The sequence below is a fragment of the Bacillus sp. SKDU12 genome (assembly GCF_010093085.1).
Taxonomy (GTDB): domain Bacteria; phylum Bacillota; class Bacilli; order Bacillales; family Bacillaceae; genus Bacillus; species Bacillus mexicanus.
Genome location: NZ_MSRC01000006.1, coordinates 226,741 through 284,411, shown reverse-complemented (window position 1 = coordinate 284,411; position 57,671 = coordinate 226,741). Strand labels below are relative to the sequence as shown.

Genomic DNA, 57,671 nt, shown 5'->3' with positions numbered 1-57,671 from the left:
GCCCCGGATCAATCGCTGATGCTAACGACGAGGCGCAGTTTGCTGAATTAGAGACGCTTGGAGAGCTGACGCAAATCGCTTGGAAGCATGACGTTCAGGTGATGATTGAGGGGCCTGGGCATGTTCCGATGCATAAAATCAAAGAGAACGTCGATAAACAAATGGACATTTGCAAAGAAGCGCCTTTTTACACATTAGGCCCGCTGACGACAGATATTGCGCCGGGCTACGACCATATTACTTCAGCGATCGGAGCGGCGCTGATTGGCTGGTATGGAACAGCGATGCTTTGTTATGTCACGCCGAAGGAGCATTTGGGGCTGCCTAACCGTGATGACGTTCGTGAAGGAGTCATTACATATAAAATTGCTGCGCACGCGGCAGACCTTGCAAAAGGGCATCCCGGAGCGCAAATACGAGATGATGCGTTATCGAAAGCCCGCTTTGAATTCCGCTGGCTAGACCAGTTTCATTTATCTCTTGATCCGGAAAGAGCACTTGAATATCATGATGAAACCCTCCCGGCTGAAGGAGCAAAAACCGCTCACTTCTGTTCAATGTGCGGTCCGAAGTTTTGCAGCATGAGAATTTCTCAGGATATACGGGATTATGCGAAGGATAAACAGCTTAGTGAATCGGATGCCATTCAAGAAGGGATGAAAGAAAAAGCCGAAGAATTTGTGAATCAAGGCAGCCAGCTGTATAAATAATAGATTGACAGGCGAAATGGATTACGTTTTAATATAGCTAACATATATTTCCGGCATTTGCTGATCGGGACACCGAAGGCTCTTATCTTTAGATAAGGGCCTTTTTTGTATAAAAAGGAGGGATTATTGATGGGATTCAAAAAAGAAAAGGGGAGAAAACGATTCAGAAAGCGAAAAATCTATGAAAATCAAATTTTGCCGCTTGAGCTTCTGATAGAAAAAAACAAACGAGAGATTACAAACAGCGCTGAGCTCATGGAAGAAATTTATATGAAGATCGATGAGAAGCACACGCAATGTGTAACTAACTACAAAAAAACCCGCTAATGACAGCGGGTTTTTGCAGTTTTTTGATTAGGCGTCTTTTTTAATCGGCAATCCAAGGCCTTCTGCCACGCGTTTTCCGTATTCAGGATCTGCTTTGTAGAAATGTTCGATTTGGCGAAGTTTGATTTCTTCTTTTTCTACAGGCTTCATGGCGTTAACGATATTTTCAACAAGACGGGCACGCTCTTCCTCGCTCATTAAACGATAGAGGTCACCAGCTTGTGTGTAGTGGTCGTTATGGTCATAGCTTACGCTGTCAGCAATTCCTTGTACTGGATATGCAGCTTGTTTATCCTCAGGTGATTCTTTCGGCCCTCCAAAGCTATTAGGCTCGTAATACACAGATCCGCCGCCATTATTGTCAAAGCGCATTTGTCCGTCACGCTGATAATTGTTCACTACGTTGCGTGCGCGGTTGATTGGCAGTGCTTGATGGTTTGCGCCGACACGGTAGCGATGCGCATCATGATAAGCAAACAGCCGGCCTTGAAGCATTTTATCCGGAGAAACATCAATACCAGGCACGAGCGTTCCAGGTGAGAATGTCGCTTGTTCAACTTCTGCAAAGTAATTTTCCGGATTTTTGTCCAGCACCATGCGTCCGACTTCGATTAGCGGATAGTCTTTTTGAGACCACACGTTTGTGACATCAAACGGGTCGAAGCGATACGTATTTGCATCTTCTAAAGGCATGATTTGCACATATAGTTTCCATGCAGGGAAATCGCCATTTTCGATCGCATTGAAAAGGTCTTCTGTATGGTAATCAGGGTTTTCACCGGCGATTTTTGCCGCCGTATTGACATCAAGGTTTTTCACGCCTTGTTCTGTTTTAAAGTGATATTTAATCCAGACGCCTTCGCCTTCTGCATTTGTCCATTTAAACGTATGGCTTCCGAAGCCGTGCATGTGGCGAAGTGTCGCAGGAATTCCACGGTCAGACATCAGGATTGTCACTTGGTGCAGCGATTCTGGTGAAAGGGACCAGAAATCCCATACAGCAGTAGGGTTTTTTAAGTGTGTTTTTGGGTCTCTTTTTTGTGTATGGATGAAATCAGGGAACTTAATCGCATCGCGGATGAAAAATACCGGTGTATTGTTCCCGACGATGTCGTAGTTGCCTTCTTCAGTATAAAATTTAACAGAAAATCCGCGCGGATCGCGAACTGTGTCAGCCGAGCCAAGTTCACCGGCAACTGTTGAGAAACGGACGAACAACGGTGTGCGTTTGCCGACTTCAGATAGGAAAGCGGCTTTCGTGTATTTTGTGATATCGTTTGTCACTTCAAAATATCCGTGAGCGCCTGCGCCTTTGGCGTGGACAACACGTTCTGGAACACGTTCTCGATTGAAATGGGCTAATTTTTCAAGTAAGTGTACATCTTGAATTAAAGTTGGTCCGCGAGAACCGGCAGTCAGCGAATTTTGATTATCTCCAACTGGAGCGCCCCAGCTAGTTGTCAGTTTATTTGAACTCATGTGATCACCTCTTGGAATTTATAAGAACATAATATCATCTCTAAGTAAAAAGTCAATATTATTTTATAATTATTATAAAATAGTTATATCTATTAAGCGATAAAAAGTATTAAAAATGCTGATTAATCATTGGTATAAAAGTGTATGAGAGAGGATTAGTTTTTTGAGAAATGATTCTTTTCTTCTCTATTTGCGAAAAAAGAAGGGTAAGTGATAAAAAAGAACAATAAAAAACGTTTAAAAAATAGTTGACACATCGGAATAATTTGAATTAATATGTTATTCAAACCAAAACACAAATGGGCAGCTGATCGGACCGCCGAAGGCTCTCATCTCTATTAAACAGAGATGGGGGCCTTTTTGTTTTTTTAGAAGGCGGGGTTGGCAGAAAGAGAGGGATATAAGTGGCTGTGACCATCAGCATCAAAGAAAAGGCATTTACTCAAGAAGGGCGCAAGACGACGGTCTTGAAAAACATTCAATTATCAATTGCACCAGGTGAATTTCTAACTGTTATCGGACCGAGCGGGTGCGGGAAAAGCACTCTGTTAAAGATTATCGCAGGACTTGATTCAGATTATGACGGGAGTGTTGACATTAACGGGCGCAGCGTAACAGCTCCGGGTATCCAGCAAGGATTTATTTTTCAGGAGCACCGCCTCTTTCCTTGGCTGACGGTTGAGCAGAATATTGCTGCTGATTTGAACTTGAAAGATCCAAAAGTCAGACAGAAGGTAGATGAACTGATCGAGATTGTCAGATTGAAAGGATCTGAGAAAGCATATCCCCGCGAGCTGTCCGGCGGCATGTCACAAAGAGTCGCTATCGCCCGGGCCCTTATCAGGGATCCTGAAGTGCTGCTTTTAGATGAACCGTTTGGTGCGCTTGACGCTTTTACTAGAAAACACCTTCAGGACGTGCTGCTGGATATATGGCAGAGGAAAAAAACAACGATGATTCTCGTCACTCATGATATAGATGAATCTGTTTATTTAGGAAATGAGCTAGCGATCCTTAAGGCGAAACCAGGGAACATCCATAAGCTGATGCCTATTTCTTTAGCGTATCCGCGAAACAGAACGACTCCGGATTTCCAAGCGATCAGGCAGAAAGTGTTATCGGAATTCGAGAAAACAGAAGAACTAGAGTACGCTGAAGGATCAGGAATATAGAAAGGCGGAAGCAGAAATGAAAAAAAGACTCATTGCATTGATTGCCGTTTTGTTTCTGCTGGCAGGCTGCGGAGTAAATGGAGCCAGCGGTGACAACAAACCATTGAAAGAAATTCGAATCGGTATTCAGCAAAGCTTAAGCCCGCTTTTAATTGCGAAGGAGAAAGGCTGGTTTGAGGATGCATTTGAAAAAGAAGGAATCAAGGTAAAATGGGTGGAGTTTCAAAGCGGTCCGCCGCAATTTGAAGGCCTTGCGGCAGACAAACTTGATTTTTCTCAAGTCGGCAATTCACCTGTAATCGCAGGCCAGACGGCAGGGATTGATTTTAAAGAAATCGGTTTATCCCAGGATGGGTTGAAAGCGAATGGTATCCTTGTCAATCAAAGCAGCGGCATTCAGGACGTCACGGATTTAAAGGGGAAGAAAATTGCAGTAGCCAAAGGCAGCAGCGGTTTTGACTTTCTGTATAAAGCGCTTGATCAAGTGGGATTGTCAGCCCATGATGTGACGATCATTCAGCTACAGCCTGATGAAGCGGCCTCTGCGTTTGAAAATGGATCTGTTGATGCTTGGTCCATTTGGGAGCCCTACTTGTCTTTAGAAACAATTAAACACGGAGCAAAAATCCTTGTGAACGGGGAAAGCACAGATTTATATTCACCGGGTTTTACCTTAGTAAGAACAGCGTTTTCAGAAGAGCATCCAGACGAAGTGGTCCGTTTTCTGAAGGTGTTCCAGAAGGCTGTTGTGTGGCAAAAGGAACATCAGGATAAAGCGGCGGACTTGTATGCAAATATGAAAGATCTCGATAAAAAGGTTGTCAAAAATGTGCTTAAGAATACTGAGCCTTTGAATAAGGTCATCAGTGACGACATTGTGAAAGCGCAGCAGGAGACAGCAGATTTTCAATATCGAGCGAAGGCGATAGACAAGAAGATCGATGTGAAAAAGGTTGTGGATAACACATTTATTAAAAAAGCCTTAAAGGAAAATTCCTCAGGAGGTGATCAATGATGAAAGCAGAGGCTGCAGGCACGCTGACGAAAACGAATGCAAAAGCAGTACGAAAAAAGCTCGGAAAGGAGAAATATGGATGGATGAAGGGCCTGTTGCTGCCTGCTGTAATCATTGCTATTTGGCAGATCATTGGCGGGCTTGGAGTGGTATCCGCTACAGTGCTGCCTACGCCCGTTGCGATATTCCTGACGTTTAAGGAGCTTATTTTGTCCGGTGAGCTATTCGGCCATCTGCAAATCAGCGTCTATCGTGCGGCGCTTGGTTTTTTGTTTGGCGCGGGCCTTGGCTTGATCGTCGGTATTTTGTCTGGATTTTCCAAACGGATAGAGCTGTATCTTGATCCGTCATTGCAAATGCTTAGAACCGTTCCCCATCTGGCGGTCACGCCGCTGTTTATTTTATGGTTTGGTTTTGATGAAATATCTAAAATTTTGCTGATTGCGCTCGGCGCTTTCTTTCCTGTCTACATCAATACATTTAACGGTATCCGCGGGGGTGATGCAAAGCTGTTTGAGGTTGCCCGGGTGCTTGAATTTAAATGGCATCAGCAAATCTCTAAAGTCATATTGCCGGCAGCCCTGCCGAATATATTGCTTGGCATTCGTTTATCGCTCGGCATCGCGTGGCTTGGGCTTGTTGTGGCAGAGCTGATGGGTTCAAGCTCGGGAGTCGGCTACATGATCATGGATGCGAGACAGTTTTCACAAACGAACAAAGTGTTTACCGGGATTATCATTTTCGCGGTGGTTGGAAAGCTGACAGATTCCTTTGTCAGGCTGCTTGAACGAAAGTTATTAAAGTGGAGAAATGGTTACGAAGGATAATAGACGTGAAGGGGGAGATGGAATTGGACATTCTTTGGTTTATACCGACTCATGGAGACGCAAGATATTTAGGGTCTGAAAGTGATGGACGAACTGCGGATCATTTTTACTTTAAACAAGTCGCGCAGGCGGCTGACAGGCTAGGATATACGGGTGTTCTTCTGCCGACGGGAAGATCGTGCGAGGACCCGTGGCTTACAGCATCTGCTTTGGCCAGTGAAACAAAGGATTTAAAGTTTTTAGTCGCGGTAAGACCCGGTTTAATGCAGCCTTCACTGGCAGCCAGAATGACATCGACCTTAGACCGCATTTCAGACGGTCGGCTGCTGATCAATGTTGTGGCAGGAGGCGATCCGTACGAGCTGGCAGGTGATGGCCTGTTTATCACTCATGATGAACGTTATGAAGCAACCGATGAATTTTTAACCGTTTGGCGGAGACTTCTGCAGGGAGAAACGGTTACCTATGAAGGAAAGCATATAAAAGTGGAAAACAGCAATCTGCTTTTTCCGCCGCAGCAAACACCGCATCCGCCCATCTATTTCGGAGGATCATCACAGGCTGGGATCGAGACAGCCGCCAAGCATACAGACGTGTACTTGACGTGGGGGGAGCCGCCTGAACAAGTAAAAGAAAAGATTGAGAGAGTCAAAAAACAAGCGGAAAAAGAGGGGAGAACGGTTCGTTTCGGTATCAGGCTGCATGTTATTGCCCGGGAAACTGAGCAAGAGGCATGGGAAGCGGCTGAACGCTTAATCAGCCACTTAGATGATGACACGATTGCTAAAGCGCAGTCAGCTTTGAGCCGTTACGATTCTTCAGGCCAACAGCGGATGGCTGTCCTTCATCACGGCGATCGGACAAAGCTTGAAATCAGCCCGAATTTATGGGCGGGGATCGGCCTGGTCAGGGGCGGAGCAGGAACAGCTCTTGTCGGTGATCCGCAGACGATTGCCGACCGGATAGCGGAATACCAGGCACTCGGCATAGAATCGTTTATTTTCTCCGGCTATCCCCATTTAGAAGAAGCGTATTATTTTGCAGAGCTTGTGTTTCCGCTATTGCCATTTGAAAATGAGCGGACGAGAAAGCTTCAGAACAAAAGGGGAGAAGCTGTCGGGAACACTTATTTTGTCAAAGAGAAAAATGCGTCAGTTTAAGTAAAATACGCTCCCTGAACATGTTATAATATTCAAAAAAAGGGGGCTGTTTTTCTGAAATCATTAAGAAGTGCAGCAGTCATTTGTTTGATAGCTGTGCTGTCAGCATGCGGACATACAAAGCAGATGGAAATCAAAACGGCGGACATATCAGATTATGAAAAAAACAGAATGGCTGTTGCAGCTGCACAGGCATTTACTGCTGAAGTCATTAATATTAGTCAAGACATTTCTTCAGCTGACATGTATATCGAACATTATCAAAAAGGAAAGCTTGTTGAGAAGATTGGTCCGGTAAGTGCAAATTATTCAGAGGAAAAACCTGATACATTACAATTTGTTTATTTTGAGAATGAAGAGGGAGAAGGAAAGAATAAACACTGTATCATTCATTTTGGTATTGTAGGTAAACAGGAAAATACATCGGCCAGTTCAGCGGTGAAGCGCAGCGATAGCGCAACACAGGAAATGACTGAGAATATGTCAGCACCGGAACCAATTGCTTTTGAAAAACCGTTTTTGATCGGCAGCAGTATAAAAGGGACTGACGAGCCAATGCGTACATCTGAACATAAAAAAGAGCTCATCAAGCATCAAGATGCGCTGCTGTATTATGTGGAACTGCATCATTAGAAACAGGCGGCATGCTTGCTTTTTACAATCGTGCATGATACATTTTAAATCGTAATTATTTTGATTTGCAAAAGGAGGCTATATGTCTTGGCTAAAAAATCAAAAGTGGCAAAAGAGTTCAAACGCCAACAGCTGGTTGCACAATACGCTGCTATTAGACGCGAGTTGAAAGAAAAAGGAGATTACGAGGCATTAAACAAGCTGCCAAGAGATTCAGCGCCGGGAAGACTCCACAATCGCTGCATGGTAACGGGGCGCCCGAGAGGATATATGAGACATTTTAGAATGTCCAGAATCGCTTTCAGGGAGCTGGCTCATAAAGGTCAGATTCCCGGTGTGAAAAAAGCGAGCTGGTAAGGAGAAACTCCGGCCGATTATAGCGCGCCGGAGTTTTTTTCGTTTTTCTTAAAGGAAATAACATAGGACAGGTGCTGGATGACCATAATGATAAACACAATTATAATCGGGAAAAACGGAATACGAGATTGAAAAAGCGGATAAAAAATAAGAAGAACCGCTGCGGCAGGCAGTGAGAAGTAGACGGCAATATATGATGCGCGGCATGCTTTTGCCGTTATCATTTGCTCTCTTTCATCCTGCTCTTCAAATTCATCAGGCAGAAGAAGCTGTTTTGCTGCAGGGCGGCTTTTTTTCTGTAGGTACAAATAAAACGCAGTCGCCGCAACAAACAGAATAAAGGGTGTGAGGTTTAATTCAAACACCATCTCGCCGCTTTTTGTACGAAAAAAAGATGCAATGCCTTCTGAAGCTTCAAAGTATCCGATCAGTGTCCAGCAAGCAAGGCCGAATAAAACAAGTTGAAATGCGGCTTTTGTTTTCATGCTCATCTTAGTTTTCCTCCTCTAACCAAAAGACTTCCTCCATTTTCATGGAGAAGGCTTTGCAGATTTTCAGTGCTAACAGAAGTGAGGGAACATAGTCGCCTTTTTCAATTGCTGCCACCGTTTGTCTTGTGACGCCGACTGTTTCTCCGAGTTTTTCCTGAGAATAGCCCAAACGCGCCCTCAGTTCTTTTACTTTATTTTTCATCATGACGTCTGTCCCCTTCACATTCTCGATTGATTATATTGTATAGTATACTTAACATTATGTAAATGAAACTTAACAAATTTACGAAAAGACAACTTTTTTTCGACAAAATTTTCATATTCCCTTGACGAAAAATTAATAAACGTGTAAGATTAAACAAGTCAAAGCGGTACTGTTGACTACAAATACAAATGCGGGTGTAGTTTAGTGGTAAAACCTCAGCCTTCCAAGCTGATGTCGTGAGTTCGATTCTCATCACCCGCTCCATACATACGTTATTAACGCAGTGTTTCGTTTCTCAGATAAACGAAGTATTGCGTTTTTTTATGTAAAAAAGAACACGTCATGCGTGTTCTTTTACGTAAGCCAATGTACTGTATGGGTGCCGCCGTGAATTTGTTCAAACATTTTCGTTAATGATGATAAAAGTTTAACAGCGCTGTTTTTTTCAATGGATGGCGGGAAAAAAATGAGCTGCAGCATGTTTCTGGTCTCGTTTGAAACGGGGTAGCGAGTGACGCTGTTTTTTAAGTCGCCAAATGTGCCGTTTTCGTCAGAGAAAAGCAGTATGTTTTCTTTTTCTCCCAATGAAATGCGGATTGGCTCGTGAAGACTTCCGGCATCATAAATCATAATGGGTAAAGAATATTTTAATGCGAAAAAATCAATGGTGTCATGAGCGGAATCCTTGCTTTCCATGAATTGCTCTTTGGATATCGGGATGAGCATGTCCTCCATTGGGGTTGTTTCTTCCTCAAAAGAAGGGTTAAGCTGTTTAAAGAGCTTCCGCCATTCCTTGACGAAGGGTTCATCGGATATTCCGCCGTCTGCGTAATCGAAAAACAGCGATTCTTGAAATAAGCGGAGCCTGCCTTTCAGCATTTGCGGAGAGGCGCCGACTTCGATATTTTCATAAATAACAGCCGCAGCATGTAAGCCGGCTGCACGTTCAGTAATAGCAGAATCAAGTTTGATATTCACTAGTATTCACTCCAGTAAAGGGATATCAACCTATTATATACGCTGTATCGTTTTATCACAAAGAAAGGAGGCTGCGCAAAACATGAACGTTCATCAGCTTCAAAAAGAATTAATTGAATACGCAAAAAGCATTGGCGTGGACAAGATTGGTTTTACGACTGCTGATACTTTTGACAGTTTAAAAGACCGTTTGATTCTTCAAGAATCACTCGGCTATCTCTCTGGCTTTGAAGAGCCTGATATTGAGAAAAGGGTGACGCCGCAGCTGCTTTTGCCGAAAGCGAAATCAATTGTGGCGATTGCTCTCGCGTATCCCTCCAAAATGAAGGATGCGCCACGAAGCACGAGAACTGAGCGCAGGGGCATATTTTGCAGAGCCTCCTGGGGAAAGGACTATCACGATGTGCTAAGGAAAAAGCTTGATCTGCTTGAGGAATTTCTGAAAAGCAAACATGAGGATATTAGAACAAAGTCTATGGTTGATACTGGCGAGCTGTCTGATCGGGCCGTTGCAGAGCGGGCCGGCATCGGATTCAGTGCGAAAAACTGTATGATTACAACGCCTGAGTACGGTTCTTATGTGTATTTGGCGGAATTGATCACAAATATCCCTTTTGAGCCTGATGTGCCGATTGAAGATATGTGCGGCTCCTGCACGAAATGTCTCGACGCCTGCCCGACAGGAGCCCTTGTGAACCCGGGGCAGCTGAATGCGCAGCGCTGCATCTCTTTTCTGACACAGACGAAAGGATTTTTGCCTGATGAATTCCGTACAAAGATCGGAAACCGCTTGTACGGGTGTGATACGTGTCAAACGGTATGTCCTCTCAACAAAGGGAAGGACTTTCACTTTCATCAGGAAATGGAGCCTGATCCCGAAATAGCCAAACCATTATTGAAACCGCTCTTAACCATCAGCAATCGTGAGTTTAAAGAGAAATTCGGACATGTCTCAGGTTCTTGGCGCGGAAAGAAACCGATTCAGCGAAACGCGATTCTCGCCCTTGCCCATTTTAAGGATGCTTCCGCATTGCCTGAACTGGCAGAACTGATGCATAAGGACCCGCGTCCTGTCATTAGAGGAACAGCTGCATGGGCGGTTGGCAAAATCGGAGACCATGCATACGCGGAAGAGCTTGAAAAAGCGCTGGAAAATGAGAAAGATGAAGAGGCGAAGCTGGAAATTGAAAAAGGAATTGAGCTGCTAAAAGCTTCAGGCATGACTAAACAAGGCCTGTCCTGACATATGTATAGAACAGAAGGAAAAAACACTTGAGATGGATCCAAGTGTTTTTTCTCTATAAAAAAGTATGGCGGGTGGGGTGAACGTGAAGCACATTTTAGAACAACTGGCAGAGGAGCGGCTGAGCTATCTGGTTAACGGGCATGCTATGAGACAGGAGTCTGACGTGGGAGACCTTGAAGTGATGGAGCGAAAGAAGAAGCTTTTGGAAAAACGAAAAGTTGACATCGTAAAAGCGAAAGCAAAGGCCGTCGTCAGTCATGTGCGGGTTGAGGATGACGGGACGACATGCCTGACATATACCATCCATTATGAGTACGTATGCAAGGAGCATCAGGACGCCAGCTTGTATATGGAAGAGCACATAGAGGAGCGGATGGCTCTCCTTTATGATCATATTTTGATTAGTGATCAGGAAATTGCCAAAAAGCAGGCTGGGTTTCATGAGGAGACTAGTATTATTGACTATTCTCAAGAGGACAGAGAAGCATTTGGCAGAGCCTTTCAATACGACCGTCTCGGCGCTGTTCAATATGCCGAGAATTATTGGAACAAGCGAAATTCGGCTTATAAAAATTTCAGCGATAATTGCACCAATTTTATTTCCCAGTGTCTTCATGCAGGCAGCGCACCGATGCGCGGCCATCCGAACAGGGGATCAGGCTGGTGGATGAAACAAAGTTCATGGAGTTACAGCTGGACGGTAGCTCATTCTATGAAAATGTATCTGGCGAATTCGAAGGCCGGCCTGCGTGCGGTTCGGGTGAAATCTGCGGAAGCGCTGATGCCTGGCGATGTGATTTGCTATGACTTTGAAGGAGACGGGCGGTTTAATCATACAACGATCGTTGTGGCGAAGGACAAAGGCAATATGCCGCTTGTCAACGCCCAGTCCTATGACAGCCGGATGAGGTATTGGTCATACGAGGATTCCACGGCATACACGCCGTCAATACGATATGCCTTTTTTCATATCGTTGATGATACGACAAAAGAGTAATTAATGATATAATGATGGGCGGATAAGAAAAATAGAGGTGAACATTGTGGCATTACATGTCGTTTTATATCAACCAGAAATTCCCGCCAATACAGGGAATATTGCACGTACTTGTGCAGCAACTAATACAACGCTCCACTTGATTCGTCCGCTCGGCTTTTCGACGGATGATAAAATGCTCAAGCGTGCCGGACTCGATTATTGGGAGTTTGTTAACGTTGTTTATCATGATTCGTTAGAAGAATTGTTTGAGGAATATCAAAAAGGCCAATTTTTCTTTATCACGAAATTCGGCCAGCAGCCTCATACATCGTTTGATTACACTAATCTTGACGAGGATTATTTCTTCGTGTTCGGAAGAGAAACAAGCGGTTTGCCAAAGGATTTAATTCAAAATAACATGGACCGCTGCCTGCGTCTTCCGATGACAGAGCACGTTAGGTCGTTAAACCTGTCCAACACTGCGGCGATCCTCGTTTATGAAGCGCTGCGCCAGCAAAATTACCGTGATTTAAAATAGTGAAAAAATCCGCTCATAATGATGGGCGGATTTTTTTGCGCTATGAAAGATGTTTTGTTCCCTATCCTGAAATGAAAACCGTTTAGGAATTTGTCCACAACCTGTAGGGCGTTCTTATCAGGAGCACTTTTTTTATTCTTTCCCCGGCTTGCTTTCGTATCCTGCGGTAAAAATCGATACTAAAAAAGTGACAATGACCCCCATCATGATGATTGTTTTCACCGTCTCTCCCCCTCTTCAATTTTTCCGTGCTGTCCGAGTCTGGATGATTTTGTATTTTTCTTCATTATGAACGGTCGCAGTCCGCCTTGTCAACGCCGTATAGGATCTTTCTTTTTAAGAAACCAGAGCATGTATCACGAGATGGCGGCATAGATTGTAAGTAAAGCACCTTATTTGCATAGCGCATCAAACATGATGGAGGAGGTCCTTATGGATATATTGAAAAAAATTGAACAGTACAGAGAGGAAGAGCAGCGGCTGAAATGGGAAGGAACTTTCGCCGATTATTTGGAGATCATTAAAGAAAATCCGATGGTCGCGCAATCTGCTCATTCTCGTGTTTTTAATATGATAAAAGACAGCGGGATAGAGGAGATTGACGGACGGAAGAAATACAGCTTTTTTGACCGCGAGCTGTTCGGACTGGAGGAATCCCTGGAGCGTCTTGTGGAAGAGTATTTTCATCCGGCCGCGAAACGGCTTGATGTCAGAAAGCGGATTTTGTTGCTGATGGGTCCTGTCAGCGGCGGTAAATCCACATTGGTCACAATGCTCAAAAAAGGTCTTGAAGCCTACACTTTGACGGACAATGGCGCTGTATATGCGATTAAAGGCTGCCCGATGCACGAGGATCCTCTACATTTAATTCCCCATCATTTACGAGATGACTTTTACAGAGAATATGGAATAAGAATAGAGGGAAGTCTTTCTCCGTTAAATGTCATGAGGCTTGAGGAAGAATACGAAGGAAGAATTGAGGATGTAAAGGTCGAGCGCATTTTCTTTTCGGAAGATAAACGTACGGGAATTGGAACATTCAGCCCGTCTGATCCGAAATCTCAGGATATTGCCGATTTGACGGGAAGTATTGATTTCTCAACAATCGCCGAATACGGATCAGAATCTGATCCGCGTGCATACCGTTTTGATGGCGAGCTCAATAAAGCGAACCGCGGGATGATGGAATTTCAGGAGATGCTGAAATGTGATGAGAAATTTCTCTGGCATTTGCTTTCATTGACACAGGAAGGAAATTTTAAAGCGGGGCGATTTGCGTTAATTTCTGCTGATGAGCTGATCGTGGCTCACACGAATGAAACGGAGTATCGCTCATTTATTTCTAATAAAAAGAACGAAGCACTGCATTCAAGAATCATTGTGATGCCAGTTCCTTATAATGTAAAAGTGTCTGAGGAAGAGAGGATTTATGAAAAAATGATAGCGGAGAGCGATGTGTCAGATGTTCATATTGCCCCGCATACGCTGAAGGTCGCTGCGATGTTCTCAATCCTTACCCGATTAAAAGAACCGAAGCGGTCGGATATTGATCTGGTCAAGAAAATGAGACTGTATGATGGAGAAAGTGTGGAAGGGTATAATTCTGTCGACGTTGAAGATATGAAAAAAGAATTTCATGATGAAGGCATGAGCGGCATTGATCCGCGGTATGTGATCAACCGGATTTCTTCCACAATTATCAGAAAAAATATGGAATCGATTAATTCCCTTGATGTTCTCCGCTCCTTAAAAGAAGGTCTTGATCAGCATCCTTCGATTTCAAGTGAAGACAAGGAGCGGTATTTGAATTTTATTTCTGCCGCCCGCAAGGAATATGACGACATTGCGAAAAAGGAAGTTCAAAAAGCATTTGTGTATTCGTATGAAGAATCAGCTAAAACACTAATGGACAATTACCTCGATAACGTAGAGGCCTATTGCAATAAAAATAAGCTTCGTGATCCTTTGACGGGAGAAGAAATGAACCCTGATGAAAAGCTGATGAGATCAATCGAAGAGCAGATCGGCATTTCGGAAAATGCCAAAAAAGCATTCCGCGAAGAAATATTAATCCGCATCTCGGCTTATGCGAGAAAAGGTAAGCGGTTTGATTACAATTCTCATGAAAGACTGCGTGAAGCCATTCAGAAAAAGCTGTTTGCCGATCTGAAGGATGTCGTTAAAATTACGACGTCAACAAAAACGCCGGATGAACAGCAGCTGAAAAAGGTCAATGAAGTCGTGGCTCGTTTAATTGATGAACACGGCTACAACTCGACGAGCGCCAATGAGTTGCTGAAATATGTCGGCAGTCTGCTGAATCGATAAGCAACAAGACCCGTCCGAATAGGGCGGGTTATTTTGTCCCGTTTTCTAAATAGTTCGTCAATTAACCTTCCTTTTATGCATATGATAAATATAAATCTTTTCGAAAGACTTGTTTCATAATCCGGCACAAGCTGGAATACGTATGTATCACGACCACAAATGGTTAAGGAGGGGAATTCATGTCCCAAAATGACAGCGGCCATTTTTTGATTTCTGAGGAAAACTGGTCCCTCCATCGCAAAGGTTTCGATGACCAGCAGCGCCATCAGAAAAAAGTGCAGGAAGCGATTAAAAACAATCTTCCGGATCTCGTGACTGAGGAAAGCATTATAATGTCTAATGGAAAAGACGTAGTGAAGATCCCAATTCGTTCACTGGATGAGTATAAAATCCGTTATAACTATGATAAGAATAAACATGTAGGGCAAGGAGAAGGTGACAGCAAGGTTGGAGATGTTGTGGCCCGGGATGGAGCGGACAAAAAACAGGGATCCGGAAAAGGGCAGGGCGCGGGTGATCAGGCAGGCGAAGATTATTATGAAGCAGAAGTTTCATTAATGGATTTAGAAGAAGCGCTTTTTAAGGAATTAGAGCTTCCGAATCTCAAGCAAAAAGAGCGGGATCATATCATTCATACAGATATCGAGTTTAATGATATCCGTAAAACAGGGTTAACCGGTAATATTGATAAGAAAAGAACGATGATGTCAGCCTTTAAACGAAATGCCATGACAGGGAAGCCTTCATTCTATCCAATTTACCCGGAGGACCTGAAATATAAAACGTGGAACGATATAACAAAGCCTGAGTCAAAAGCTGTTGTCTTAGCAATGATGGATACAAGCGGCAGTATGGGTGTTTGGGAAAAATACATGGCGAGAAGCTTCTTTTTCTGGATGACCCGTTTTTTGCGGACGAAGTATGAGACGGTAGAAATTGAATTTATTGCCCATCACACAGAAGCAAAGGTTGTGTCGGAGGAGGACTTCTTCTCAAAGGGAGAAAGCGGCGGAACCATCTGTTCTTCCGTATATCGGAAGTCACTTGAGCTTATTGACGAAAAGTACAATCCCGCCCATTATAATATTTATCCATTTCATTTTTCTGATGGTGACAACCTGACATCTGATAACGCGCGCTGTGTGAAGCTGGTCAATGATATTATGAAGAAAGCCAATCTTTTCTGCTATGGCGAAGTTAATCAGTACAACAGGCATTCAACATTAATGTCTGCTTATAAAAATGTGAAAGACGAGAAATTTAAGTACTGTATTTTAAAACAAAAGTCTGATGTTTTTCGAGCGCTGAAGAACTTTTTCAGAAATGAAGAGTCTGGCGTAAGTCATCAATTTTCGTAAAAAAGCCTGTTTCGAGGGCTTTTTTTTATTTAATAAAAGCACGAAAACGGTTGCAAAAAAAATAAGAGAAAAAAAGATATTTTTCCTTTGACAAATCTTCTTTCATTTATTAATATTTTATCTTGTGAACTATTATTGAGGAATGAGGTGAAAGGAGTTGACTGAATCAGAACGTGCTTTGCTCACTTTTGAACAGCTCTTCGATACGTCTCGGGCGATTTACAAAAAACAGAAGAAGATATTGGAGATTGTGCTTGAGCCTTTTGATATTACAGTCCTTCAATATTTGCTGATGTTTAAAATTCATCAAAGCGGAAGCACCCCGCTTAGCAAGCTGGCGTTATCGCTTGATCTTAAGCCTGCTTCTGTGACGCGTATGACAGATATTTTGTATAAGCGCCATTTGATGAATCGATATGACAGTCCGGATGACCGCCGTATCGTTATGATTCAGTTAACCGAAGAAGGGGAAGAACTGATAGAAAAAGCCGCTGTACAGTATGCAAAAATGGGTGCGGGCCTGTATCAGAAACTTGACACATCCCAGCTGCAGTATTTGCGCAAGCTTGCCGGAAGTTTAACAAAGCTTGCTGAAGGCTGTTCAGAAAAAAGCGGTAATTAAAAACTTCCCACATATTTTCACCAGATTTCCACAAAATGATAGAGGATGAAACGAAAGGAGAAAACAAAATGAACAGAGGACGTTTAATTCTGACCAACATTATCGGTTTGATTGTTGTTCTTGCAATTATAGGCGGAGGTGCTTATTACTATTATCAAAGCACAAGCTTTGTAAAAACAGATGAAGCGAAAGTAGCTGGTGATATGGCTGCTATTACAGCTCCAGCAGCAGGTAAAGTATCTGACTGGAATCTTGAAGAAGGAAAAACAGTCAAAAAAGGCGACACAGTAGCAAAAATCAAAGGTGAACAATCTGCTGACGTAAAATCCATCATGGATGGAAAAATTGTCAAAAACGAAGTGAAAAATGGACAAACCGTACAAGCGGGTACAACACTTGCTCAAACGATTGACATGGATCACTTATACATTACAGCAAATATTAAAGAAACAGATCTTAAGGATATTGAAGTTGGAAATAGTGTAGACGTAGTAGTTGATGGAGACCCAGGTGCAACAATTGACGGTACAGTAGAAGAAATTGGCTATGCGACAAATTCTACTTTTGATATGCTTCCATCTTCTAATTCAAGCGGAAACTACACAAAAGTAACGCAAAAAGTTCCAGTGAAAATTTCAATCAAAAACCCATCTGACAAAGTGCTTCCTGGTATGAATGCAACTGTTAAAATTTCTGAGTAAAACAGGTCAGTCATCACACCATGAAAGGAGGTTGTCTTAGATGGCTACAGGCAAAGAAAATAATACAAAAAGCCCTAAGTCATTGCTGATTGTGCTAATGGCGGGTTTGTTTTTGGCAATACTAAACCAAACGCTGCTTAACGTCGCAATGCCGCACTTAATGACTGAATTTGGCGTAAGTGCAACGACGATTCAGTGGCTCACAACAGGTTACATGCTTGTTAACGGCGTTTTGATTCCGTTATCGGCCTTCCTGATTACGCGTTTTGGCCAACGGAGTCTTTTCCTCGTTGCCATGTTCTGTTTTACACTCGGTACGTTAGTCTGCGGTATCGCACCTAACTTCTCTACAATGCTGGTCGGCCGTTTGATTCAGGCTATAGGCGGAGGAATCTTGCAGCCGCTCGTTATGACAACCATTCTGTTAATCTTCCCGCCTGAAAGCAGGGGGAAAGGAATGGGGATCTTCGGACTTGCGATGATGTTTGCTCCGGCGGTCGGACCAACCCTTTCCGGATGGATCATTGAGCATTACACATGGCGCATCATGTTTTACGGACTTGTGCCGGTCGGCGCAATCGTTATTATCGTGGCTTTCTTTATCTTTAAAAATATGGTGGAGCCGCAAAAAATCAAACTCGATATGCTTGGAGCGATTCTTTCGATTGTCGGATTCGCCTCCTTATTATACGGAGTCAGTGAGGCTGGTTCTGACGGCTGGACTGATCCGATTGTCTTGTCCACAGTTGTGATAGGTGTTATTGCGATTGTTGCCTTTGTTATTCAGCAATTGCGTCATGATGATCCGATGCTTGATTTCAGAGTGTTTAAATACGACATTTTCTCACTTTCAAGTGTCATTAACATCGTTATTACTGTAGCACTATACACTGGGATGTTCCTGTTACCGATTTATCTTCAAAACCTGGTCGGATTTACGGCGCTTCAATCTGGTTTGCTTCTGCTTCCGGGTGCGATCGTCATGCTGATCATGTCACCGATCTCCGGTATTTTGTTTGATAAATTCGGTCCGAGACCGCTTGCGATTATCGGGCTTCTCGTGACAGTGGTGACAACATATCAATATACGCAATTAACGATTGATACACCATATACATTGATCATGCTGATCTATTCAGTCCGTGCATTCGGTATGTCACTCTTAATGATGCCGGTTATGACAGCGGGTATGAACCAGCTTCCTGCCCGCCTGAACAGTCACGGTACGGCGATGAGCAACACGCTTCGCCAAATCAGCGGATCAATCGGTACAAGTTTAATTACGACAATTTATACAAACCGTACGACGCTCCATTATTCACAAATTGCAGATAAAACAAGCACGGCGGACCCGAACTTCCTCCATGCATTTCAAAATGCAGTTACGAATTTAATGGTGAATATGAACATGTCTTATGACACAGCGAAAACGTATGTTTTCTCTCATCTTTACAAACATGCGTCACTTGATTCAAACGTGATGGGGATTAATGATGCCTTTATGTGGGCAACTATATTCTGTGTGTTTGGCTTGATTCTGGCTCTATTCCTGCGTGATGTCAGAAAAGATAAAGCGCGTGCGGAGAAAAAGAAAAAAGAGGAGCTTTCATTGCTTCCGGCTCCTAAAGAAGTGAAGGAATCTTAATCTGTATAAGGAGGTTTCCTGCATGAAAATTTATGTAGTGTATGACAGTGAAGGTGAACATACAAAGGCTCTTGCAGAAGCGATTGCTGAGGGCGCGAGCGAAAACGAAGCGGCTGAGGTATTGATCGACCATGTCGATCAGGCAGATATCCGCAAGCTGAAAGATATGGATGCGATTATTTGGGGATGCCCAGGGCATTTCGGAACCATCAGCTCCGGTCTTAAAGCTTGGATCGACAGACTTGGCTACCTGTGGGCTGAAGGCGAGCTGATCAACAAAGTCGGCGCTGTTTTCTGCACGACGGCAACAACACACGGCGGCTTGGAAATGACAATGCACAACTTAATCACGCCAATGTTCCACCAAGGTATGATCGTTGTCGGCCTGCCTGGAAATGTGCCTGAAAACGCGCTGTACGGCTCTTACTACGGAGCGGGCGTCACTTGTCCGGTTGACAGTGATGAGTTAATGTCTGAGGAAGGTATTCAGCTTGGACGCGCCTTAGGAAGACGCGTCAGCCAAGTCACAGGAAACCTAACAGCAGGACAGTAAGGAGAGGTTGAAATGGCCATTATTATAGCAATCATTGCTGCTGTCATTGTCATTGCGGCCCTTATTACATTTAACGTCCGCAACGCTTCTCCAGAACCCGAGAAGCGAGAGCCAACCGAAAGAATCGCACCTCCAGAAGAGGAAAAAAACGAAGCGCAATACCCCGCTGAAGCAAGGGCTGCCGAGCATACGCCATCCGTCGAAAAAAACGAATCTCCAAAAGAGAAACGGGCTTCAATGGGTGATGATATTTACAGGCAGGCGCTGCAAAAGTTTACCCATACTGATGAAGATCAGCCAGAAGAAGAGGTCACAGAAGATAGTGACAAAATGCAGGACAGCGGCTATCGTAATGCGCTGCTTTCCTTGAAAAATAAGAATAAGTAATCAAAAAGGCAAATTCGTTATTCATGACGGATTTGCCTTTTTTGCTGTTTATATGGTTTTTTATCAAATAAATCCATGGGATATGTTGTATTTTGTTATGATCTAGTGTACTATGTTACTCATACACCGAGGGAGTTTCTGGGAGGCAAAGGGACATGACTTCTTTTTTAGGTTTGCTAAAAAAAGATATAAAACTTTCAAGAATATGGCTGCTGGCGTGGATATGCGGAATCGTTTTTATATTGGTGACAGGCCATATCATGGCTTCTCGCATGAATGAACCTCTTATTATTTTTGGTTTCTTTGCTGCAGTTTCTTTTTTTCTGCTTTTCTTATCTCCTGTTTTTGTGTTTTACCATCTTCGTAAAGAAGGGAAATCACAACTTTGGCTGTACAATCCAAACGGAGGTTTTTTACTCTTTACTTCTAAAGTGGCAGCAGCTTTGATCTGTCAACTTCTGATTCAATTAGCATTAACAGCTTACGGTATATGGATTTTTCATATGCTTTCTGTAAATCATCTGCTGGAGCATCAAACTGATTTAACAAGCACAGTAGTTTTGCTGAATATATATGGGGTTATTTCCTCGTTATATACGTCAGTCACCGTTATTGTGCTGTGGACTGTTTTTCACTCTCTTAGGAATTGGCGCGGAATCCGGTGGGGTGCGATGGGGCTGTTGATCGCAGTGTGGTACTTTTTCGATGAATATATCATAAGCCCTTTAATGGAATCCCAAAAGCATTTCTGGCCTGTAACTGTCTATTGTGATTTTAATTTTCACTTCCGCGATGTTTGGAGATTGGAATTAAAACCGATACATCTGTCTTTGTTAGGATTTCCTATTGTCATTGTCATCACGGTTTTGCTGCTTATCATGGCTTCAAAACTGCTTGATCGTAAAGTAGAGGTGTGAATATGGACAATCGTTTCCAATCCTCAAAACCGATTTATTTGCAGATCGCCGACCAGATCTTTTATCGGCTGGTCAGGAAGGAGCTGATCCCGGGAGATAAGCTTCCTTCTGTAAGAGAAATGGCGATTCAAACCAAGGTAAATCCCAATACAATTCAAAGAACATACAGTGAGATGGAAAGGCTGGGTATTGTGGAGACGAGAAGAGGGCAAGGCACATTTATTGCAGAGAAAGCAGAAATCGTAGATGAGCTAAAAGACAGGCTGACAAGGGAAGTGCTGGAAGGCTTTGTAAAGCAAATGACAGAGCTGGGGCTAACGAAAGAAGAAATGGTAGAAAGGATTAAAGCATTCACTGAAGGGAGCTAAAATGGAAATCAACTTAGAACATGTATCAAAAAAATACGGCCGACACGCCGCCGTCGACGATATGTCAATCACGTTGACATCCGGACGGATTTATGGTCTTGTCGGATCTAATGGCAGCGGCAAGTCAACGACCTTAAAAATGATGGCTGGTCTTCTCTTCCCGACTTCTGGATTTGTGAAAGCGGATGGAAAAGCGGTTACGAGAGATATGGTTCGTCAAACGGCTTATCTGACAGAGCTTGATATGTTTTATCCAGATTTCAATGTAAAAGAAATGGTGGATTTTTATCAGTCGCAATTTCCTGATTTTCAAACTGAACAAGCCTATAAGCTATTAAATGAGATGCAGCTTGATCCGAAAAAAAAGATCAAAAAGCTATCAAAAGGAAATCGGGGAAGGCTGAAAATCGTCCTTGCTTTAGCAAGAAGGGCACCTGTTATCTTGCTTGATGAACCTTTCTCAGGGCTTGATCCGATGGTTAGGGATTCCATCGTAAACAGCCTGGTATCATACATAGATTTTGAACAGCAAATAGTTGTGATCGCGACACATGAGATTGATGAAATTGAAACACTGCTAGATGAGGTCATCGTAGTCGCAAATGGAAAAAAAGTTGCACAGCGTGAAGTAGAGGATATTCGTGAGCAGGAAGGCATGTCTGTTTTACAATGGTTTAAATCAAAAATGGAAGTTTGCTAGAGGAGGCATTCGATGAAAACAGTATTGGAATTGAAAAATGTAACAAAGAATATTAAAGGCCGAACGATCATTGACCATCTGAGCTTTACGATACGTGAAGGTGAAGTATTCGGTTTTTTGGGGCCGAACGGAGCGGGGAAAACGACAACCATCAGAATGATGGTCGGATTAATGAAACTATCAAAAGGTGATGTGCTCATTTGCGGCAAATCAATTACGAAAGAGCATGCCAAGGCGATTAAGCATATTGGGGCTATTGTAGAGAATCCAGAGCTGTATAAATTTTTGAGCGGATATAAAAATCTCCAGCAATATGCAAGAATGGTCAAGGGCGTCACAAAGGAAAAAATTGATGAAGTCGTTGAACTGGTCGGTTTAACAGACAAAATTCATGACAAGGTGAAAACCTATTCTCTCGGAATGAGACAGCGTCTCGGCTTGGCGCAATGCCTTCTTCACGATCCGAAGGTGCTGATACTGGATGAACCAACAAATGGCCTTGATCCTGCGGGTATTAGAGAAATCAGAGATCATTTAAAGAAACTGACGAGAGAAAAAGGAATGGCTGTCATTGTATCAAGTCATCTGTTGTCGGAAATGGAACTGATGTGTGACCGAATTGCCATTCTGCAAAAAGGAAAGCTTATCGACATTCAAAATGTAAAAGATGATGACGCTGATGGAAAAGATACATATTTCATCCGCGTTGAGCAGCCGAGTGAAGCTGCTTCTGTTCTAAAGGAATATGATTTGGTTAAAAAGACAAACGGTGTGGAAGTTAAGCTGTCTAAAGACGAAGTTCCTGCGGTCGTTGAACTGCTGGTCATGCAGCAAATCAGCATTTATGAGGTCAAAGTATTGACAAAATCATTAGAGGACCGTTTCTTGGAAATGACTGGTGAAACAAAAGAGGAGGTTCAACATGTTTAATTTGATTTATAATGAATGGATCAAAATTTTCAGCCGGGTTGGAACATGGGTGATGATCGGGATTCTAGCGTTGACTATGATTGGCTGGGCATTCTTAACAAACCATTTTTCACCCCATGAAACAAATCCGAAATGGAAAGAAACACTTCAAGCGGAAAATGCTGCATTGAAAAAAGAAATAAAAGAAGATCCTTCATTGAAAGATGGATCTGAAGAAATCATTACACTCAACAACTATCGCATTGAGCATAACATTCCTAACGACACAGGATATACTGTATGGTCTTATGTAGCGGATTCAGCAGGATTTACAATTCTAACCGGTCTGTTTACGATTATTATCGCAGCCGGAATCGTCGCAAACGAATTCAATTGGGGAACCATTAAGCTGTTAATGATTCGCCCGCTCAGCCGTTTTCAGATTTTGCTATCTAAATATATAACAGTTCTCGTGTTTGGGTTCTTATTGCTGTTCATTTTATTTGCGGGTTCTGCTTTATTAGGATTGATCTTTTTCGGAACAGGTGGTGACGCTGGCGCTAATATTCATTTATTCTATAAGGATGGCCAAGTCTTTGAGCAAAGCATGGTGGGGCATCTGGCGACAACGTATCTATCTGAATCTGTCGATGCTTTAATGGTAGCGACGATGGCGTTTATGCTGTCCGCTGTATTCAGAAACAGCTCTCTTGCAGTAGGATTTTCGATCTTTTTGCTGGTAGCTGGCACGACAGCCACTGCATTTATTGCAACGAAATTCGATTGGGCAAAGTATATTTTATTTGCTAATGTAGATTTATCTCAGTATGTGGATGGCACGCCATTAATAAACGGAATGACGATGACGTTCTCTATTGTTATGCTGGTGATTTATTTCATTGCCTTCTTATTGCTCGCTTTCGGCAGCTTCATGAAACGAGATATTGCCAACTGATAAAAAGCTGTTTTGCATAAGCAAAACAGCTTTTTTAACAAAATAAAAACTGCAGGTTTGCACCTGCAGTTTTTCATATCAATTTATGCTTACGCTTCTTTAGTAACGTTAGCAGCTTGTGGTCCACGGTTTCCTTCAACGATTTCGAAAGAAACAGTTTGGCCTTCTTCTAAAGTTTTGAAGCCTTCGCCTTGAATAGCAGAGAAATGAACGAATACATCGTCTTGACCTTCTACTTCGATGAATCCGAAACCTTTTTCAGAGTTGAACCATTTTACTTTACCTTCTAACATGAAATTTCCTCCTAAAGCGATCATAACGCTTAAATTCACTATTCTTGCTCTTAACAAACTTCCAAGACGAAAACTCTTACAAAACTTTCTTCTTAAAGATAGTTCGAACAAAAATAATTACCTTTACTCTACCAGTAATCTTTTAAAAAAACAACAGCTAAATGAAACTTTTTCGGAAAATCCCATATTTATTTTTCAATTTGATATTTATTTATGAAAACTCATCTGTTTTCTCGATATGTGATCATACGTTTGCCTGTGATATTCCTTCTTTTTGGAAAAACAATGTCATAAGAATTGACAACCTTATTGAATATGCGTAAGGTGAAAGTTAACCAATATGTATGACAAATGACATCGTTTAAATAACGAGAGCGTATGATTTTTATGTCAGATATTCCTTGCATGCTCTAATATAAAGATAGGAGTATGGTCACCATGAAAAAGTGGCTTATATGCAGTTTTGTTTTTGTTCTTCTCATCTCACTTGCTGCATGCTCATCGTCAGCCGGAGTGGATTCGATAAAAATCGGAATAGCTGAGTCTGATGAGGCGATATGGAATTATATTGTTAAAAAGGCTAAAGAGACAGGGCTGGATATTCAGCTGATACCTGTTCCTGATTATGCGGAGTCTGATATCGCACTTGCTAACAAAGAAATTGATGTCAACGCTTCTCAAACCATTTCATATTTTCAGTCGTTCACTCGAAAATACAAACTTAAGCTGGCACTGCTCGGTACAACATACATAACGCCTATGGGCATTTATTCAAAACGATATAGCCGATTCCAAGATATACCGCGGGGAGCTGTCGTTTCTGTTCCTGATAATGCACTCGATTTTGGCAGGGCGCTTATGGCGCTTCAGGAGGCAGGGTTGCTGACATTAAAAAATGGATTTAACGGGCCGGGTTCAGTCGATATGATAAAAGATAATCCGAGACACCTGACATTGAAAGCGGCCCGGCAACAGGATGCAGCGAGCGGCGCCGATGTGTTTGTTATGAAACCGTCTGAAACAAAAAAAGCGGGACTGCACCCGAAAAAAGATACTATAAAGAGCGGCGGACTAATGTCTAAGGAAGAGATGAATTTGATTGTTGTCAGAGCAGAAGATCAAGATCGGGAAGCGCTGCAAACCATTCTTGAGCTCTTTCAAGCTGATGATACAGCGGCATTTATAGAAAAAGAATATCAGGGAGATCTCGTCCCGGCTTTTCTGCCTTTGAAACGTATTTCACATTAGAGGAATGGATTCGAACATTGAATTCATTCTTTTTTTTGTGAAAAAATACTTTGTTTCGACCTGTTTTCATCACTTTGTACAGCATTTGACCGGCAAACAAACAGCTCTTCACATTGTTTTTCTAATTGGTGCGTCACTGACAGTATTTCTGATCGTTCCGCGACGGTGGGAATCGCCGCTAACTGTGTGGCAGAATCATCATTTCAAATCAGTTCTTGCAGCAGATGTGATCATCCTTATATAAGGACCTAAAGATGAAAAGAACGGATTGTATATGTTTTTTTTGTTTAAGTCGGAAGTTGAAAGAATTCGTACTTGACCTATCGGAATTAGTGTAATATAGTAAATGAGAAAATTTGAAGGGAGAGTTTACCTGCATTGGATACTTTATTAGTTGTTTTACATGTATTTATTTTATTTTTACTTATCTTAGGGCTTTTTGTTATGCAGAAAAAACATGTTTCCTTCTCTAAACGTGTATTTACTGCACTGGGGCTGGGGATTGTATTCGGATTTGCGCTTCAGCTGATTTATGGCCCGACTTCAAATATAGTTACTCAAACGGCTGACTGGTTTAATATTGCCGGGGGCGGATATGTCAAATTGCTTCAAATGGTTGTTATGCCGCTCGTCTTTATTTCCATTCTTGGCGCATTTACAAAGCTGAAGCTGACAAAAAATCTCGGGAAAATCAGCGGTTTAATTATCGGAATTTTAATAGCGACAACAGCTGTAGCGGCAGCTGTGGGTATTGCATCCGCACTTTCCTTTGACCTGCAGGCGATTCAGGTTGACCAAGGGAACACAGAGCTTTCGCGGGGACAGGAACTGCAGCAGAAATCGACAGATATGACAGCAAAAACGCTGCCGCAGCAGATTGTTGAACTGCTGCCGGGAAACCCATTTTTAGATTTTACAGGTGCTAGGCCGACTTCAACGATTGCAGTCGTTATTTTTGCCGCTTTCCTTGGAATGGCATTCCTCGGGGTAAGGAATAAACAGCCGGAGCATGCAGAGACATTTAAAAAAATGGTTGATGCCGTTTATGCCATTGTCATGCGTGTTGTCACTCTCATTTTAAGATTGACGCCATATGGGGTGCTGGCCATAATGACAAAAACAATCGCGACGAGTGACATTGACAGCATCCTAAAATTAGGAATGTTTGTGGTTGCTTCGTATGCCGCGCTGATCACAATGTTTATCATTCATTTGCTGCTGCTGACGCTCAGCGGCTTGAACCCGATTGTTTATTTGAAAAAGGCGCTGCCTGTACTTATCTTTGCATTTACGTCACGGTCAAGCGCAGGTGCTTTGCCGCTGAATATTAAAACACAGAGAAGTTTGGGTGTGCCGGAAGGAATCGCAAACTTTGCCGGTTCGTTCGGCCTTTCAATCGGCCAAAATGGATGTGCGGGCATTTATCCCGCGATGCTGGCGATGATGATTGCCCCGACGATCGGTCAAAATCCGTTTGATCCGGTATTTATCATCACAGTTATCGCAGTCGTTGCCATCAGCTCCTTCGGTGTTGCCGGCGTTGGCGGTGGAGCAACATTTGCGGCGCTTCTTGTTTTATCATCATTAAATATGCCTGTAGCGCTTGCTGGTTTATTAATCTCAATCGAACCGTTAATTGACATGGGGCGGACTGCACTGAATGTCAACGGAAGTATGACATCTGGCCTCATTACGAGTAAGGTTACGAAGGAAATAGATACAGGAACTTTCCATGACCAATCCAAAGTGATCGAAGCTGACGAGGCGTAACAGCGTGTCATTCGCCTCGTTATGATGTTCATTTCAATAAAAGACCCATGAACCCTGTAATTGAAGGGTTCATGGGTTGTTTTTTTGCTTTTATTCTACTGACCCAAAGTGACTGGAATATTCCCTCTTGCCCATGATCAAGAAATTCATGAAGCAGTTTTCGGCTATGATCGCCTAGGAATGAAACTATGGTAGATACATGATCCTTATTATTTTTCTTTTAACATTGAATACTTTCGATAAACTTTATAGAAACTGATGCCAAACAAAATAGCCATAAGGGCGGGAAGGAGCTTTAAAAGGGCAAATGGAGTTTCAAATATAAAAGCTTTCCAAAATAACGCTCCTTTCATACTCCACAGACCTTCATGATATATTCCCGAATCCTTGTAAGGTCTATAAGAAACAGCTAAACACAGTACCCCAAACGATAATGGATAATTCATTAATCTTTTATAATAATTACACTTTGATTGGCGATCCGAGAAGATTTCATTTTGATCATCACTTTGTTTTTGCCAATACCGTATTCCGTTAAACCAAAACCCATTTATATAGCTCCAACCGAAATCCTCATATATCCCTTTGTATTCAAGCAGCTTTTTCTTAGATAAATAATCTTGATAATCCAGTCGGATTACATATCTCTTGTCGGTTTTTTCAAAAGTGTATATTCCTAATCCGCTAATATTTGTACAACGATAGCCTTTTTGTAATTGCTCGTTCAGCCATTGCTCCTCTTTTTCAATATCAAAAAACATTTTAAATATCTTCATTTGGTTCACTTCCTTCGTACAAGGATAAAATATGCAATAACCTGTTTCGTTCCATTTCCAAAACGTCGTTTCCTTCAGCAGTTATCATATAAATTTTTCTTCGGCCTGACTCTCCAACAGGTTCAATCCAACCATGCTTATTCAAGTTTTCAATCGCTCCGTACAATGTACCAGCTGCTAAAATAACAGTACTGTTACTCATCTTTTCAATCTTTTGCATTACCGCATAGCCATGAAGTGGTTCACGCAGAGCTAATAAAATATAATGCATCGTTTCAGACAACGGTAATAGTTTGTGCTTCATATTCTCACCCTATCTTCAGTTCAGCTGTATAGTTCAACTTAATAATAATATAAGACAGTTCAACTGAATAGTCAATATGTTTCCAAAGTGTGTAAATAAACTTATAGTGAAATTTGAAAAGGCGCTTTCCTTATGTAATAGAAAGCGCCGCCTTTAGTGTAGTCAATGGAATTGTCCATAATTGAACGCAAGCTAAATGTCCTTTACAAAAAGCGTGGGAAACTCTTTCAACTATTAAGGCGATCATGGCAATAAGTTGCCCAGAAGTGACGCAGTTTAGAGTTGCATTCGCGTTTGAGGAGCGGGAACTCATGCTTCGGATCGAGTGACATCATCAAAAAATCCTTCAAGCGTTTTCATTAAACGAAAGAAGGATTTTATGAAAAATTCAATATCATTATTATCACGTTTTAACGGCCGGGTTCTAAGTCTTCGAGCATTTCCATCATAGTGTTGTCGTCCATGACATTCATGGCGTTTTGTTCAAATGGAATGGGTTCAGCGTAATGCGGCTGTCTTTTTTTCGTGACTGTTTCAGTTTGCCTTGATTGTGTCTGTGTATGCTGATGCTGTGTTTGCTGCTGTCCGGCATGCTGGTGCTGACGGCCGTTTTGCCGCTGGCTTTGATTATGCGACCGGTCCTGATTATCACCGCCGCCAAATGCTTGTTTGACAATGTTTCCTACATTAGAAGCATCAAACGTGTTATTTTCAGAATTCCGTCTGTTCATTTGTCCTGTGACAAATCCGCTGATTTTTTGGCGGATCTGAGGTGATAAAGCAGCAATAAGCACGGTTGATCCTATAATCAATGCTGTGGGACTGATTCCTTTTCGCTGGTTGAACAACATGATCCCTCCTTTGCAGTGTACTCATATTTTCCCCCTCATTAGACAAATTAACCGTTCTATTTCCCGGGAAAGCATTTCCTTCAGATTTACATGAATAATTAAAGCCAGTTAGAAAAACCTATAGGTAAAGTGATAAAGGAGGAATTCACATGTTTGGAAAAAAACAAGCTTTTGCGTCTGTGCTTCTTATTCCATTGCTTATGACTGGCTGCAGTATGGGCGACCAAGGTGAGGGCAAACGTGATAATAATGATGTAAGAAATGTTAATTATCGAAATCCGGCCAATGATGATCTTCGCAATGTAAACAACCGGGATAATGTTGACAATAATATGAATGATAATGTCAATAACAATCATGATAACGATCGGAAACTTGCGGTTGCTGATAAAGCAGCTGATAAAGTAACTGACTTAAAAGAAGTAAAGCATGCCAATGTCATTGTAGCCGGACAGCAAGCATACGTCGCAGTGGTCTTAACAAACGGTAATAAAGGCGCAGTAGAAAACGATCTGAAGAAAAAAGTAGCGAAAAAGGTGAGATCTACTGACAAAAACATTGATAATGTGTACGTTTCAGCAAACCCTGATTTTGTAGAGCGTATGCAAGGTTATGGAAAGCGTATTCAAAATGGTGACCCGATCGCCGGATTATTTGATGAATTTACACAAACAGTACAGCGTGTATTTCCTAACGCAGAATAAATGAAAAAAGCCGCATCATTTGTGCGGCTTTTTCTGTGCGTTAATGACACACCGCAAACGCAGGTTGCATAGAGTAAGAATAAAAGATACAAGACGGACCGGCTCAGGGAGGGAGACGTTTGCGGGATGGCATAGGAAAGCGTGCGGCATCCGCTCTATTCCTGTGCGGAGTCCTTGTGATGCTTGCTGTTAGCTCGGCCATCGTATCAAGCACGATGTATATACTGTCCTTGCCAGGGCAAGCATCTGGTATAACAAAAGAACAAGTGACGAAGCACATGAAGAAAGAGTCATTCAAACAGGCAGATATTTATTACACAGCTAAGGAAAAGTCTTTATTGCCATTAACAAAAGATACACTTGAATATGCGGTCAGTATTAATCAGATTATGATTGGATATTCGAACCAAAAGCCTATTGATATTATTTTTTTTTCTAATGAAAAACAGATGGAAAGTTACTCAGGTTTACTGGATGTTGTCGGTTTTTATTCTGAGCGGGAGCAGTTGATTGGATTGTTGCCTGAAGAGAAGATGAAACTATTAGAAGGCGACGAGATAGCGGTTTATTTGTACCAGCGGTTGTTGATACATGAATACACGCACCATGCGTTTCACCAGAAATTGAAGGAACTTAAAGCAGATCCTAATGAGTTTCCATTATGGTTTCATGAAGGGTTAAGCGAGTGGATGGGGAATTATGAATTGCTCATAGATGCGATCACGTTTTCTGTCGTGCCCTTTGACCGTTTACAGACAGATCAAGATTGGCAAAAAGCCAGAATCGAATATGACACTGATGTCTATTTGCAAAGCTTTTATATGATCAATGAGCTAACGGATAAATACGGGAAAGACATTATTTTAGAAATGATAGAAGAAACAGCCAAAAAAGGGGACTTTAAAAAAGGATTTCAATCGGCAACAAATGAAAGTCTGGATCAGTTTGAAAAAGATTTTAAGAAAATATATGAAAAAAACAGTGTGGCATTGGATAGTATCTACCCAATGCCTTTTTTTATTAATGCAGTCCTTGCTGGCCCATACCGCCTTGAGTTGGAGGCATTTGCCCTTGTGCTGGGGCAAATGCATTTCTCAGTTGTCCCATATCCTGCGCATCTAGCTGAGGTACTTGGTAATAGCCGTGCTTGTTTTGGTATAGGAAAATTTCAAAGGCCATTTCAACATACTGCTGAATCTGCGCTGACAGTACGCGTCTAACGGCAGGGTTTGTCATTTCCAAAGAGGCCATCGTCAACGCCGAAGCCTGTGCTTTTACCGCACAAAGCATTTGTCGGCTGATGATGCTGTCATCAATCTCATTCAAAGATTGAACCGGTTTTTTAGGCTGTGACGGCTGCATGCCATATACAGTCTGGTTGTCTTCCTTCATCATGTACGTTGCTGTTTTTTGTGAAGGTTCGCTTCCTGTTTTGAAGCATTCTGCAGTTAAGTTATATTGAGACGTTATGAATTGGTGCTGACGATCAAGAATGTTTAGCAATTCCTGATCCTTACAAAATTGTTTCAGCATCGTAAACTGATCAAGCACAGTTAGTGTTCCGGAAAGCACCTCATGCATATCAAACATTTCATGGCCGCCGTGGTTTTTATGCGGCTTGCCAGGGATGCCTTTGTTCATTTGTTGGGATTGCTGCTGGTGATTGAGCTGATCCAAACCGAATTCCTCCTTTTTTTCAAATCAGACTGTATTTTGTGCTAGTCTGCCGCGTTTTATGCAGAAGACTAAAAGGAATTGTATGCTGTCTGTCGAAATGGTAAACAGATAAAGTCGTTGTAATCATGAGGATCTCGGATTTGATGTCTGAGAAGCCTAGGAGGGTACGGATGAACTGCTGAGAAGCTTAAATAGCGGAGATTATCAAAAAGCTACAAGCAGATAAGACGAACTGCTCGATTGTAAAATAAACCCTTTAACAGCGCCTTCTTACCGTCATATGACACCGGATATATGGTTTAATCAGGGGGATTTCCCACACAGTCTGCTGCTAGAATGGCCGCGTCTACAGAGAGGCTGAAGAAAAAAGATATTAAGGCGTATATGTCAGCGATCAAAATGGGAATGAAGTGAACGAGTAAATGGTGTTGGCGGTCAAAGAAAAATAGAAACTGGATGGCAGCTGTTGAGATTAGGTAAAATACCGAGTAATGAAACATGCTGAAACTGTCGGCAAGCTCAGCCCAGTGCCTTGACTGCAAAAAGCAAGTCTGGCCAGCTTCGGGATACATCTGCTGCTTTTGTCCGGAACCTATCTAGATGCCAGAAGAAAAAGGAGCGCCTCCAAAACATGAAAAAGGTTATTCCACTCGTTGTTATTGCAGCCGGTCTTGTGATCACAGCTTATGGGGGCTTTATATTAATTGATACGAATATAAAAACCGAACAGACGTTAAAAGAAGCCAAACTGGCGGCTGCAAAACCGGTGAAAGCTTCTAGTACAAACCAGAGCGCAGATGAGACAAAGAAAAAAGCATCATTTAAGCCGGAAAATGGAAAAGCGAGCGGTATTTTGGAAATACCGAAAATCAATGCAGAGCTTCCTATCGTCGAGGGCACAGCTGCGGATGATCTAGAAAAAGGGGTCGGGCATTATAAAGACAGCTATTATCCTGATGAAAACGGGCAAATTGTGCTGTCTGGCCACCGCGATACCGTGTTTCGCCAGACAGGAGAGCTTGAAAAAGGAGACCGGGTTCGGATTCTTTTGTCATATGGACTTTTCACGTATGAAATTGTAAAAACAAAAATTGTCGATAAGGATGATACATCCATTATTACACTTCAGCATGAAAAGGAAGAGCTCATTCTGACGACCTGCTATCCGTTTTCATACGTCGGAAATGCTCCGAAGCGTTATATTATATATGGAAAACGAATCATTTAAAAAGCCGCAGTCAAGTCCTGCGGCTTTTCTTTATGAAAAATATATATGGCGAAGATTTTCGAAATCAGCTGGGAAAGGAGCTTCGGCAACAATCAGCTCGCCCGTTATCGGGTGAAGGGCTTGTACCTGTTTGGCGTGGAGCGCTTGTCTGTTGAGCAGTTTGCTTCCGCCTCCGTAAAGCACATCTCCTGTAAGCGGATGGCCGATGCTTGCCATATGAACACGAATTTGGTGTGTTCTGCCGGTTTCCAGCTCCAGTTCCACGAGCGACAGCCGCTCTTTTGCATTGCTTGCAATCACACTATAATGAGTGACGGCTGTTTGCCCGCCCAGTGAAACACGGCGTCTTGTCGGATGTGATCTGTCTTTGCCAATCGGTGAATCAATTGTTCCTTTCTTTGTCTTTAATTTTCCTTCAGCGATGGCGGTATATGTGCGTTTCAGCGTCTTTTTCTCTAACTGCTGATCAAGGATGGCGTGTGCCAAACGATGCTTGGCAAAAACGATTGCGCCAGATGTATCCTGGTCAAGACGATGCACGTGGCGCACTTTGCATATTTCGCCATTCACCTGATAATGGTATGCGATTAAATTAGCCAGTGTGCCGGTTTGGCCGTCTTCATTCGGATGTGTCGCTATGCCCGCAGGTTTATTAACGATAAGCATATGATTGTCCTCAAATAAAACATCAAGCTCTCCATACTCCGGGACGACGGAGGATTCTTCATTTTCCTGAAGATCAATGAACACGCGGTCGCCTTTTTTTACGATTACATTATTTATGACTGCTTCGTGATTAACCTTGATCTGATGATAGGACATCCAGTCTTGAATTACGGGTTTGGAGGCTTTAAGTACTGTTTTCAGTACAGAAAACAGCCATTGGCCTTCCTGTTTCTCATTGATGAGGAGCTCAAGCCCTCTGTCTTTTTGTTTCATGTAAATGGCTCCTTTTCCAAGCGGAAGGCTGCAGTTTCGCATAGGAAACACTTACCTTAGCTTTCATGTTTTTTTCTGTGCTATTCTTGATTAAGACTTAGAACATTCGAAGGCAAGAAAGGTGATTGACGTGAGAATTGTGAACGCAGCAACTGCAGAACAGGAGAGCTTTATTAAGGAGCTGTCATTGGAGCTGATCCATGATGTATTTCCTCTCTATTTCTCCGAACTGGACATTCAGCGCTTTAAAAAGAAAGGCGTTCTGTCTTTAAATAACCATTATTACCAAGGAACATTAAAAGAAGCATTTCAAATTATGGCTTGTCTGCAGATGATACATATTATCCTGACAAAGCCTTCCCCGCACGATGATTTGAGTGGTCAGGCGATTTTTGAAAAAAACAGCAAGATGCTGAATGATTTTGGGATTTATTTTCCGTTTGCTTTTTCAGACTTTCAAACGAAGACGAACAAAGCTTTTTTGGTCATAGAAGGCTGATATAACCAGGAAGCAGGAGCTTTTCCTTTTCAGAAAAGCTCTTTTTTTGTATCAAAGAAATCATATCATAAAACCTTTCCTCTAACTTCCTTTTTAATCAGTGCGTGTCTGCACATACTAATGTTTGAAAGGGGTGCTCATAATGAGTTCAGTAAGAAATACAATGACAACGCAGGTGGCAACCGTTTCTCCGAATCAAACGATTCAAGAAGCGGCTTCTCTCATGAAACAGCATAACGTCGGGGCGATTCCCGTTGTAGAGCAAGGTGTTTTAAAAGGAATGCTGACCGACCGTGACATTGCATTAAGAACTACAGCTCAAGGCCGAGATGGCCAGACACCCGTTTCAGAAGTGATGTCAACAGAGCTCGTATCGGGAAATCCTCATATGAGTCTGGAAGACGCGTCGCAGCTGATGGCCCAGCACCAAATCCGCCGCCTTCCTATTGTAGATCAAAACAATCTAGTCGGGATCGTTGCGCTTGGAGACCTGGCAGTCAATCAGATGGCGAACGAGTCTGCGGGAGAAGCGCTGACAAACATTTCTCATCAAAACATTCATTAATATGAAAGAGCTTGCGGTGTGCAGGCTCTTTCTTCACATAAACCTTCCTTTTTGAAAGCTGACATGTTTCGGGGTATAGTGAGTGTATACATATGTTCCAATTCGGACTAAAGGAGTTGTACGCAGTGATTAAAGCGTTAATTTTTGATTTTGACGGACTGATTCTAGATACAGAAACACACGAATATGAAGTCCTTCAGGAAATATTTGAGGAGCATGGCTCAGCCCTTCCTATGTCTGTTTGGGGAAAAGTGATCGGAACAGCCGCGGGCTTCCGGCCTTTTGAATATTTAGAAGAGCAGATCGGCGAAAAGCTGAACCATGAAGAACTGACAGCATTGAGAAGAGAACGCTTTGCGAAACGCATGGAAAAGGAAAAAGCAAGACCTGGTGTTGAAGCGTATTTGAATGCGGCAAAGGATTTAGGTTTAAAAGTGGGCCTTGCTTCGAGCTCCGATTATAAGTGGGTGTCGGGTCATTTGAAGCAACTCGGCCTGTTTGATCATTTTGAGGTCATCCAAACGGCAGATGATGTAGAAGAAGTGAAGCCGAATCCTGAACTTTATTTATTGGCGGCAAAAAACCTTGGGATATCGCCATCGGAATGTCTTGCATTTGAGGATTCTGTGAATGGGTCAATTGCTGCGAAAAGAGCAGGCATGAAGTGTGTGATTGTCCCGAATAAAGTGACGGGCGCCTTACTGTTTGAAAAGTATGATCACAGGCTTGAATCAATGGCAGAGATGGAGCTCGCCCTATTGCTTGATCAGCTGAACACACAACACTAGAAAGGAGCGAGTAGATTGTCTGAGAAATTAGATTTGACCCGTTTTGAAAAGAAAATGGTCATCCGCAATATCGAAGAAAAAGACATCGACAAGATTATCGATCTTCAAAAGGACTGCTTTCCGGGAATGGAGCCCTGGAAGCGGGAGCATTTAATCAGCCATTTGGAGCATTTTCCCGAAGGGCAGTTTTGTGCAGAATTTGAAGGTGAAATTATCGGTTCGTGCTCAAGTCTCCTAATTAATTTTGATGAATATGATGATCGCCATACGTGGCAGGACATTACAGATGATGGATATATCACCAACCATAATCCGGATGGCTTAAATATGTACGGAATTGAGGTCATGGTGGATCCGAAATACAGACGAATGAAGATCGGCCACCGTTTATATGAGGCGAGAAAGGATTTGGCCAGACGCTTAAATCTGAAAAGCATCATCATAGGCGGGCGAATTCCGAACTATCATAAATATGCTGAGGAAATGACTGCGCGAGCGTATGTTGAACAGGTGACACGCCACCAAATTTACGATCCGGTCCTTTCTTTTCAATTAATGAACGGCTTTACTCTTATGAGGATTAACCCGAATTATCTTCCGGATGATACAGCTTCGATCAAATATGCAACGCTGATGGAATGGAATAATGTCGATTATCTTCCGAAGCAGACAAAGCGCTATTATAAATCGGCGTTCCCTGTGAGAATTTGTGTGATTCAATATGAAATGAAGAGAATTTATTCCCTTGAGGAATTTGCAAATCAAGTAGAATACTATGTTGATGTCGCTTCTGACGCAAGATCTGACTTTGCGGTATTTCCGGAAATTTTCACAACCCAGCTCATGTCATTCCTTGAGGAGCGGTCGCCGAGCTTGGCGATACAGAGAATTACCGAGTATACAGAAGATTACATCAGCCTATTTACTGATTTGGCTGTGAAGTATAACGTCAACATTGTTGGCGGATCTCATTTCGTCGAAGAGGAAGGCAAGATTTACAATATCGCATACCTGTTCAGACGGGATGGAACAATCGAGAAGCAATATAAACTGCATATTACGCCGAATGAACGCAAATGGTGGGGAATCAGTGCCGGAGACCAGGTACGCGTGTTTGATACGGATTGCGGGAAAATCGCAATTCAAGTCTGTTATGATATTGAATTTCCTGAGCTTGCCCGGATTGCAGCGGATAAAGGTGCAAAAATCATTTTTACACCATTTTGTACAGAAGACCGCCAAGGCTATCTGCGTGTCAGATATTGTTCACAGGCAAGAGCGGTTGAAAATCAAATTTATACGGTTATCTCGGGAACGGTTGGAAACCTTCCGCAAACGGAAAATATGGATATCCAATACGCTCAGTCAGGCATCTTTGCACCATCTGATTTTGAGTTTGCCAGAGACGGCATTGTCGGTGAAACAAACCCAAATATCGAAATGGTCGTTATCGGCGATGTTGACCTGGAAATTCTCAGAAGACAGCGCCAAAACGGTACAGTACGTCAGCTAAAAGACAGACGGCGTGATATTTATCATATTCAATATAAAAAATAATCTCAAAACCCGCCTATATAGGCGGGTTTCTGCATGTCGACAAACCTTCGCATTCGTTGTCAGCCCTATGCGTCGGTGCTCACGAATGACGAAAAGAACATCCGCTCACTCCTTAGGCGTCCTGCCCAAACATCTCCGTCATCACATCCCGTGAAAGTCTGCTCAGATGCTTGCCCTCCCTGCTTACACCTGACAATCAGGCGGGGATTTTACACACGCGGAATAGCTTTCTGCTTTCGGAATTTTTTCAATTCGTTGCTTGGCGCGGTTTATTGACTCTCATCCTGTATGGCTTTATATTGAAGGCAGGGAAAGATCACCAAGACATCATAAGGTCTGATTCAATTATCATGAAAACGGTGGAAGATAGCGTTCAGTCGATTCCATATAAAAAGTGATTTGTTAAAGGAGCACACGATGAGTTTTCACAACCAGCCAATTTTACCTGCTATTCGCAATATGAAGCAATTTGATGAGTTTTTGAACAGTTCATTTTCCTATGGCGTTATTCTTGATATTCACCTCGGCCAGTTAAAAGGCGTGATCAGGGAGGCAAAAAAGCACGGAAAGAACATGATGGTGCACGTCGATCTCATTCAAGGGATTAAGCATGATGAATACGGAGCGGAATTTATTTGCCAAGACATCAAGCCTGCTGGGATTATTTCAACAAGATCAAGCGTCATTGCCAAAGCGAAGCAGAAGAAAGTATATGCGATTCAGCGTCTGTTTCTGCTTGATACAAGCGCGATGGAAAAAAGTATGGAGTTTGTCGGCAAGCATAAGCCTGACTTTATTGAAGTGCTGCCCGGCATCGTCCCGTCACTCATACAAGAAATAAAAGAGAAAACAGGGATTCCCATCTTTGCGGGCGGTTTCATCCGTACGGAAGAGGATGTCGAACAAGCCTTGAAAGCGGGCGCTGTTGCTGTCACTACATCAAACACCAAATTATGGAAAAAATATGAAAACTTTTTGACAGAAGATGATTGACACCGCTTTCATACACTGATACAATTGCACTAGGTTAATACATTGTGATGGAGAACTCGGAGACCACAGCAGCTCTTTACGGTAAATGTCTACACACCCGTAAAGCATTTGTTGTGGTTTTTTTATACTCTTTTTCTCTATCATACTTTTTTTATCGTGACTTTAGGGGGAATGTGCTATGACAGCATTTTGGGGGGAAGTCATCGGTACGATGCTGCTTATCATTTTTGGGGCAGGTGTTTGTGCGGGTGTCAATTTAAAGAAATCGCTTTCGTTCCAGTCCGGCTGGATTGTTATCGTATTTGGATGGGGATTGGGTGTTGCCATGGCGGCTTATGCGGTTGGCGGGATCAGCGGAGCTCATTTGAATCCAGCGCTAACGATAGCGCTTGCATTTGTGGGGGATTTTCCGTGGCAAGAGGTTCCGGTTTATATTGCGGCGCAAATGATCGGCGCGATTATAGGTGCGGTGATAATCTATCTGCATTACCTGCCGCATTGGAAGTCAACGGATGATCCCGCTGCCAAACTGGGTGTTTTCTCAACAGGTCCCAGCATTCCGCATACTTTCGCAAATGTTTTAAGTGAAGTGATCGGGACATTTGTTCTTGTGCTGGGCATCTTGGCCATTGGGGCAAATCAATTTACAGAAGGGCTTAACCCTTTAATCGTTGGTTTTCTTATCGTGGCGATCGGTATCTCTCTTGGAGGCACCACCGGCTATGCGATTAATCCGGCTCGTGATTTAGGTCCGCGGATTGCCCATGCTTTTCTTCCGATACCGGGAAAGGGATCATCAAACTGGAACTACGCATGGGTGCCAGTGGCGGGCCCCATTTTAGGCGGCTCGTTTGGCGGCGTATTTTATAACGCTGCATTTAAAGGGCACATTACAAGCAGTTTCTGGATTGTAAGCGTTATATTGGTTGTGGTATTGTTAGGACTCTATGTTTATTCGAGATCACATTCAGCTAAAACATTATCAAATTCAAAATATATGTAATCAAAGGGGAGACATCTTATGGAAACATACATTTTATCCTTAGATCAGGGAACGACAAGTTCGAGAGCGATTCTGTTTAATAAAGAAGGCAAAATCGTTCACTCTGCTCAAAAGGAATTTACACAATACTTCCCGCACCCAGGTTGGGTTGAACATAATGCGAATGAAATTTGGGGATCGATCCTTGCTGTTATCGCATCAGTCATTTCTGAATCGGGAATCAGCGCTTCTCAAATTGCCGGCATCGGTATCACGAATCAGCGCGAGACGGCAGTCGTGTGGGACAAGGATACAGGAAAGCCTGTCTATCATGCGATCGTTTGGCAGTCAAGACAGACGTCCGGTGTTTGTGAGGAGCTTCGTGAAAAAGGATATCAAGATGTGTTCAGAGAAAAAACGGGGCTTTTAATCGATCCGTATTTCTCCGGCACGAAGGTAAAATGGATTTTAGACAATGTGGAAGGCGCGAGAGAAAAAGCGGAAAGAGGCGAGCTGTTGTTTGGAACGATTGATACATGGCTCATTTGGAAAATGTCAGGCGGAAAAGCCCATGTGACGGATTATTCCAACGCCTCCAGAACGCTGATGTTTAATATTTACGATTTAAAATGGGATGATGAGCTGCTAGACATTCTGGACATACCGAAATCCATGCTGCCTGAGGTGAAGCCATCTTCCCATATGTATGCGGAAACGGTCGATTATCACTTCTTCGGAAAAAACATCCCGATTGCGGGAGCGGCAGGCGACCAGCAGTCCGCATTGTTCGGCCAGGCGTGTTTTGAAGAAGGCATGGGAAAAAATACGTACGGTACCGGATGTTTCATGCTAATGAATACCGGGGAAAAAGCAATTAAGTCCGAACGCGGGCTTTTGACAACAATCGCCTGGGGCATTGACGGAAAAGTTGAATATGCTTTAGAAGGAAGTATTTTCGTCGCAGGCTCCGCTATTCAATGGCTTAGAGACGGATTGAGAATGTTTCAGGATTCCTCGCTAAGCGAATCTTATGCGGAGAAAGTGGATTCAACTGATGGCGTATATGTTGTTCCCGCATTTGTCGGCTTAGGAACGCCTTACTGGGACAGCGATGTGCGCGGTTCGGTTTTCGGCCTGACAAGAGGCACAACAAAAGAGCACTTTATTCGTGCAACGTTAGAGTCATTGGCTTACCAGACAAAAGATGTGCTTGACGCGATGGAAGCAGATTCAAACATATCGTTAAAGACCCTTCGTGTTGACGGAGGGGCTGTGAAAAATAATTTCCTGATGCAGTTCCAAGGAGATGTCCTGAATGTGCCTGTGGAGCGTCCGGAAATTAATGAAACAACTGCGCTTGGCGCGGCCTATTTGGCAGGGATTGCTGTGGGATTTTGGAAGGACCGTTCTGAAATCGCGAACCAGTGGAAGCTGGATAAACGGTTTGAACCTAAACTAGAAGAAGACAAACGAAATGAGCTGTATACAGGCTGGCAAAAGGCCGTAAAAGCAGCTATGGCTTTTAAGTAGACTGAGAGTATGATATACTAATGACAGGTTAATAAGAACGGTCCTGAGACGAGGAGAGACCACAGCACCAAAGTGTAAATATGCACTTTGGCTGTTGTGGTCTCTTTTTCTATTTACACACCGTGACAACAAGGAGGAGCCATAATGAAACATCAATTTTCAAGTCTTGAAAGAGATCGCATGCTGACAGACATGACGAAAAAAACATATGATCTATTTATTATCGGCGGAGGAATTACAGGAGCGGGAACAGCTCTTGACGCGGCATCAAGGGGAATGACGGTCGCGCTTAGCGAAATGCAGGATTTCGCGGCGGGAACATCAAGCCGATCAACAAAACTGGTTCATGGCGGCTTGCGTTATTTAAAACAATTTGAAGTGAAAATGGTCGCTGAAGTAGGGAAAGAACGGGCGATCGTTTATGAAAACGGCCCGCACGTCACGACGCCGGAATGGATGCTCCTTCCGTTTCATAAAGGCGGCACATTCGGCTCATTCTCAACCTCTATCGGTTTAAGGGTGTATGATTTCTTAGCAGGTGTAAAAAAATCAGAACGAAGAAGCATGCTTTCAGCAAAAGAAACACTGCAAAAAGAGCCATTAGTAAAAAAAGACGGCTTAAAAGGCGGCGGGTACTATGTGGAATACCGCACTGACGATGCAAGACTGACAATCGAAGTCATGAAGGAAGCAGTCAAATTCGGGGCAGAACCTGTGAATTATTCCAAAGTGAAAGAGCTCCTTTACGAAAAAGGCAAAGCAGTCGGCGTATTAATTGAAGATATGCTGACAAAGAAAGAATATAAAGTGTATGCGAAAAAAATTGTCAATGCGACAGGCCCTTGGGTCGATCAGCTCAGAGAAAAAGACCATTCGAAAAACGGAAAGCATTTGCAGCATACAAAAGGCATTCACCTTGTATTTGACCAGTCTGTCTTTCCGCTGAAACAGGCTGTATATTTTGATACACCAGACGGCCGGATGGTATTTGCGATTCCTCGTGAAGGTAAAACATACGTAGGGACAACAGACACTGTTTACAAAGAAGCGCTGGAGCATCCTCGAATGACAACTGAGGATCGTGACTACGTCGTCAATTCAATTCATTTCATGTTCCCAGAACTGAATATCACTGCAAATGATATCGAATCCAGCTGGGCTGGCCTGCGCCCGCTGATTCATGAAGAAGGCAAAGACCCTTCTGAAATTTCACGGAAAGACGAAATTTGGACATCTGACTCAGGCTTGATCACCATCGCCGGCGGGAAATTGACCGGATACAGAAAAATGGCGGAGCACATCGTCGATCTTGTGCGTGATCGCTTAAAAGAAGAAGGCGAAAAGGATTTCGGTCCATGTAAAACGAAAGACATGCCAATCTCAGGCGGGCACGTCGGCGGGTCAAAAAATCTTACGTCCTTCGTGACAGCAAAAACAAAAGAGGGGATTGCAGCAGGCTTACCAGAAAAAGATGCAAAACAGCTGGCGATCAGATACGGCTCCAATGTCGAGCGCGTCTTTAATCGCGTGGAAGCGCTGAAGGACGAGGCAGCAAAACGCAGCCTGCCAGTTCATATTCTTGCTGAGGCAGAATACAGTATAGAAGAAGAGTTGGCCGCGACACCTGCTGATTTCTTTGTTCGCAGAACGGGACGTTTATTTTTTGATATCAATTGGGTAAAAACATATAAAGATGCCGTTATTGATTTTATGAGCGAGCGATTCCAATGGGATGAGCAGACGAAAAATAAACATACAGAAAACCTCAACAAGCTTTTACACGATGCGGTTGTACCGCTCGAACAATAAATCATAGCGGGCTGTCTTTCAGCCCGTTATTTCTCTTTACATGCCGAAAGCGCCAGAGCTTAGGTTCTCAGGTGACAGAGACACCCGCTTCATATAAAATAATGGCATAAGCTGATACATAGGAGGACGAACATGACTTGGAGAAAGAGCTATGAACAATGGAAACAGACAGATCATTTAGATCCGGAATTAAAAGAGCGCCTCACTGAATTGGAGGGGAATGAACAGGCTCTTGAGGACTGCTTCTATAAAAATCTTGAATTCGGCACCGGCGGAATGCGCGGAGAAATCGGAGCCGGGACGAATCGAATGAATATTTACACGGTGCGAAAAGCATCAGCCGGGTTTGCGGCATATATCGCGCAGCAAGGTGAGGAAGCGAAAAAACGGGGCGTTGTCATTGCTTATGATTCCCGCCATAAATCGCCGGAGTTCGCGATGGAAGCGGCAAAAACACTCGCGACCCAAGGCATTCAAACTTATGTGTTTGATGAGCTTCGGCCGACGCCGGAGCTGTCATTCGCTGTCAGACAGCTGAACGCTTACGGGGGAATTGTGGTGACGGCAAGCCATAACCCGCCTGAATATAACGGCTACAAAGTATACGGAGATGACGGCGGCCAGCTGCCTCCAAAGGAAGCTGACATCGTCATTAATCAGGTAAACGCGATTGAAAATGAGCTGACGATCACAGTCGACGATGAAAAAGCGTTAAAAGAAAAAGGCTTAATCAAGATCATCGGTGAAGACATTGATAAAGTCTATACAGAAAAACTGACGTCTATTTCCGTTCACCCTGAATTGTCGAAAGAAGTAGATGTGAATGTTGTGTTCACGCCGCTGCATGGAACTGCGAATAAGCCGGTTAGACGCGGCCTGGAAGCACTTGGCTACAAAAAAGTAACGGTTGTCAAAGAACAGGAATTGCCAGATCCAGACTTCTCTACCGTTACCTCTCCAAACCCGGAAGAGCATGCGGCATTCGAATATGCCATTAAGCTTGGAGAAGAGCAGAATGCAGATATTCTCATCGCAACAGATCCTGATGCTGACCGCCTCGGCATCGCGGTGAAAAACGATCAAGGCAAATATACAGTGCTGACAGGAAACCAAACCGGTGCGCTGCTGCTTCATTACTTGCTTTCTGAAAAGAAAAAACAAGGCATCCTGCCTGAAAACGGCGTTGTTCTCAAAACAATTGTCACAAGCGAAATCGGGCGTGCGGTCGCTTCTTCATTCGGCCTCGATACGATTGATACGCTGACAGGCTTTAAGTTTATCGGCGAAAAGATTAAGGAATATGAGGCATCAGGCCAATATACTTTCCAATTCGGTTATGAAGAAAGCTACGGTTACTTAATCGGGGATTTTGCCCGCGACAAGGATGCCATTCAGGCGGCACTTTTGGCAGTAGAGGTTTGCGCGTTCTATAAAAAGCAGGGAATATCATTGTACGAAGCGCTCATCAATCTCTTTAAGGAATACGGCTTTTATCGTGAAGGACTGAAATCTTTGACGCTGAAAGGCAAGCAGGGAGCAGAGCAAATTGAAGCAATTCTTGCTTCCTTCAGACAAAATCCGCCGCAAAAAATGGCCGGCAAACAGGTTGTGACAGCTGAAGATTACGCTGTAAGCAAACGGACACTTCTCAAGGAAAACAAAGAAGAAGCAATCGACTTGCCAAAATCAAATGTGCTGAAATACTTCCTTGAAGACGGGTCTTGGTTCTGCCTTCGCCCTTCCGGAACTGAGCCGAAGGTCAAATTCTATTTTGCTGTAAAAGGAACCTCATTAGAAGACAGTGAAAAACGACTTGCTTCGCTTGCTGACGATGTGATGAAGACGGTAGATGACATTGTAGAGGCCACAAGAAATTAATCCGAGGATAAGCTGGATCATTGATCCGGCTTTTTCTAAAGATAAAAATTGTAACCGCAGATGACCACCATATTGTCAGAAAAGGGCTTCGTTTTTTCTTTGCTATTATGCCCTATAGTATTGACACAGATACAATTAACACAGGAAATCCCGGCGTCTGAACGCCGGGATTTATTTATGTGAGCAGGGCTAATTGATCTTCGTATGTCAGCTCTGTAGCATGATCAATATAACGGAGAAGGGAATACAGCATCTTTTCAAGAACGGTGTAATCCTGTTCAAAATGATACGCATGCAAAAAATGTTCAATTCGCTTTGATAACAAATCATCCTCTGTACGCACCATTAAAATTAGCAAATTGTCCCACTGAGAACGATGAGTATAATACAGTGCTTTATCGTAATCGGCATAGTCCATGCGACGCTTCTCCTTTCTTGTGTGAGAAGTTCATGATTAGTTTATGCCGCATTCCATGTTATTGACGGGGCAAAACTTGGCGTCTGCGGCACAACAGCGATAGCAATATGAGGGAGACATAAAATCAAAATTAACTGAATGAAGCGGTCACTTTTGGAAAACCTATGAGAGAACAGAATCTGTGTACAGGAGACTGAAAATATGAAATCTCTGCCGTATACCATTTCGCTCCTTTTCTGCGGATTGGTCATCGTATCATTGGCTGCAAAAGGGCATTCAGCGGACACAAACGAGTTTGTACAAAAGTGGGAACAGCTCGCCTGGGACACAATTCAAGATGAATATAAAGGCGCTTCATTTTCTGATTACGCTTATATGGGGCGGACCGAGGTAAATGATGAGCAAACGAAAGATGTCTTTCGGGTGACGGTCAAACAGAAAGATGCTACCTTTTCTGTTCGGGCTGAAGTCTATTTTCATCCGGTGACAAAGCATATGATCAGCATCAACATTTTTAGGCTCTAATTAAAAAAACTGCACAGCCGTTAAGGCCATACAGTTTCTGTTTTTAGAAAAATCGTTTTGCACCGAGATAACGCTGTTTCCAGTAAGAGTTGTTCATATTGGAAATAACAACTCCGGAATCATTGGCATTAATAAATTCCCCGTTTCCAAGATAAATTCCGACGTGGGAAGGGCCGTCTTTATATGTTGTAAAGAAAACGAAATCTCCGACAGCAGGCTGGCTGACAGGTTTCATTGTGTTCCAATACCCGGCTGCCGTTAACCTTGATACAGATGTGACTTTATTCAGAGCGTAGTACATAAAACCGCTGCAGTCAAAGCCGTTCGGTGTTGTGCCTCCCCAGCGATACGGAACCCCAAGCTGCTCTTTAGCGGCTGCGATCATTAGGTTGATTTTCGCGCTAACTGAGCTGGATGTGCTTGAAGAATTGGATGAAGTAGAGCCCGAAGAAGCTTTTCCGGTAATGGTCAGCTTTTGGCCAATTTGCAAGACATCCGTTTTTAATTGGTTTTTCTCCCGAATTTGCTGAGCTGTCATATTGTACTTTTGCGCAATTACCCACAAGGAATCGCCGCTTTTCACCGTATATGTAGTCGTCGCCGTGTTGGAGCCTGCATTTGACGAAGACGACGTTGGAGTTGGAGAAATGCCTGAAGCTGCTTTTCCTGTCAGCTTTAATACTTGTCCAACGTACAGCATATCTGATTTCAAATGGTTGCTGTTTCGGATTTGCTGTACGGTCAGGTTATAGTTGTTTGCAATTTTCCAAAGAGAGTCTCCGCTTTTCACCTTGTATGTCGTTGTTGCTGAAGGTTTGTCCGAATGAGATGAAGTGTCTTTGGAAGACGTATTAGAACCAGATGATTTTGTTTTTAACACTTGGTTCACATAAATGGTGTCTGACTTTAAGTTGTTCAAAACCTTCAATTCAGCGACAGACATACTGACCTTGTTAGCAATTTTCCAAAGAGAATCTCCAAGCTGCACCTTATAAGTTCCTGCAGAAGATGAAGAACTTGAGCTCTTATTAGAACTGCTTTTTTTACTGGAACTAGGGCTAGAGCTAGTTTTTGAGGAAACTGTACCAGATACCTTTAATTTCTGCCCTGCACGAATCATGTCGCCGCTTAGTCCGTTTAGTTTTTTAAGTTCCTGAACCGTCATTTTAAACTCAGTTGCGATCAGCCAAAGGGAATCGCCGCTTTTCACTGTGTAAACAGAACTTCCACTCTTCTTAGATGCTGAGTTTGAAGCAGATGAAGTGCTGGAATTGCTGCCCGGAATCGTAAGCGTCTGGCCGACCGATAGAACTGTAGTTGAAAGATGGTTGGCAGATGTGAGAGCCGACACACTTGTGTTATAGTTTTGAGCCAGTCTCCATAAAGTATCGCCGCTTTTTACCTTAATCGTTGCTGCTTCAGCTGGTGTCACTGCTAAAGTTGTACCGACAATCGCAGATGCTGTCAGCCCTGCTGCTAATTTCTTTTTCATCTGAGCTCTCCTTTTCCCCAATGATTTAGAATACGCTGTTTCTATTTTATATCGGCAGGTTTGTCCCATCGTTTTGCTTTTTTTTGAAAAACAGCTATATTATCCATATTATCGTAACAAAAAGGGGGGAGAAGGCATAGAAAAAGAAGGAATCTTATCTATTCCTTCATTCTTAAAAGCTTCATGATGTCTTCTTTGTTTTTGACAAGGTCACGCAGTGTGTAATTGTCTAAAACTGCAAGATAGGCCATAAGGGCTTCATTAAGCACATGTTTTAAGCCGCATACCGGAGAAATTACGCAGAGATTTTTGTTCGCATCAAAACATTCCACAATATTAAAATCGTCCTCTGTTTTTCTGACAACCGCACCGATATTGATGTCTTCAGGGGCCATGCCTAAGCGTATACCGCCGCCTCGTCCGCGTATCGTTTCTACGTAGCCGAGCTGGCCGAGCCTGTATATCACTTTCATGAGATGATTTTTTGAAATAGAATACGTTTCGGCAATTTGTTTTATATTTGAAAGTTCTCCAGGACGTTTTGCAGCCAGAAAAATCAAAACTCTTAATGAATAATCCGTATAATTTGTTAACCTCATTATTAAACCTCGTAATAAGACATTTTCTATATCTTATCATAATTTGATTGAAAAATGAAAAAAAAGGAATTTTCCATAAAAAACGTGCGCCCAGAAGGGTGCACGTTTTTTGATTACATATTATTCGGCGGATTTTGGTTTTTGCGGTCCTTATCTATTTCAGTGTTTTGCATTTTGCGTTCAAATGAAGACAGATAACGTGATGCAAAATCCTTTCCGCCAAGGCCAAAGGATAAACCGAAAGCGAGTGCGAAGCCGCTAAGGACAATGATGAACGCGGAGTTAACGATTGTCGCAGCAACGCCAAGCTGATCCAAGGCCATAAAGAAAGCAAGTGCGATAATTGTATATTTAGCAATCGCCGCTAAAGATTTGAATTCCCGGCCTTTGATAATACTTGAAAGCACCTTTCTCACTAATTCACCCGCGTAAAGGCCAATGCCGAGAATAAATACAGCGACAAGGACATTCGGCAGATACGCGATGATGCCAGTCGCAATTTCTACGAGGAAGTGCAGCTGAACAATTTGCAGCGCCTCGGCTGTAAACAAGAGAATGACAATGATTTTCGCAATCATGCCCACAACTTGAGACAGGGACAGCTTGGCAGGTGTTCCTGTTTCCATGCCCATTTTGCCTAACATAGAATCAAAGCCTGCGCGATGGAGCAGTCCGGAAACCATGGTGCTCACCCATTTTCCGACCCATATGCCTGCTAAAACAAGCACGATGGCAATGATGATGTTCGGAAGCATATTTAAAATGGTATTCAGCATAGAGACTGCTGGTTTTGAAATGCCGGCGACATCCAGCTGGTCAAGCGCTGAAATGACGACCGGTATTAAAATCAGCACGTAAGCGATCGTTCCGATAACTGCGGAAAGACTTGTATCCTTTAAGTAAACAGTTAAACCCATACGTGCGGCGAATCTTTCTGTGCCGATGCTTGCAAGGAAATTCGTAATGATATCACGTACAAGACGGGCAACAAGCCAGCCGATTAAAACGATAAGCGCAGCGGCAAATAGTTTCGGCAGAAAAGCGAGTACACTTTCCATCATATTTGTAAACGGACCTGAAATACCGCTGATTCTTAACGAAGATAAGACCCCTGGCAGGAAAACAAGCAGCACGAGATAAAAGACAATCTGGGAAGCGGCATTGACTGCCTGATGAATATCTTTTCCTTCAGACACCAAATTCCACTTGCGCAGCTTGTCGCTTGTGTTCAGCTTCATCCCGAATTTTTTGACAAGGAAACTCAATACAGAAGCTACAGCCCATCCTAACAGCAGTATGAGTCCGGCTTTCAGCACGCTCGGGATCGCCGATGCTATTGCGGAAAGCATGCTGACAAACGGTGATGCCACTGTTGTCAAATGCAAAATGTTAAAGAATAAAATAAAGACGATAATCAAAGCGATAAGATAAACAACCTTGCTGATGACTTTTTCCGAGGAATAGCGTGATGGCTTTTTCCCAGCAAAAATTTTATCGTCAAATTTTGTTTTTTTGAGCCCTTTGTACACTGCTTTTTCAATCATTTTAGCGATAGCCCATCCGATTAATAAGACGAGTAAAGCAATGACTAGGTTTGGTAGTCTACTGAGATAAGAAGAAAACATGTCTGCTGCATTCAATTGGTATCGCTCCTTTTTTTCGTAATATGCTCTCTGTTTACCCACTGACACAATCAGCAAACATCTGAATGTGCCGGGCGGCTGAGGATATCATCTTTTGTCAGGCGGGCTCATATATTATAGATAAGTCCAAGTAGGGGGGATTCGGTTGAACGCGGAGGAGAAAAAAGGATTACAGCGGGCAATTGAGGAAATTACCGAAATTGCAAAAGGATTCGGCCTTGATTTCTACCCGATGAGATATGAGATCTGCCCGGCTGAAATTGTTTATACATTTGGCGCGTACGGGATGCCGACAAGATTCAGCCACTGGAGCTTCGGCAAGCAGTTTCATAAAATGAAGCTGCATTATGATCTTGGATTAAGCAAAATTTATGAACTGGTTATTAATTCAGACCCATGCTACGCGTTTTTGCTGGACAGCAACTCATTGATCCAAAATAAATTGATTGTCGCCCACGTTCTCGCCCATTGTGATTTCTTTAAAAACAACTGCCGATTCCAAAATACGAAGCGTGATATGGTGGAAAGCATGGCGGCAACCGCCGAGCGAATTAAACATTATGAACAGGTTCACGGAATAAAGGAAGTAGAAGCTTTTTTAGACGCGATCCTTTCGATTCAGGAGCATATTGATCCGTCTTTGGTCCGTCCGAAGCTCCAATGGAGTGTGGATGATGAGGAGGAAGAGGTGGAAGAGGCAGCGACGCCGTACGATGATCTATGGTTTTTGGGTGAAAACAAACAGGAAAAACAAAGGAAAAAAACAAAAAAACACTTCCCGCCGCGTCCGGAAAAAGATATCCTGCTTTTTATCGAAGAGCACTCTCGGGAGCTGGAGCCGTGGCAGCGTGATATTTTAACAATGATGAGAGAAGAGATGCTTTATTTCTGGCCTCAGCTGGAAACAAAGATAATGAATGAAGGCTGGGCTTCCTATTGGCATCAGCGAATTATACGTGAGCTTGATTTAACCTCTGATGAAGCGATAGAGTTTGCCAAGCTGAATGCAGGTGTTGTCCAGCCGTCCAAAACAGGCATCAATCCATATTATTTAGGGCTGAAAATATTTGAAGACATTGAGGAGCGGTACAATAAACCGACGGAAAACATGAAAAAAATGGGTGTGCAGCCTGACTCAGGCCGAGAGAAGATGTTTGAGGTCAGGGAAATTGAATCTGATATTTCGTTCATCCGCAATTATTTAACAAAAGACTTGGTCATGCGTGAGGATCTTTATTTGTTTCAAAAGCAGGGCAGAGATTATAAAATTGTCGATAAAGAATGGAAATCGGTGCGTGAGCAGCTCGTTAGCATGCGCGTCAACGGCGGTTTTCCATATTTGACGGTAAATGACGGCGATTATATGAAAAATAACGAGCTTTATATTAAGCATTGGTTTGAAGGCATTGAGCTGGATTGGAAGTATTTAGAGAAAGTGCTTCCTTATTTATTTCAGCTTTGGGGAAGAAGTGTGCACATTGAGTCTATGCTTGAGGATAAGGAAGTCATATTTTCGTACGACGGAAAAGGTGTTCACCGCCGATATGTATAAAAAAAGAGGATGCAGCGTGATGCATCCTCTTTATTGTCCTGTTTTCAAAACGTTAAATATGATGGTTGCCTGATCAGTATTGTTTATGAGTCCGCGGAATTTCTCTTTTCCGGGCCCGTACGCGTAAAACGGCACTTGTTCGCCGGTATGATCGGTACTCGTCCAGCCGCTGTTAGATCGTATGTTCAAAATCTTGATGATGGCTTTGTAGGCACCTTTGCTTTTATCTGCCTGTGCAGCGGCTTCAATTCTTTTGATTTCTTCTGAGGTGAATGCCAGCTTGGTATATCGAGTGAGTACATCCTTAACTGGTGTGCCTTCATTGATTTTTTCGGCCATAAATTCAGGTGTTTTTCTTGCAGCGAGAATCGGTTCAGCGTGCCAATTCTTTTCGCCGTTTGCTCCAATCGTAAAGCCTCCGGTTGTATGATCAGCAGTTGCGATCACAAGGGTATGCTTATCTTTTTTCGCAAAATCAATCGCAGCTTTATAAGCCTGTTCAAAATCTTTTATTTCGCTCATAGCTCCAACTGTATCATTGTCATGGGCGGCCCAGTCAATTTGGCTGCCCTCTACCATTAAGAAAAATCCTTTTTTATTTTGGCTCAGGCGGTTAATGGCTGAAACTGTCATGTCTTTGAGGGAGGGGGTTTTGCTGTCACGGTCGAGTGCTTTAGCAAGCCCTCTGTCTGCGAAAAGCCCGAGCACCCGCTGATCATTATTTTTCATCAAGGCTTGTTTTGTTGTTACATAGCTGTAGCCGGCTTGTTTGAATTCCTTTGTTATATTTCTGTCCTTGCGGTTGAAAAACGATCTTCCGCCGCCAAGCAAAACGTCTATTTTTTGTTCGCCTTTTATTTTGTCATCCATATAGCTGTTGGCGATTTGGTCCATGTTTTTACGGGATTTATTATGGGCTCCATATGCAGCTGGAGTGGCGTGGTTAATTTCTGACGTTGCGACAAGCCCTGTTGTCTTGCCTTGCTGCTTGGCTTCTTCGAGTACAGATTTTACTTTTTTTCCGTTTTTATCGACGCCAACTGCACTGTTGTATGTCTTAACACCTGTCGCTAATGCTGTTCCGGCAGCTGCTGAATCTGTAATATTATAGTCGGGGTCATCCGGGTGCGTCATCATCATGCCTGTCAGGTTTGGATCAAACTCAGTCAGCTTCGGGTTATTTGGTGTTTCCCCGTTGTTTTTTAAGGAACGGTAAGCGTTTATGTATGGAGTTCCCATACCGTCACCGATCATCACAATCACATTTCTGATCTCAGGTTTATCTTGAGGTTTTGCGCTTGCTGTTTCGGTTTGATGCAGTCCGGTTCCTGCAAAGATTCCAGCTGTAAGGACGGAAACAGCGGCGATTGGCAGAAGCTTAGACTTCATGTTTTGCATGCCTCCTTAATTGTATACTCTTTCTGACGTTAGGATAATGAGGGTAAATGCTGCTTTGATCAGGTAAACATTCAGAAAAGTATTGTACAGAAATGATTACAAGCTGTTTCGTTATCTTGTCTTATTTGATGGAAAGCATTCATTTTATCGGAAAAATCTTTACCTCTTTTCCCATGCATGATATGTTTGTTTAAATAAAAAAACTGCAGGTAACCTCACATTTTCTTGAATGTTCCTTACCACTCCCTCTTCCATAAGTAAGTTGACCCGGAAAAATTCCCTTTATGTTGAAAAACGCCCGTGAAACATGACAAAAGCACTCGTTTTTTGTCACCTTTGAAATGAAAATGAAATATTTAATACCCTTAAAAACTTTTTTTATAAACGAATAATTAAGAAATTTGTCTCATGAAGTCAAGACTATTTCTCTTGGGAATCTATCCTTATAATAGAAAACGATAAGATTAATTTAAAAAAAGAGACATATATAGATAGATAATATTTGGGGAGGAACATATGAAAAAGCAAATCATTACAGCAACTACAGCAGTTGTTTTAGGATCGACATTATTCGCAGGAGCAGCGTCTGCACAAAGCGTTAAGGTGAAAAAAGGCGACACGTTGTGGGAGCTTTCCAGAAAATATGACACTACGATCAATAAGATTAAATCAGAGAACAAACTTCGGTCAGATATCATTTATGCGGGACAGACTCTATCAATTAACGGTAAATCTGCTAGTTCAAAAAGCAGCAGTTCTTCATCTGCATCTACATACAAAGTAAAGAGCGGAGACAGCCTGTGGAAAATTTCAGCAAAGTACGGCATGTCAGTCAGTGAATTGAAAAAAATGAACGGCCTAAAGTCAGACTTGATTCGTATCGGACAAGTCCTGAAACTGAAAGGCTCAACAAGTTCAATCAGCTCTAGCAGCTCAAGCTCATCAAAGGTGTCATCATCTTCAACGTCCAGTTATAAAGTGAAGCGCGGGGACAGTCTGTCTAAAATCGCAAAACAATACGGAACTACAGTTAGCAAATTAAAAAGTTTAAACGGTTTAAAATCAGATGTCATCTATGTCAACCAAGTGCTGAAGGTAAAAGGAACAAGCACAAATTCAAAGCTTGTTTCTTCCAGCTCTTCATCATCTTCAAGCAGCAGAGCATCTTCAACTACATCGCTTAATGTGAGCAAGCTTGCTTCTGATGCAAAAGCGTTAATCGGGACGCCATACAAATGGGGCGGAACGACAACTTCCGGCTTTGACTGCAGTGGATTTATCTGGTACGTACTGAATAAACAAACAAGTGTGGGCAGAACAAGCACCGCGGGATACTGGAGTTCTATGAAGAGCATTTCCAGTCCGTCTGTCGGGGATTTTGTCTTCTTCACAACATATAAATCCGGTCCTTCTCACATGGGAATTTATATCGGAAACAACAGCTTTGTACATGCAGGGTCTGATGGCGTACAAATCAGCAGCCTGAACAACAGCTACTGGAAGCCGCGTTACCTCGGTGCGAAAAGATACTAAATGATAAAGGACCCGTTCATTGGAACGGGTTTTTTTATTTTTAGAGGAGCACATCTATTTTTGTTGTTCCTAAAAATGAAAATGTGAAAGAAAATCCAAAAACTTTTTTTCTTTTTTATTTTCGTAAAGCGCGATTGCATAAGCGCCTGCATAGGGCAGCTGTGCGGATTGATAAGGGATTCTGATCATCTGTTTTTCTGCCAATTCACGCTTTACTGTAGATAAGGGCAGAAATGAAACGCCAAGTCCTTCCTTAATAAACCGTTTCGTTATATGTGTTTGGGTGACTTTCATTGTTCTCACAAATGGAAATGTCACTCTGACTTGACGGAGCAAGTCGTCCCAGTAGTCAGGATGATTGTGGGTCAAAAGCAGGTATTGCTCCAGCACCTCTTTGGCATCAATTTCTTTGTCGTTTATGAAATGCTCATCGGGCGGAGCCACAAGGACAACAGGATCTTTATATAAACAATGGCAGGTTAAAGAGGAGGACTGTATCTTTAAACAGCTCAATCCGATATCTGCTTCCCCCGCTTTAATCAGCGAGGAAATTTCTGCTGATTCGAAAATCGTGACTGCCATTTCTGTTTCTGTATTTATTGCTGTGTACCGCTTCATGACAGATGGGAGCACAGTATCAGCGATAAGCGGAGAAACCGCGAGCTTTAAGGTTTGAGAGTACCCTTGTCTCACTCTGTGAAGCTCTGTCATGCTGTTTTCGTAATCATCAAGAAGCCGGAGCGCATAAGGCAAATAAGCCCTGCCTTCATCAGTCAGCTGGATCTGCCTGCCTTTTCGTTCGAACAGCTTACAGCTGATTTCTTTTTCTAATTGCTTGATATGTACGGTGACAGTCGGCTGGGATAAAAAAAGTGTTTCCGCTGTTTTTCGGAAATTTTCATATTTCGCTGCGGTCACAAAGGTGTGAAGCCATTTGAAGTCCATTTCTATTCTCCCTCTGATTAATAATTTTAATTAATACCCTTAAAAATATTCATTATATTTTAAATATTATATTTACTATAATAACAGAAAAGGATAGGGGGAATACAAATGATACATTACGGATTAAAAGGAATTACATGTGTCGAAACAGCTATCAGCCATATTGATGGCGAAAAAGGGCGTCTGATTTATAGAGGCCATCATGCAAAAGACATCGCCTTAAATCACAGCTTTGAAGAAGCAGCCCATTTGATTTTATTTGGCAAACTGCCGTCATCTGAAGAATTGCAAGCATTTGAAGATAAACTGGCTGCTGAACGTCATCTTCCGGAACATATTGAGCGCTTGATTCAGTCACTTCCAAACAACATGGACGATATGTCGGTGCTGAGAACAGTGGTTTCTGCATTAGGAGAAAATGTATACGCCTTTCATCCAAAAACAGAAGAAGCGATTCGGCTGATTGCGATCACGCCTTCCATCATAGCGTACAGAAAACGATGGACGCGCGGTGAACAAGCCATTGCGCCATCTTCCCAGTACGGACATGTCGAAAACTACTATTATATGCTTACAGGTGAACAGCCTTCAGAGGCAAAAAAGAAAGCGCTTGAAACATATATGATTCTGGCTATGGAGCACGGCATGAATGCATCCACTTTTTCAGCACGTGTCACATTATCTACAGAGAGTGACTTAGTGTCTGCCGTTACTGCTGCTCTCGGCACGATGAAAGGTCCGCTGCATGGAGGGGCTCCTTCTGCGGTAACAAAAATGCTTGAAGACATTGGAGAAAAGGAACAAGCTGAAGCGTATCTGACAGAAAAACTCCAAAAAGGAGAGCGCTTAATGGGATTCGGGCACAGAGTGTACAAAACGAAGGATCCGCGGGCGGAAGCTTTACGGCAGAAAGCAGAAGAGGTGGCCGGAAATGACCCTGATCTTGATCTTGCGCTCCATGTAGAGGCGGAAGCGATCCGTTTGCTGGAAATCTATAAACCTGGACGCAAGCTGTATACAAATGTTGAATTTTATGCGGCTGCTGTCATGAAGGCAATTGATTTTGATGATGAACTGTTTACACCGACTTTTTCAGCAAGCAGAATGGTAGGCTGGTGCGCCCATGTGCTCGAACAGGCAGAAAACAACATGATTTTCCGTCCTTCAGCGAAATATAATGGCGTCGTTCCTGAAGAAGTTCTTTCATAACATACTCTTCCGTTTAGGCGCTTCTATGACGTGGTAATGTTCAGTAATAACCATACGTCTAGGAGTGATGAATATGAACCCAATGGACAGACAAACAGAAGGACAGGCACCGCAGCAGCAGGACAGACAGCCGGGCATTGAGTCAGAGATGAACCCGCTGCCTTTGTCAGAGGATGAGGATTATCAAGGAAGCGGCAAGCTGAAAGGAAAAGTCGCGATCATTACTGGGGGCGACAGCGGAATAGGGAAAGCAGCTGCTATTGCGTTTGCTAAAGAAGGCGCCGATATCGCCATTCTTTACTTAGATGAGCATTCGGACGCTGAGGAAACGCGTAAACGGATCGAACAGGAAAATGTCCGCTGCCTGCTGCTACCTGGAGATGTCGGTGACGAGAACCATTGTGAACAAGCTGTACAGCAAACAGTGGACCATTTTGGCAAACTTGATATCTTAGTAAATAATGCTGCTGAACAGCATCCGCAAAACAGCATTCTCGATATTTCAACAGAACAGTTGGAAAAAACATTTCGCACAAACTTTTTTTCCATGTTTCATATGACAAAGAAAGCTTTGCCTCACTTGAAGGAGGGAAGCGCCATTATTAATACAACATCTATTACCGCTTATGAGGGGAATACGACATTAATTGATTACTCCAGTACAAAAGGTTCGATTGTCGCTTTTACACGGTCTATGGCGATGTCGCTTGCAGATAAAGGCATTAGAGTAAATGCAGTGGCACCCGGTCCGATTTGGACACCGCTTATTCCGGCGACATTCCCTGAGGAAAAAGTGAAACAGCACGGTGTGGATACCCCGATGGGAAGACCTGGACAGCCGGTTGAGCATGCAGGTGCTTATGTTCTGCTGGCATCTGATGAGTCTTCTTATATGACAGGGCAGACCCTTCATGTGAATGGCGGACGTTTTATTTCCACATAATCAACGAAAAACCAGCATAATAGCTGGTTTTTTTGTGCGGAAAAAATTCGAAAATAAAAAAATGTCGTTTTTTCTAACAATTCTGTTTTCTTTTTTGTGTTTATATATATAATAGGAGTAGGAGAAAGGAATGATGAATGACCAGTGCAAATAGAGCAGAAAATAGAAAAATGATCATTGTCACTAATAAATTCAGAAAATTCAAATAAAATATATTGAAGATGATCTTCTAGGAGTTGAAACGTAATGAAGGGGAGCGTATTTAGGAAGAAAAGTATTCAGGATTTACTTGCTGCGGCGAGCGGTGATAAATCTTTAAAAAGAGAATTAGGGGCATTTGATTTAACATTGCTTGGAATCGGAGCCATCATTGGCACAGGGATTTTTGTATTGACGGGAACAGGGGCGGTTACGGCCGGTCCCGGGCTGACCATTTCATTTGTTGTGGCGGCGCTGGCTTGTTTATTCGCTGCCCTGTCTTATGCGGAATTTGCTTCAAGTGTGCCTGTATCAGGATCTGTGTATACATTCACTTATGCGACATTGGGAGAGCTTATGGCCTTTATTATCGGTTGGGATTTAATTTTAGAGTACATGCTGGCGGTAAGTGCGGTGTCGGTCGGCTGGTCTGGTTATTTCCAATCATTTTTATCAGGAATAGGAATTCATCTCCCTGTTGCTTTAACAGCGGCGCCGGGGGCGGTCAAAGGCACTTTTACCATTTTTAATCTGCCTGCATTCGTCATTGTCATGGCGATCACATTTTTGCTTTACTTAGGCATTAAAGAATCAAAAAGAGTCAACAACATCATGGTTATCTTGAAGGTGCTGGTCGTTCTGCTGTTTATCGCGGTTGCAGCCGTTTACGTGAAGCCGCACAATTGGCAGCCGTTTATGCCGATGGGCTTTGGCGGCGTATTCAACGCAGCGGCACTCGTATTTTTTGCTTTTATTGGATTTGACGCTGTATCCTCTGCTGCGGAAGAGACGAAAAATCCCGCGAAGGATTTGCCTAAAGGCATTATATTCTCTTTATTGGTTTGCACCATTTTATATGTCACTGTATCAGCGATCATGACAGGGGTTATTCCGTTTGCTCAGTTTGCGGGTGTGGATCATCCGGTTTCTCTCGTCCTTCAAAGCGCAGGGCAAAACTGGGTAGCTGGCATCATTGATATTGGCGCCGTGCTGGGAATGACAACCGTTATGCTCGTCATGCTTTACGGCCAGACACGTGTCATGTTTGCCATGTCACGTGACGGACTTGTGCCTGGCTCACTTTCTAAGGTGCATCCAAAGCACAAAACACCTTATGTGGCCACTTGGTTTTTCGGAACGATGTCGGCGCTTCTTGGCTCGCTTGTTCCGCTGGATGAACTTGCAAAACTCGTAAACATCGGGACGCTGTCAGCATTTGTCCTGATTTCTGTGGCAGTTATCGTTTTGAGAAAGAAACAGCCTGA

Annotated in this window: 57 protein-coding genes, 1 tRNA gene and 2 pseudogenes (2 of these 60 only partly in view); 44 read left to right on the top strand and 16 right to left on the bottom strand. The window is 42.9% G+C overall.

Going from position 1 to position 57,671, the window contains the following annotated elements; translation table 11 throughout:
- Together thiC and BTW01_RS06305 are read left to right on the top strand one after the other, a co-directional pair.
- Nucleotides 1-710, top strand: partial view of a phosphomethylpyrimidine synthase ThiC gene (thiC, locus tag BTW01_RS06310; protein WP_162102169.1) — the 3' end only. It extends 1,063 nt beyond the left edge of the window; only the last 710 of its 1,773 coding nucleotides appear in the window; its start codon lies off the left edge, out of view; it ends in the stop codon at nt 708-710.
- Between the two features lie 129 nt (nt 711-839).
- Nucleotides 840-1,037 carry an FbpB family small basic protein gene (locus BTW01_RS06305; RefSeq protein WP_162102168.1) on the top strand — a complete coding sequence of 66 codons (198 nt, stop codon included), beginning with the start codon at nt 840-842 and terminating at the stop codon, nt 1,035-1,037.
- Nucleotides 1,038-1,064: 27 nt separating this feature from the next.
- Here the strand turns inward: BTW01_RS06305 and katA are convergent, their stop codons facing one another.
- On the bottom strand, nt 1,065-2,516 hold the full coding sequence (katA, locus tag BTW01_RS06300; RefSeq protein ID WP_162102167.1) for a catalase KatA: 1,452 nt from the start codon (nt 2,514-2,516) through the stop codon (nt 1,065-1,067).
- A 404-nt stretch (nt 2,517-2,920) separates the two neighbouring features.
- Between katA and BTW01_RS06295 the strand changes: the two genes are divergently transcribed.
- From BTW01_RS06295 to rpsN, 6 genes are all read left to right on the top strand, one after another.
- On the top strand, nt 2,921-3,688 hold the full coding sequence (locus BTW01_RS06295; protein ID WP_162102166.1) for an ABC transporter ATP-binding protein: 768 nt from the start codon (nt 2,921-2,923) through the stop codon (nt 3,686-3,688).
- A 16-nt stretch (nt 3,689-3,704) separates the two neighbouring features.
- Entirely contained in the window at nt 3,705-4,703 is a 999-nt protein-coding gene (locus BTW01_RS06290) for an aliphatic sulfonate ABC transporter substrate-binding protein (protein ID WP_162102165.1), read from the top strand.
- Nucleotides 4,700-5,530, top strand: coding sequence for an ABC transporter permease (locus BTW01_RS06285; RefSeq protein WP_162102164.1), 831 nt, complete (start codon nt 4,700-4,702; stop codon nt 5,528-5,530). The genes BTW01_RS06290 and BTW01_RS06285 overlap by 4 nt, the downstream gene beginning before the upstream one ends.
- A gap of 23 nt (nt 5,531-5,553) precedes the next feature.
- Entirely contained in the window at nt 5,554-6,690 is a 1,137-nt protein-coding gene (ssuD, locus tag BTW01_RS06280; RefSeq protein ID WP_162102163.1) for an FMNH2-dependent alkanesulfonate monooxygenase, read from the top strand.
- Between the two features lie 96 nt (nt 6,691-6,786).
- Complete coding sequence (locus tag BTW01_RS06275) at nt 6,787-7,323, top strand: hypothetical protein (RefSeq protein ID WP_162102188.1); 537 nt, start codon at nt 6,787-6,789, stop codon at nt 7,321-7,323.
- A gap of 87 nt (nt 7,324-7,410) precedes the next feature.
- Nucleotides 7,411-7,680, top strand: coding sequence for a 30S ribosomal protein S14 (gene rpsN / locus BTW01_RS06270; protein WP_162102162.1), 270 nt, complete (start codon nt 7,411-7,413; stop codon nt 7,678-7,680).
- 17 nt (nt 7,681-7,697) lie between these two features.
- Here the strand turns inward: rpsN and BTW01_RS06265 are convergent, their stop codons facing one another.
- Complete coding sequence (locus BTW01_RS06265; protein ID WP_162102161.1) at nt 7,698-8,171, bottom strand: hypothetical protein; 474 nt, start codon at nt 8,169-8,171, stop codon at nt 7,698-7,700.
- Nucleotide 8,172: 1 nt separating this feature from the next.
- Nucleotides 8,173-8,373, bottom strand: a complete 201-nt coding sequence (locus BTW01_RS06260) for a helix-turn-helix transcriptional regulator (RefSeq protein WP_162102187.1) — start codon at nt 8,371-8,373, stop codon at nt 8,173-8,175.
- Between the two features lie 193 nt (nt 8,374-8,566).
- Between BTW01_RS06260 and BTW01_RS06255 the strand changes: the two genes are divergently transcribed.
- A tRNA-Gly gene (locus BTW01_RS06255) sits at nt 8,567-8,640 on the top strand.
- A gap of 90 nt (nt 8,641-8,730) precedes the next feature.
- Here the strand turns inward: BTW01_RS06255 and BTW01_RS06250 are convergent.
- Entirely contained in the window at nt 8,731-9,354 is a 624-nt protein-coding gene (locus BTW01_RS06250) for a B3/4 domain-containing protein (RefSeq protein ID WP_162102160.1), read from the bottom strand.
- 82 nt (nt 9,355-9,436) lie between these two features.
- On the opposite strand from BTW01_RS06250, the gene queG reads away from it, so the two are divergent.
- The 15 genes from queG (at nt 9,437) to BTW01_RS06175 (ending at nt 23,560) form a co-directional block, all read left to right on the top strand.
- Complete coding sequence (gene queG / locus BTW01_RS06245; protein ID WP_162102159.1) at nt 9,437-10,597, top strand: tRNA epoxyqueuosine(34) reductase QueG; 1,161 nt, start codon at nt 9,437-9,439, stop codon at nt 10,595-10,597.
- A 67-nt stretch (nt 10,598-10,664) separates the two neighbouring features.
- Complete coding sequence (locus BTW01_RS06240) at nt 10,665-11,597, top strand: amidase domain-containing protein (RefSeq protein WP_162102158.1); 933 nt, start codon at nt 10,665-10,667, stop codon at nt 11,595-11,597.
- Between the two features lie 37 nt (nt 11,598-11,634).
- Nucleotides 11,635-12,117, top strand: a complete 483-nt coding sequence (gene trmL, locus BTW01_RS06235; protein WP_162102157.1) for a tRNA (uridine(34)/cytosine(34)/5-carboxymethylaminomethyluridine(34)-2'-O)-methyltransferase TrmL — start codon at nt 11,635-11,637, stop codon at nt 12,115-12,117.
- Nucleotides 12,118-12,549: 432 nt separating this feature from the next.
- Nucleotides 12,550-14,445: a serine/threonine protein kinase PrkA gene (gene prkA / locus BTW01_RS06230; RefSeq protein ID WP_162102156.1), complete on the top strand. Its 1,896-nt coding sequence runs from the start codon at nt 12,550-12,552 to the stop codon at nt 14,443-14,445.
- A 179-nt stretch (nt 14,446-14,624) separates the two neighbouring features.
- The gene (gene yhbH, locus BTW01_RS06225) at nt 14,625-15,803 is read left to right on the top strand and encodes a sporulation protein YhbH (protein ID WP_162102155.1); all 1,179 of its coding nucleotides are present in this window, start codon (nt 14,625-14,627) and stop codon (nt 15,801-15,803) included.
- A gap of 157 nt (nt 15,804-15,960) precedes the next feature.
- Nucleotides 15,961-16,425, top strand: coding sequence for a MarR family transcriptional regulator (locus BTW01_RS06220; protein WP_162102154.1), 465 nt, complete (start codon nt 15,961-15,963; stop codon nt 16,423-16,425).
- Nucleotides 16,426-16,460: 35 nt separating this feature from the next.
- The gene (locus BTW01_RS06215; protein WP_162102153.1) at nt 16,461-17,126 is read left to right on the top strand and encodes an HlyD family secretion protein; all 666 of its coding nucleotides are present in this window, start codon (nt 16,461-16,463) and stop codon (nt 17,124-17,126) included.
- Nucleotides 17,127-17,166: 40 nt separating this feature from the next.
- Nucleotides 17,167-18,771 carry an MFS transporter gene (locus BTW01_RS06210; protein ID WP_162102152.1) on the top strand — a complete coding sequence of 535 codons (1,605 nt, stop codon included), beginning with the start codon at nt 17,167-17,169 and terminating at the stop codon, nt 18,769-18,771.
- A 22-nt stretch (nt 18,772-18,793) separates the two neighbouring features.
- Nucleotides 18,794-19,324, top strand: coding sequence for an NAD(P)H-dependent oxidoreductase (locus tag BTW01_RS06205; RefSeq protein ID WP_162102151.1), 531 nt, complete (start codon nt 18,794-18,796; stop codon nt 19,322-19,324).
- A gap of 12 nt (nt 19,325-19,336) precedes the next feature.
- On the top strand, nt 19,337-19,711 hold the full coding sequence (locus tag BTW01_RS06200; RefSeq protein ID WP_162102150.1) for a hypothetical protein: 375 nt from the start codon (nt 19,337-19,339) through the stop codon (nt 19,709-19,711).
- Between the two features lie 155 nt (nt 19,712-19,866).
- Nucleotides 19,867-20,628, top strand: coding sequence for a hypothetical protein (locus BTW01_RS06195; protein WP_162102149.1), 762 nt, complete (start codon nt 19,867-19,869; stop codon nt 20,626-20,628).
- Nucleotides 20,629-20,630: 2 nt separating this feature from the next.
- Nucleotides 20,631-20,996, top strand: coding sequence for a GntR family transcriptional regulator (locus tag BTW01_RS06190; protein WP_162102148.1), 366 nt, complete (start codon nt 20,631-20,633; stop codon nt 20,994-20,996).
- 1 nt (nt 20,997) lies between these two features.
- Nucleotides 20,998-21,696, top strand: a complete 699-nt coding sequence (locus BTW01_RS06185) for an ABC transporter ATP-binding protein (protein ID WP_162102147.1) — start codon at nt 20,998-21,000, stop codon at nt 21,694-21,696.
- Nucleotides 21,697-21,708: 12 nt separating this feature from the next.
- Complete coding sequence (locus tag BTW01_RS06180) at nt 21,709-22,626, top strand: ABC transporter ATP-binding protein (protein ID WP_162102146.1); 918 nt, start codon at nt 21,709-21,711, stop codon at nt 22,624-22,626.
- Nucleotides 22,619-23,560, top strand: a complete 942-nt coding sequence (locus BTW01_RS06175; RefSeq protein ID WP_162102145.1) for an ABC transporter permease — start codon at nt 22,619-22,621, stop codon at nt 23,558-23,560. The genes BTW01_RS06180 and BTW01_RS06175 overlap by 8 nt, the downstream gene beginning before the upstream one ends.
- A gap of 89 nt (nt 23,561-23,649) precedes the next feature.
- Here the strand turns inward: BTW01_RS06175 and cspB are convergent, their stop codons facing one another.
- Nucleotides 23,650-23,853: a cold shock-like protein CspB gene (gene cspB / locus BTW01_RS06170; protein WP_087993721.1), complete on the bottom strand. Its 204-nt coding sequence runs from the start codon at nt 23,851-23,853 to the stop codon at nt 23,650-23,652.
- A 438-nt stretch (nt 23,854-24,291) separates the two neighbouring features.
- On the opposite strand from cspB, the gene BTW01_RS06165 reads away from it, so the two are divergent.
- Both BTW01_RS06165 and tcyP read left to right on the top strand, forming a co-directional pair.
- Nucleotides 24,292-25,101, top strand: coding sequence for a MetQ/NlpA family ABC transporter substrate-binding protein (locus BTW01_RS06165; protein ID WP_162102144.1), 810 nt, complete (start codon nt 24,292-24,294; stop codon nt 25,099-25,101).
- 378 nt (nt 25,102-25,479) lie between these two features.
- Entirely contained in the window at nt 25,480-26,871 is a 1,392-nt protein-coding gene (gene tcyP / locus BTW01_RS06160) for an L-cystine transporter TcyP (protein WP_162102143.1), read from the top strand.
- A 209-nt stretch (nt 26,872-27,080) separates the two neighbouring features.
- Here tcyP and BTW01_RS06155 read toward each other — a convergent pair whose 3' ends face one another.
- From BTW01_RS06155 to BTW01_RS06145, 3 genes are all read right to left on the bottom strand, one after another.
- Nucleotides 27,081-27,647, bottom strand: coding sequence for a DUF2812 domain-containing protein (locus tag BTW01_RS06155; RefSeq protein ID WP_162102142.1), 567 nt, complete (start codon nt 27,645-27,647; stop codon nt 27,081-27,083).
- Nucleotides 27,634-27,951 (bottom strand): PadR family transcriptional regulator, encoded by a 318-nt coding sequence (locus tag BTW01_RS06150; protein WP_162102141.1) that lies wholly within the window; start codon nt 27,949-27,951, stop codon nt 27,634-27,636. The genes BTW01_RS06155 and BTW01_RS06150 overlap by 14 nt, the downstream gene beginning before the upstream one ends.
- A gap of 410 nt (nt 27,952-28,361) precedes the next feature.
- Nucleotides 28,362-28,802 carry a hypothetical protein gene (locus BTW01_RS06145; RefSeq protein ID WP_162102140.1) on the bottom strand — a complete coding sequence of 147 codons (441 nt, stop codon included), beginning with the start codon at nt 28,800-28,802 and terminating at the stop codon, nt 28,362-28,364.
- Nucleotides 28,803-28,951: 149 nt separating this feature from the next.
- On the opposite strand from BTW01_RS06145, the gene BTW01_RS06140 reads away from it, so the two are divergent.
- Nucleotides 28,952-29,506: a YhcN/YlaJ family sporulation lipoprotein gene (locus BTW01_RS06140; RefSeq protein ID WP_162102139.1), complete on the top strand. Its 555-nt coding sequence runs from the start codon at nt 28,952-28,954 to the stop codon at nt 29,504-29,506.
- A 119-nt stretch (nt 29,507-29,625) separates the two neighbouring features.
- Nucleotides 29,626-30,628, top strand: a pseudogene (locus BTW01_RS06135) (hypothetical protein).
- Here BTW01_RS06135 and BTW01_RS06130 read toward each other — a convergent pair.
- Nucleotides 30,527-31,183, bottom strand: a complete 657-nt coding sequence (locus tag BTW01_RS06130; protein WP_162102138.1) for a spore coat protein — start codon at nt 31,181-31,183, stop codon at nt 30,527-30,529. The pseudogene BTW01_RS06135 and the gene BTW01_RS06130 overlap by 102 nt on opposite strands.
- Nucleotides 31,184-31,814: 631 nt before the next feature.
- Between BTW01_RS06130 and srtA the strand changes: the two genes are divergently transcribed.
- On the top strand, nt 31,815-32,411 hold the full coding sequence (gene srtA / locus BTW01_RS06125) for a sortase SrtA (RefSeq protein WP_162102137.1): 597 nt from the start codon (nt 31,815-31,817) through the stop codon (nt 32,409-32,411).
- A gap of 30 nt (nt 32,412-32,441) precedes the next feature.
- Here srtA and BTW01_RS06120 read toward each other — a convergent pair whose 3' ends face one another.
- Nucleotides 32,442-33,350, bottom strand: a complete 909-nt coding sequence (locus tag BTW01_RS06120; protein WP_162102136.1) for an RluA family pseudouridine synthase — start codon at nt 33,348-33,350, stop codon at nt 32,442-32,444.
- 121 nt (nt 33,351-33,471) lie between these two features.
- Between BTW01_RS06120 and BTW01_RS06115 the strand changes: the two are divergent.
- The 9 genes and pseudogenes from BTW01_RS06115 (at nt 33,472) to pgcA (ending at nt 43,951) form a co-directional block, all read left to right on the top strand.
- Nucleotides 33,472-33,854 (top strand): annotated as a pseudogene (locus tag BTW01_RS06115) (YhcU family protein).
- A gap of 137 nt (nt 33,855-33,991) precedes the next feature.
- Nucleotides 33,992-34,414 carry a CBS domain-containing protein gene (locus tag BTW01_RS06110; protein ID WP_162102134.1) on the top strand — a complete coding sequence of 141 codons (423 nt, stop codon included), beginning with the start codon at nt 33,992-33,994 and terminating at the stop codon, nt 34,412-34,414.
- A gap of 125 nt (nt 34,415-34,539) precedes the next feature.
- Nucleotides 34,540-35,202 (top strand): HAD family hydrolase, encoded by a 663-nt coding sequence (locus BTW01_RS06105; protein ID WP_162102133.1) that lies wholly within the window; start codon nt 34,540-34,542, stop codon nt 35,200-35,202.
- A gap of 15 nt (nt 35,203-35,217) precedes the next feature.
- The gene (locus BTW01_RS06100; RefSeq protein ID WP_162102132.1) at nt 35,218-36,759 is read left to right on the top strand and encodes a bifunctional GNAT family N-acetyltransferase/carbon-nitrogen hydrolase family protein; all 1,542 of its coding nucleotides are present in this window, start codon (nt 35,218-35,220) and stop codon (nt 36,757-36,759) included.
- Nucleotides 36,760-37,176: 417 nt separating this feature from the next.
- Nucleotides 37,177-37,752, top strand: a complete 576-nt coding sequence (gene glpP / locus BTW01_RS06095) for a glycerol uptake operon antiterminator GlpP (RefSeq protein ID WP_162102131.1) — start codon at nt 37,177-37,179, stop codon at nt 37,750-37,752.
- A gap of 178 nt (nt 37,753-37,930) precedes the next feature.
- Nucleotides 37,931-38,755 carry a glycerol uptake facilitator protein GlpF gene (gene glpF / locus BTW01_RS06090; RefSeq protein WP_162102130.1) on the top strand — a complete coding sequence of 275 codons (825 nt, stop codon included), beginning with the start codon at nt 37,931-37,933 and terminating at the stop codon, nt 38,753-38,755.
- Nucleotides 38,756-38,773: 18 nt separating this feature from the next.
- Nucleotides 38,774-40,264 carry a glycerol kinase GlpK gene (glpK, locus tag BTW01_RS06085; RefSeq protein ID WP_162102129.1) on the top strand — a complete coding sequence of 497 codons (1,491 nt, stop codon included), beginning with the start codon at nt 38,774-38,776 and terminating at the stop codon, nt 40,262-40,264.
- 141 nt (nt 40,265-40,405) lie between these two features.
- Nucleotides 40,406-42,073, top strand: coding sequence for a glycerol-3-phosphate dehydrogenase (glpD, locus tag BTW01_RS06080; protein WP_162102186.1), 1,668 nt, complete (start codon nt 40,406-40,408; stop codon nt 42,071-42,073).
- A gap of 132 nt (nt 42,074-42,205) precedes the next feature.
- The gene (gene pgcA / locus BTW01_RS06075; RefSeq protein WP_162102128.1) at nt 42,206-43,951 is read left to right on the top strand and encodes a phosphoglucomutase; all 1,746 of its coding nucleotides are present in this window, start codon (nt 42,206-42,208) and stop codon (nt 43,949-43,951) included.
- Nucleotides 43,952-44,126: 175 nt separating this feature from the next.
- Here pgcA and BTW01_RS06070 read toward each other — a convergent pair whose 3' ends face one another.
- Entirely contained in the window at nt 44,127-44,369 is a 243-nt protein-coding gene (locus tag BTW01_RS06070; protein WP_162102127.1) for a YhdB family protein, read from the bottom strand.
- Between the two features lie 201 nt (nt 44,370-44,570).
- Between BTW01_RS06070 and BTW01_RS06065 the strand changes: the two genes are divergently transcribed.
- Nucleotides 44,571-44,894 (top strand): YqzG/YhdC family protein, encoded by a 324-nt coding sequence (locus BTW01_RS06065; protein ID WP_162102126.1) that lies wholly within the window; start codon nt 44,571-44,573, stop codon nt 44,892-44,894.
- Nucleotides 44,895-44,937: 43 nt separating this feature from the next.
- Here BTW01_RS06065 and BTW01_RS06060 read toward each other — a convergent pair whose 3' ends face one another.
- From BTW01_RS06060 to BTW01_RS06050, 3 genes are all read right to left on the bottom strand, one after another.
- The gene (locus BTW01_RS06060; protein ID WP_162102125.1) at nt 44,938-46,386 is read right to left on the bottom strand and encodes a LysM peptidoglycan-binding domain-containing protein; all 1,449 of its coding nucleotides are present in this window, start codon (nt 46,384-46,386) and stop codon (nt 44,938-44,940) included.
- 158 nt (nt 46,387-46,544) lie between these two features.
- Entirely contained in the window at nt 46,545-46,985 is a 441-nt protein-coding gene (gene nsrR, locus BTW01_RS06055; protein WP_162102124.1) for a nitric oxide-sensing transcriptional repressor NsrR, read from the bottom strand.
- Between the two features lie 113 nt (nt 46,986-47,098).
- Nucleotides 47,099-48,625 carry a mechanosensitive ion channel gene (locus BTW01_RS06050; RefSeq protein ID WP_162102123.1) on the bottom strand — a complete coding sequence of 509 codons (1,527 nt, stop codon included), beginning with the start codon at nt 48,623-48,625 and terminating at the stop codon, nt 47,099-47,101.
- 148 nt (nt 48,626-48,773) lie between these two features.
- Here BTW01_RS06050 and spoVR point away from each other — a divergent pair, with 148 nt between their 5' ends.
- Nucleotides 48,774-50,180 (top strand): stage V sporulation protein SpoVR, encoded by a 1,407-nt coding sequence (gene spoVR, locus BTW01_RS06045; RefSeq protein ID WP_162102122.1) that lies wholly within the window; start codon nt 48,774-48,776, stop codon nt 50,178-50,180.
- A 30-nt stretch (nt 50,181-50,210) separates the two neighbouring features.
- Here the strand turns inward: spoVR and BTW01_RS06040 are convergent, their stop codons facing one another.
- Complete coding sequence (locus BTW01_RS06040; protein ID WP_162102121.1) at nt 50,211-51,578, bottom strand: alkaline phosphatase; 1,368 nt, start codon at nt 51,576-51,578, stop codon at nt 50,211-50,213.
- A 516-nt stretch (nt 51,579-52,094) separates the two neighbouring features.
- Here BTW01_RS06040 and BTW01_RS06035 point away from each other — a divergent pair.
- Nucleotides 52,095-53,111, top strand: a complete 1,017-nt coding sequence (locus tag BTW01_RS06035) for a LysM peptidoglycan-binding domain-containing protein (protein WP_162102120.1) — start codon at nt 52,095-52,097, stop codon at nt 53,109-53,111.
- A gap of 69 nt (nt 53,112-53,180) precedes the next feature.
- Here the strand turns inward: BTW01_RS06035 and citR are convergent, their stop codons facing one another.
- On the bottom strand, nt 53,181-54,056 hold the full coding sequence (gene citR, locus BTW01_RS06030; protein WP_162102119.1) for a transcriptional regulator CitR: 876 nt from the start codon (nt 54,054-54,056) through the stop codon (nt 53,181-53,183).
- Between the two features lie 108 nt (nt 54,057-54,164).
- Between citR and citA the strand changes: the two genes are divergently transcribed.
- The 3 genes from citA to bcaP all read left to right on the top strand — a co-directional run.
- Nucleotides 54,165-55,265, top strand: coding sequence for a citrate synthase CitA (citA, locus tag BTW01_RS06025; RefSeq protein ID WP_162102118.1), 1,101 nt, complete (start codon nt 54,165-54,167; stop codon nt 55,263-55,265).
- Nucleotides 55,266-55,338: 73 nt separating this feature from the next.
- Nucleotides 55,339-56,208 (top strand): SDR family oxidoreductase, encoded by an 870-nt coding sequence (locus tag BTW01_RS06020; protein ID WP_162102117.1) that lies wholly within the window; start codon nt 55,339-55,341, stop codon nt 56,206-56,208.
- A gap of 246 nt (nt 56,209-56,454) precedes the next feature.
- Nucleotides 56,455-57,671 carry the 5' portion of a branched-chain amino acid transporter BcaP gene (bcaP, locus tag BTW01_RS06015; RefSeq protein ID WP_162102116.1) on the top strand. Its footprint extends 181 nt past the window's final position, so only the first 1,217 of its 1,398 coding nucleotides appear in the window; the start codon lies at nt 56,455-56,457; the stop codon falls past the right edge of the window.

Coding starts and splice junctions, on each gene's coding strand:
- BTW01_RS06060 (WP_162102125.1), bottom strand. CDS start 46,386: ATGAAAAAGAAATTAGCAGCAGGGCTGACAGCATCTGCGATTGTCGGT.
- BTW01_RS06140 (WP_162102139.1), top strand. CDS start 28,952: ATGTTTGGAAAAAAACAAGCTTTTGCGTCTGTGCTTCTTATTCCATTG.
- nsrR (WP_162102124.1), bottom strand. CDS start 46,985: ATGAGGTTAACAAATTATACGGATTATTCATTAAGAGTTTTGATTTTT.
- BTW01_RS06120 (WP_162102136.1), bottom strand. CDS start 33,350: ATGAAACAAAAAGACAGAGGGCTTGAGCTCCTCATCAATGAGAAACAG.
- BTW01_RS06020 (WP_162102117.1), top strand. CDS start 55,339: ATGAACCCAATGGACAGACAAACAGAAGGACAGGCACCGCAGCAGCAG.
- citR (WP_162102119.1), bottom strand. CDS start 54,056: ATGGACTTCAAATGGCTTCACACCTTTGTGACCGCAGCGAAATATGAA.
- citA (WP_162102118.1), top strand. CDS start 54,165: ATGATACATTACGGATTAAAAGGAATTACATGTGTCGAAACAGCTATC.
- cspB (WP_087993721.1), bottom strand. CDS start 23,853: ATGTTAGAAGGTAAAGTAAAATGGTTCAACTCTGAAAAAGGTTTCGGA.
- yhbH (WP_162102155.1), top strand. CDS start 14,625: ATGTCCCAAAATGACAGCGGCCATTTTTTGATTTCTGAGGAAAACTGG.
- BTW01_RS06180 (WP_162102146.1), top strand. CDS start 21,709: ATGAAAACAGTATTGGAATTGAAAAATGTAACAAAGAATATTAAAGGC.
- BTW01_RS06175 (WP_162102145.1), top strand. CDS start 22,619: ATGTTTAATTTGATTTATAATGAATGGATCAAAATTTTCAGCCGGGTT.
- glpK (WP_162102129.1), top strand. CDS start 38,774: ATGGAAACATACATTTTATCCTTAGATCAGGGAACGACAAGTTCGAGA.
- katA (WP_162102167.1), bottom strand. CDS start 2,516: ATGAGTTCAAATAAACTGACAACTAGCTGGGGCGCTCCAGTTGGAGAT.
- BTW01_RS06110 (WP_162102134.1), top strand. CDS start 33,992: ATGAGTTCAGTAAGAAATACAATGACAACGCAGGTGGCAACCGTTTCT.
- BTW01_RS06305 (WP_162102168.1), top strand. CDS start 840: ATGGGATTCAAAAAAGAAAAGGGGAGAAAACGATTCAGAAAGCGAAAA.
- BTW01_RS06200 (WP_162102150.1), top strand. CDS start 19,337: ATGGCCATTATTATAGCAATCATTGCTGCTGTCATTGTCATTGCGGCC.
- BTW01_RS06290 (WP_162102165.1), top strand. CDS start 3,705: ATGAAAAAAAGACTCATTGCATTGATTGCCGTTTTGTTTCTGCTGGCA.
- BTW01_RS06215 (WP_162102153.1), top strand. CDS start 16,461: ATGATAGAGGATGAAACGAAAGGAGAAAACAAAATGAACAGAGGACGT.
- BTW01_RS06205 (WP_162102151.1), top strand. CDS start 18,794: ATGAAAATTTATGTAGTGTATGACAGTGAAGGTGAACATACAAAGGCT.
- prkA (WP_162102156.1), top strand. CDS start 12,550: ATGGATATATTGAAAAAAATTGAACAGTACAGAGAGGAAGAGCAGCGG.
- BTW01_RS06165 (WP_162102144.1), top strand. CDS start 24,292: ATGAAAAAGTGGCTTATATGCAGTTTTGTTTTTGTTCTTCTCATCTCA.
- pgcA (WP_162102128.1), top strand. CDS start 42,206: ATGACTTGGAGAAAGAGCTATGAACAATGGAAACAGACAGATCATTTA.
- BTW01_RS06150 (WP_162102141.1), bottom strand. CDS start 27,951: ATGAAGCACAAACTATTACCGTTGTCTGAAACGATGCATTATATTTTA.
- BTW01_RS06265 (WP_162102161.1), bottom strand. CDS start 8,171: ATGAGCATGAAAACAAAAGCCGCATTTCAACTTGTTTTATTCGGCCTT.
- BTW01_RS06065 (WP_162102126.1), top strand. CDS start 44,571: ATGAAATCTCTGCCGTATACCATTTCGCTCCTTTTCTGCGGATTGGTC.
- BTW01_RS06185 (WP_162102147.1), top strand. CDS start 20,998: ATGGAAATCAACTTAGAACATGTATCAAAAAAATACGGCCGACACGCC.
- BTW01_RS06190 (WP_162102148.1), top strand. CDS start 20,631: ATGGACAATCGTTTCCAATCCTCAAAACCGATTTATTTGCAGATCGCC.
- BTW01_RS06260 (WP_162102187.1), bottom strand. CDS start 8,373: ATGAAAAATAAAGTAAAAGAACTGAGGGCGCGTTTGGGCTATTCTCAG.
- BTW01_RS06145 (WP_162102140.1), bottom strand. CDS start 28,802: ATGTTGTTCAACCAGCGAAAAGGAATCAGTCCCACAGCATTGATTATA.
- BTW01_RS06240 (WP_162102158.1), top strand. CDS start 10,665: ATGGCGGGTGGGGTGAACGTGAAGCACATTTTAGAACAACTGGCAGAG.
- BTW01_RS06070 (WP_162102127.1), bottom strand. CDS start 44,369: ATGGACTATGCCGATTACGATAAAGCACTGTATTATACTCATCGTTCT.
- srtA (WP_162102137.1), top strand. CDS start 31,815: ATGAAAAAGGTTATTCCACTCGTTGTTATTGCAGCCGGTCTTGTGATC.
- BTW01_RS06195 (WP_162102149.1), top strand. CDS start 19,867: ATGACTTCTTTTTTAGGTTTGCTAAAAAAAGATATAAAACTTTCAAGA.
- glpP (WP_162102131.1), top strand. CDS start 37,177: ATGAGTTTTCACAACCAGCCAATTTTACCTGCTATTCGCAATATGAAG.
- glpF (WP_162102130.1), top strand. CDS start 37,931: ATGACAGCATTTTGGGGGGAAGTCATCGGTACGATGCTGCTTATCATT.
- BTW01_RS06210 (WP_162102152.1), top strand. CDS start 17,167: ATGGCTACAGGCAAAGAAAATAATACAAAAAGCCCTAAGTCATTGCTG.
- BTW01_RS06035 (WP_162102120.1), top strand. CDS start 52,095: ATGAAAAAGCAAATCATTACAGCAACTACAGCAGTTGTTTTAGGATCG.
- BTW01_RS06040 (WP_162102121.1), bottom strand. CDS start 51,578: ATGCAAAACATGAAGTCTAAGCTTCTGCCAATCGCCGCTGTTTCCGTC.
- queG (WP_162102159.1), top strand. CDS start 9,437: ATGAACGTTCATCAGCTTCAAAAAGAATTAATTGAATACGCAAAAAGC.
- BTW01_RS06285 (WP_162102164.1), top strand. CDS start 4,700: ATGATGAAAGCAGAGGCTGCAGGCACGCTGACGAAAACGAATGCAAAA.
- BTW01_RS06155 (WP_162102142.1), bottom strand. CDS start 27,647: ATGAAGATATTTAAAATGTTTTTTGATATTGAAAAAGAGGAGCAATGG.